Annotated in this window: 52 protein-coding genes and 1 pseudogene (1 of these 53 only partly in view); 17 read left to right on the top strand and 36 right to left on the bottom strand. The window is 60.4% G+C overall.

The window, feature by feature from the left end:
- From OKC40_RS10600 to OKC40_RS10560, 9 genes are all read right to left on the bottom strand, one after another.
- Positions 1-775 carry the 5' portion of a type II secretion system F family protein gene (locus tag OKC40_RS10600; protein ID WP_182933356.1) on the bottom strand. The gene continues 446 nt to the left of window position 1, outside the view, so only the first 775 of its 1,221 coding nucleotides appear in the window; its start codon is at positions 773-775; the stop codon falls past the left edge of the window.
- A 3-nt stretch (positions 776-778) separates the two neighbouring features.
- Positions 779-2,488 carry an MSHA fimbrial ATPase MshE gene (gene mshE, locus OKC40_RS10595; RefSeq protein ID WP_270795139.1) on the bottom strand — a complete coding sequence of 570 codons (1,710 nt, stop codon included), beginning with the start codon at positions 2,486-2,488 and terminating at the stop codon, positions 779-781.
- Positions 2,489-2,562: 74 nt separating this feature from the next.
- Positions 2,563-3,657 (bottom strand): tetratricopeptide repeat protein, encoded by a 1,095-nt coding sequence (locus OKC40_RS10590; RefSeq protein WP_270795137.1) that lies wholly within the window; start codon positions 3,655-3,657, stop codon positions 2,563-2,565.
- A complete protein-coding gene (mshM, locus tag OKC40_RS10585; protein WP_193860616.1) occupies positions 3,654-4,544 on the bottom strand; it encodes an MSHA fimbrial biogenesis protein MshM in 891 nt (296 codons plus the stop codon). The genes OKC40_RS10590 and mshM overlap by 4 nt, the downstream gene beginning before the upstream one ends.
- A gap of 92 nt (positions 4,545-4,636) precedes the next feature.
- Complete coding sequence (gene mshL, locus OKC40_RS10580; RefSeq protein ID WP_270795132.1) at positions 4,637-6,310, bottom strand: pilus (MSHA type) biogenesis protein MshL; 1,674 nt, start codon at positions 6,308-6,310, stop codon at positions 4,637-4,639.
- Positions 6,311-6,380: 70 nt separating this feature from the next.
- Positions 6,381-6,710 carry a SctD/MshK family protein gene (locus OKC40_RS10575; protein WP_058054210.1) on the bottom strand — a complete coding sequence of 110 codons (330 nt, stop codon included), beginning with the start codon at positions 6,708-6,710 and terminating at the stop codon, positions 6,381-6,383.
- Entirely contained in the window at positions 6,703-7,350 is a 648-nt protein-coding gene (locus tag OKC40_RS10570) for an MSHA biogenesis protein MshJ (protein WP_182933345.1), read from the bottom strand. The genes OKC40_RS10575 and OKC40_RS10570 overlap by 8 nt, the downstream gene beginning before the upstream one ends.
- A complete protein-coding gene (locus tag OKC40_RS10565) occupies positions 7,350-7,943 on the bottom strand; it encodes a PilN domain-containing protein (RefSeq protein ID WP_270795129.1) in 594 nt (197 codons plus the stop codon). Before OKC40_RS10565 ends, OKC40_RS10570 begins: the two co-directional genes overlap by 1 nt.
- Complete coding sequence (locus OKC40_RS10560; protein ID WP_031227904.1) at positions 7,943-8,806, bottom strand: hypothetical protein; 864 nt, start codon at positions 8,804-8,806, stop codon at positions 7,943-7,945. The genes OKC40_RS10565 and OKC40_RS10560 overlap by 1 nt, the downstream gene beginning before the upstream one ends.
- 86 nt (positions 8,807-8,892) lie before the next feature.
- On the opposite strand from OKC40_RS10560, the gene OKC40_RS10555 reads away from it, so the two are divergent.
- Positions 8,893-9,816, top strand: a complete 924-nt coding sequence (locus OKC40_RS10555; RefSeq protein WP_270795127.1) for a 1-aminocyclopropane-1-carboxylate deaminase/D-cysteine desulfhydrase — start codon at positions 8,893-8,895, stop codon at positions 9,814-9,816.
- A 64-nt stretch (positions 9,817-9,880) separates the two neighbouring features.
- Here OKC40_RS10555 and OKC40_RS10550 read toward each other — a convergent pair whose 3' ends face one another.
- A complete protein-coding gene (locus OKC40_RS10550; protein WP_042057110.1) occupies positions 9,881-11,809 on the bottom strand; it encodes an EAL domain-containing protein in 1,929 nt (642 codons plus the stop codon).
- A 514-nt stretch (positions 11,810-12,323) separates the two neighbouring features.
- Between OKC40_RS10550 and OKC40_RS10545 the strand changes: the two genes are divergently transcribed.
- Positions 12,324-13,850: an EAL domain-containing protein gene (locus OKC40_RS10545; protein WP_410487621.1), complete on the top strand. Its 1,527-nt coding sequence runs from the start codon at positions 12,324-12,326 to the stop codon at positions 13,848-13,850.
- Between the two features lie 201 nt (positions 13,851-14,051).
- Positions 14,052-15,149 (top strand): calcium:proton antiporter, encoded by a 1,098-nt coding sequence (locus tag OKC40_RS10540; protein WP_270795123.1) that lies wholly within the window; start codon positions 14,052-14,054, stop codon positions 15,147-15,149.
- Positions 15,150-15,294: 145 nt separating this feature from the next.
- Here OKC40_RS10540 and hutH read toward each other — a convergent pair whose 3' ends face one another.
- The 10 genes from hutH to ftsY form a co-directional block, all read right to left on the bottom strand.
- Positions 15,295-16,827 (bottom strand): histidine ammonia-lyase, encoded by a 1,533-nt coding sequence (gene hutH, locus OKC40_RS10535; protein WP_270795122.1) that lies wholly within the window; start codon positions 16,825-16,827, stop codon positions 15,295-15,297.
- Between the two features lies 1 nt (position 16,828).
- The gene (gene hutU / locus OKC40_RS10530) at positions 16,829-18,532 is read right to left on the bottom strand and encodes a urocanate hydratase (protein WP_270795117.1); all 1,704 of its coding nucleotides are present in this window, start codon (positions 18,530-18,532) and stop codon (positions 16,829-16,831) included.
- Between the two features lie 54 nt (positions 18,533-18,586).
- Positions 18,587-19,525: a formimidoylglutamase gene (gene hutG / locus OKC40_RS10525; RefSeq protein WP_270795114.1), complete on the bottom strand. Its 939-nt coding sequence runs from the start codon at positions 19,523-19,525 to the stop codon at positions 18,587-18,589.
- On the bottom strand, positions 19,518-20,753 hold the full coding sequence (gene hutI, locus OKC40_RS10520) for an imidazolonepropionase (RefSeq protein ID WP_270795112.1): 1,236 nt from the start codon (positions 20,751-20,753) through the stop codon (positions 19,518-19,520). Before hutI ends, hutG begins: the two co-directional genes overlap by 8 nt.
- A gap of 154 nt (positions 20,754-20,907) precedes the next feature.
- Positions 20,908-21,612, bottom strand: a complete 705-nt coding sequence (gene hutC / locus OKC40_RS10515) for a histidine utilization repressor (protein ID WP_026035093.1) — start codon at positions 21,610-21,612, stop codon at positions 20,908-20,910.
- An 11-nt stretch (positions 21,613-21,623) separates the two neighbouring features.
- Positions 21,624-22,283 carry a carbonate dehydratase gene (gene can / locus OKC40_RS10510; protein ID WP_041206790.1) on the bottom strand — a complete coding sequence of 220 codons (660 nt, stop codon included), beginning with the start codon at positions 22,281-22,283 and terminating at the stop codon, positions 21,624-21,626.
- A gap of 125 nt (positions 22,284-22,408) precedes the next feature.
- On the bottom strand, positions 22,409-23,263 hold the full coding sequence (rpoH, locus tag OKC40_RS10505) for an RNA polymerase sigma factor RpoH (protein ID WP_033137699.1): 855 nt from the start codon (positions 23,261-23,263) through the stop codon (positions 22,409-22,411).
- Positions 23,264-23,713: 450 nt separating this feature from the next.
- The gene (ftsX, locus tag OKC40_RS10500) at positions 23,714-24,667 is read right to left on the bottom strand and encodes a permease-like cell division protein FtsX (protein WP_005339996.1); all 954 of its coding nucleotides are present in this window, start codon (positions 24,665-24,667) and stop codon (positions 23,714-23,716) included.
- On the bottom strand, positions 24,667-25,335 hold the full coding sequence (gene ftsE, locus OKC40_RS10495; RefSeq protein ID WP_042057091.1) for a cell division ATP-binding protein FtsE: 669 nt from the start codon (positions 25,333-25,335) through the stop codon (positions 24,667-24,669). The genes ftsX and ftsE overlap by 1 nt, the downstream gene beginning before the upstream one ends.
- 89 nt (positions 25,336-25,424) lie before the next feature.
- Positions 25,425-27,377 (bottom strand): signal recognition particle-docking protein FtsY, encoded by a 1,953-nt coding sequence (gene ftsY / locus OKC40_RS10490; protein ID WP_270795109.1) that lies wholly within the window; start codon positions 27,375-27,377, stop codon positions 25,425-25,427.
- Positions 27,378-27,487: 110 nt separating this feature from the next.
- Here ftsY and rsmD point away from each other — a divergent pair, with 110 nt between their 5' ends.
- The gene (rsmD, locus tag OKC40_RS10485) at positions 27,488-28,117 is read left to right on the top strand and encodes a 16S rRNA (guanine(966)-N(2))-methyltransferase RsmD (RefSeq protein WP_270795108.1); all 630 of its coding nucleotides are present in this window, start codon (positions 27,488-27,490) and stop codon (positions 28,115-28,117) included.
- A gap of 109 nt (positions 28,118-28,226) precedes the next feature.
- Positions 28,227-28,538: a DUF1145 domain-containing protein gene (locus OKC40_RS10480; protein WP_259584340.1), complete on the top strand. Its 312-nt coding sequence runs from the start codon at positions 28,227-28,229 to the stop codon at positions 28,536-28,538.
- A gap of 854 nt (positions 28,539-29,392) precedes the next feature.
- On the opposite strand, the gene OKC40_RS10475 is transcribed toward OKC40_RS10480, so the two are convergent.
- The 5 genes from OKC40_RS10475 to OKC40_RS10455 form a co-directional block, all read right to left on the bottom strand.
- Entirely contained in the window at positions 29,393-30,379 is a 987-nt protein-coding gene (locus OKC40_RS10475) for a helix-turn-helix transcriptional regulator (RefSeq protein ID WP_270795105.1), read from the bottom strand.
- Between the two features lie 290 nt (positions 30,380-30,669).
- Positions 30,670-31,056: a SirB2 family protein gene (locus OKC40_RS10470; RefSeq protein WP_270795104.1), complete on the bottom strand. Its 387-nt coding sequence runs from the start codon at positions 31,054-31,056 to the stop codon at positions 30,670-30,672.
- Positions 31,053-32,909, bottom strand: a complete 1,857-nt coding sequence (locus tag OKC40_RS10465; RefSeq protein WP_033137693.1) for a monovalent cation:proton antiporter-2 (CPA2) family protein — start codon at positions 32,907-32,909, stop codon at positions 31,053-31,055. Before OKC40_RS10465 ends, OKC40_RS10470 begins: the two co-directional genes overlap by 4 nt.
- Positions 32,910-32,976: 67 nt before the next feature.
- Positions 32,977-33,573 (bottom strand): glutathione-regulated potassium-efflux system oxidoreductase KefF, encoded by a 597-nt coding sequence (gene kefF / locus OKC40_RS10460; protein WP_270795100.1) that lies wholly within the window; start codon positions 33,571-33,573, stop codon positions 32,977-32,979.
- Between the two features lie 101 nt (positions 33,574-33,674).
- Positions 33,675-34,517: a LysR family transcriptional regulator gene (locus OKC40_RS10455; RefSeq protein ID WP_270795099.1), complete on the bottom strand. Its 843-nt coding sequence runs from the start codon at positions 34,515-34,517 to the stop codon at positions 33,675-33,677.
- A 142-nt stretch (positions 34,518-34,659) separates the two neighbouring features.
- On the opposite strand from OKC40_RS10455, the gene OKC40_RS10450 reads away from it, so the two are divergent.
- The 6 genes from OKC40_RS10450 (at position 34,660) to OKC40_RS10425 (ending at position 42,704) form a co-directional block, all read left to right on the top strand.
- Entirely contained in the window at positions 34,660-35,382 is a 723-nt protein-coding gene (locus tag OKC40_RS10450) for an SDR family oxidoreductase (protein WP_005348556.1), read from the top strand.
- 88 nt (positions 35,383-35,470) lie between these two features.
- On the top strand, positions 35,471-35,794 hold the full coding sequence (locus tag OKC40_RS10445) for a hypothetical protein (protein ID WP_270795098.1): 324 nt from the start codon (positions 35,471-35,473) through the stop codon (positions 35,792-35,794).
- 46 nt (positions 35,795-35,840) lie between these two features.
- Positions 35,841-36,272 (top strand): DUF411 domain-containing protein, encoded by a 432-nt coding sequence (locus tag OKC40_RS10440; RefSeq protein WP_270795097.1) that lies wholly within the window; start codon positions 35,841-35,843, stop codon positions 36,270-36,272.
- A 234-nt stretch (positions 36,273-36,506) separates the two neighbouring features.
- Positions 36,507-38,660, top strand: coding sequence for a S9 family peptidase (locus tag OKC40_RS10435; protein ID WP_270795095.1), 2,154 nt, complete (start codon positions 36,507-36,509; stop codon positions 38,658-38,660).
- Positions 38,661-39,073: 413 nt separating this feature from the next.
- Complete coding sequence (locus OKC40_RS10430; RefSeq protein ID WP_042057072.1) at positions 39,074-40,045, top strand: TAXI family TRAP transporter solute-binding subunit; 972 nt, start codon at positions 39,074-39,076, stop codon at positions 40,043-40,045.
- A gap of 103 nt (positions 40,046-40,148) precedes the next feature.
- Positions 40,149-42,704, top strand: coding sequence for a TRAP transporter permease (locus OKC40_RS10425; RefSeq protein WP_270795093.1), 2,556 nt, complete (start codon positions 40,149-40,151; stop codon positions 42,702-42,704).
- A gap of 522 nt (positions 42,705-43,226) precedes the next feature.
- Here the strand turns inward: OKC40_RS10425 and OKC40_RS10420 are convergent.
- Positions 43,227-44,480, bottom strand: coding sequence for a phospholipase D-like domain-containing protein (locus tag OKC40_RS10420; RefSeq protein WP_270795091.1), 1,254 nt, complete (start codon positions 44,478-44,480; stop codon positions 43,227-43,229).
- 73 nt (positions 44,481-44,553) lie between these two features.
- On the opposite strand from OKC40_RS10420, the gene OKC40_RS10415 reads away from it, so the two are divergent.
- Positions 44,554-44,730 (top strand): hypothetical protein, encoded by a 177-nt coding sequence (locus OKC40_RS10415; RefSeq protein WP_005339947.1) that lies wholly within the window; start codon positions 44,554-44,556, stop codon positions 44,728-44,730.
- On the opposite strand, the gene OKC40_RS10410 is transcribed toward OKC40_RS10415, so the two are convergent.
- The 3 genes from OKC40_RS10410 to tatA form a co-directional block, all read right to left on the bottom strand.
- Positions 44,708-46,129 carry a lytic transglycosylase F gene (locus OKC40_RS10410; RefSeq protein WP_197928498.1) on the bottom strand — a complete coding sequence of 474 codons (1,422 nt, stop codon included), beginning with the start codon at positions 46,127-46,129 and terminating at the stop codon, positions 44,708-44,710. The two genes, OKC40_RS10415 and OKC40_RS10410, sit on opposite strands and share 23 nt — an antisense overlap.
- A 229-nt stretch (positions 46,130-46,358) precedes the next feature.
- A complete protein-coding gene (locus tag OKC40_RS10405; protein WP_005339945.1) occupies positions 46,359-46,661 on the bottom strand; it encodes a YfcZ/YiiS family protein in 303 nt (100 codons plus the stop codon).
- A 16-nt stretch (positions 46,662-46,677) separates the two neighbouring features.
- On the bottom strand, positions 46,678-46,839 hold the full coding sequence (gene tatA / locus OKC40_RS10400) for a twin-arginine translocase TatA/TatE family subunit (RefSeq protein ID WP_042057064.1): 162 nt from the start codon (positions 46,837-46,839) through the stop codon (positions 46,678-46,680).
- Positions 46,840-47,115: 276 nt separating this feature from the next.
- On the opposite strand from tatA, the gene OKC40_RS10395 reads away from it, so the two are divergent.
- The gene (locus OKC40_RS10395; protein ID WP_042658151.1) at positions 47,116-48,084 is read left to right on the top strand and encodes a LysR family transcriptional regulator; all 969 of its coding nucleotides are present in this window, start codon (positions 47,116-47,118) and stop codon (positions 48,082-48,084) included.
- Positions 48,085-48,159: 75 nt separating this feature from the next.
- On the opposite strand, the gene OKC40_RS10390 is transcribed toward OKC40_RS10395, so the two are convergent.
- Together OKC40_RS10390 and OKC40_RS10385 are read right to left on the bottom strand one after the other, a co-directional pair.
- A complete protein-coding gene (locus tag OKC40_RS10390) occupies positions 48,160-48,759 on the bottom strand; it encodes a YhgN family NAAT transporter (protein WP_042057060.1) in 600 nt (199 codons plus the stop codon).
- 98 nt (positions 48,760-48,857) lie between these two features.
- Complete coding sequence (locus tag OKC40_RS10385) at positions 48,858-49,103, bottom strand: YecH family metal-binding protein (protein ID WP_042057059.1); 246 nt, start codon at positions 49,101-49,103, stop codon at positions 48,858-48,860.
- Between the two features lie 209 nt (positions 49,104-49,312).
- Here OKC40_RS10385 and OKC40_RS10380 point away from each other — a divergent pair, with 209 nt between their 5' ends.
- Positions 49,313-50,596, top strand: coding sequence for a dicarboxylate/amino acid:cation symporter (locus OKC40_RS10380; protein WP_042057056.1), 1,284 nt, complete (start codon positions 49,313-49,315; stop codon positions 50,594-50,596).
- Positions 50,597-50,606: 10 nt separating this feature from the next.
- On the opposite strand, the gene OKC40_RS10375 is transcribed toward OKC40_RS10380, so the two are convergent.
- Complete coding sequence (locus OKC40_RS10375) at positions 50,607-50,921, bottom strand: putative signal transducing protein (protein WP_042658153.1); 315 nt, start codon at positions 50,919-50,921, stop codon at positions 50,607-50,609.
- A 9-nt stretch (positions 50,922-50,930) separates the two neighbouring features.
- Positions 50,931-51,833 carry a LysR family transcriptional regulator gene (locus OKC40_RS10370; protein WP_197928496.1) on the bottom strand — a complete coding sequence of 301 codons (903 nt, stop codon included), beginning with the start codon at positions 51,831-51,833 and terminating at the stop codon, positions 50,931-50,933.
- Between the two features lie 96 nt (positions 51,834-51,929).
- Between OKC40_RS10370 and OKC40_RS10365 the strand changes: the two genes are divergently transcribed.
- A complete protein-coding gene (locus OKC40_RS10365) occupies positions 51,930-52,982 on the top strand; it encodes an HlyD family secretion protein (RefSeq protein ID WP_270795084.1) in 1,053 nt (350 codons plus the stop codon).
- The gene (locus OKC40_RS10360) at positions 52,982-54,535 is read left to right on the top strand and encodes a DHA2 family efflux MFS transporter permease subunit (protein WP_270795083.1); all 1,554 of its coding nucleotides are present in this window, start codon (positions 52,982-52,984) and stop codon (positions 54,533-54,535) included. The genes OKC40_RS10365 and OKC40_RS10360 overlap by 1 nt, the downstream gene beginning before the upstream one ends.
- A 192-nt stretch (positions 54,536-54,727) precedes the next feature.
- Here OKC40_RS10360 and OKC40_RS10355 read toward each other — a convergent pair whose 3' ends face one another.
- Positions 54,728-55,342, bottom strand: a complete 615-nt coding sequence (locus OKC40_RS10355; protein ID WP_270795081.1) for a hypothetical protein — start codon at positions 55,340-55,342, stop codon at positions 54,728-54,730.
- A 157-nt stretch (positions 55,343-55,499) separates the two neighbouring features.
- Positions 55,500-56,126, bottom strand: a complete 627-nt coding sequence (locus OKC40_RS10350; RefSeq protein ID WP_270795079.1) for a lysoplasmalogenase — start codon at positions 56,124-56,126, stop codon at positions 55,500-55,502.
- Positions 56,127-56,301: 175 nt separating this feature from the next.
- On the opposite strand from OKC40_RS10350, the gene OKC40_RS10345 reads away from it, so the two are divergent.
- Complete coding sequence (locus OKC40_RS10345) at positions 56,302-56,457, top strand: hypothetical protein (RefSeq protein WP_005348505.1); 156 nt, start codon at positions 56,302-56,304, stop codon at positions 56,455-56,457.
- 209 nt (positions 56,458-56,666) lie between these two features.
- On the opposite strand, the pseudogene OKC40_RS10340 reads toward OKC40_RS10345, so the two are convergent.
- A pseudogene (locus tag OKC40_RS10340) lies at positions 56,667-56,873 on the bottom strand (acyl-CoA desaturase); the annotation flags it as partial.
- Between the last annotated feature and the right edge of the window lie 76 nt (positions 56,874-56,949).

The raw sequence follows: 56,949 nt of genomic DNA, 5'->3' as shown, positions 1-56,949 counted from the left end.
GCAATTTGAGTTGCCAGCGATGCCAGGTCAGCTTGCCCTTGGGTGTAGCGACCCAGCGACGCCAGCCAAACACCATCCCCGCCAGAATGGCGAGCAGCAGCCACCAGTAGTGGACGAAAAAGTGCGAGGTGGCGAGCAGAATGCGGGTCGCTAGCGGCAACTCCACCCCGAATTTGGCGAACATGCCAGCAAACACCGGGATCACCATGATATTGAGGATCACCATGGCGATACCGATGGCGATCATCACGAAGCTGGGGTAGCGCATCGCGGTCTTGATCCGCTTGCGGGTCTCCAGCTCCAGCTCGAAATAGGTGGCGAGCTGCAAAAAGGCCTCTTCCAGCTGACCGGTGTTCTCACCCACATGGATGATGGCGACGAACAGGCTGCTGAATACCTTGGGGTGCGCCTGCATCGAGCTGGAGAGCGGCCGACCGTTGCCGAGATCTTCCCCCAGCGAATGAAGCGCCCGCTTGAGCGGCTTGCTATGGGTGCTCTCCTCCAGCCCGGAGATGGCGCGCAGGATCGGGATCCCGGCCCGGGTCAGGGCATACATCTGGCGGCTGAAGATCACCAGCTCGTCCAGCTTGACGCCCCCTTCCAGCAACAGCGACCAGTCGATGGCGGCGGATTTGGCCTTGCCCGGTTTGAGCTCGGTCGGCATCACCCCGCGGCGCATCAGCTGCTCGGCGGCAGCCATCTCGTTGGCCGCCTCGACCACGCCACTGATGGCATTGCCCTGGCTGTCACGCCCCTTGTAGGCAAAGTTAGCCATCGCTTACCCCAAATCCTCGGCCAGTCGCAGCACCTCGTCCACCGAGGTAATCCCCTGGCGGGCATAATCGAGGGCGGTGAGGGCCAGCGGCCGGTAGTGTTCGTGTTGACGGGCCGCCTTGGCGAACCCTTCCGCATCGTTGCGGCGCAGGGCATCCATCATCGGCTGATCCAGCTCCAGCAGTTCGTAAACCCCGATCCGGCCGGAATAACCGGTAAAGTTGCAGCTCTGGCAACCCCGTCCCTTGTGATAGGTGTGCTGGCCGGGCGCCTCGCCGGAGAGCACGGTGAGCCAGGTGGCCTGCCCTTCGTCCGGCGCCTTCTCCTCGACGCAGTGCTCGCATACCCGCCGCACCAGCCGCTGGGCGACCACCGCCCGCAGGGCGCTCGCCACCAGATAGCCGGGTGCCCCCATGTCGATCAGACGCAGGGCACTGGTTACCGCATCGTTGGTGTGCAGGGTGGTCAGCACCAGGTGACCGGTGATGGCGCCACGCAGGCCGATCTCTACCGTCTCGTTGTCCCGCATCTCACCCACCAGCAGGATGTCCGGATCCTGACGCAGAGTGGAGCGCAACACGTGAGAAAACGTGAGGCCAATCTTGGGGTTGACCTGTACCTGATTGACGCGGGGCAAGCGATACTCCACCGGGTCTTCTACCGTGATGATCTTGTGGCTGGACTGGTTGAGCTCGGAGAGCGCGCCATAGAGGGTGGTGGTCTTGCCGCTACCGGTCGGGCCGGTCACCAGGATCATCCCGTGCGGGCGTTTGAGCTGGCGGCGGAAACGGGTCAGAATCTCCGGCGGCATGCCGGTCTCGGTCAGCGACAGGATGCCGGAGGATTGATCCAGCAGACGCATCACCACCGACTCGCCATATTGCACCGGCATGGTGGACATCCGCACATCCACATCGCGGCCGCGCACCTTCATGTTGAAGCGGCCATCCTGCGGCAAGCGCTTCTCGGAGATATCGAGCCCCGCCACCAGCTTGAGACGCAGTACCAGCGCCTGGGCGATGCGCACCTCGTTGAGAATGTTCTCGTGGAGGATGCCGTCGATCCGCTGGCGAATGCGCAGCACCTTTTCGTCCGGCTCGATGTGGATATCCGATGCCCCCACCTGCACCGCATCTTCGAACAGGGAGCGCAGCAGCTTGGCTACCGTCGCCTCCCCCTCGTCATTGGCCCCCAGATTGCTGGAGCCCAACTCAAAACCGGAGTCCTGATACTCCTCCTGCAGCTGTTCGGCGAAGCTTTCGATCTCGCGAGTGCGGCGATAGAGGCGGTCGAAATACTCCAGCAGCTGCCCTTCCCGCGCCACCGCCAGCACCATGATGCGCGGGCTGAGCAGGGCGGCGATGGCATCCAGTGCGCTCAGATCCGCAGGATCCGACATCGCCACCGTCACCTTGTTGTCGGTGAGATGGACCGCCAGCGCCCGATAGCGGCGCGCCTGCACTTCGGGCAGCAGCGGCACCGCGGCGGCGTCGATGGTGAGGTTGTTGAGATCGAAGAAGGGCACATCCAGCTGGCGGGCGAGGAACTGCAACAGCTGCACCTCGCTGATAAAGCCGAGGTCGATCAGGGTGGTGCCCAGCTTGCGGCCAGTCTGACGCTGCTGTTGCAAGGCAAGCTGCAACTGATCATCAGAGATGATCTGCTCTTGTACCAGCAGGTCGCCGAGGCGCATTTTCAGTCTGGGTTGTGCCATGTTTGCTCCGATATCTGTTACTTCACACCCGTTGCCGCATCCGATCAGGCTTCGCTAATCGAACCTGCAGTTTATCAAGGGGTTAGTTGGCCAATTCGTTGTTCCAACCAGTTGGTCGATGCCTCGCCGAGGTTGCCGTGCAGCAGGGCGTTGCGATAGGCATCGAGCGCTCGCTGGCTGTGCCCCTGACCATCCTCGGCCACGCCGAGGCCAAGCCACCAGCGCCCCTGATCCGGCTGCTGGCGCAGCAGCTTCACATAGAGCGCCGCCGCATCGGCATTCTGACCCAGCTCCTGGGTCAGCCCGGCCCAGGTCGCGTAGTAGTCCATGTTGCTGGCGAGATCCGGCTGATAACCGGACAACCAGCCAAGCGCCTGCTGCTGCTGCCCCTCGCTGATGGCAAGACGGGCCAGCAGCAGACGAAAATCGGCCTGCTGGGGATCGAGCCGGATCCCCTCCTCCATCAGCTGACGCGCCTCGGTCAGGCGGCCCTCACCGTAGAGCAAACCAGCCAGCTGCTCCCGCGCACCCTGGTTGTAGGGATCGTGGGCCAGCACGTCGTAATAGTTGTCCTGCGCATCCCGCAGGCTTCCCTTGGCCATGGCGGTGGTCGCCTTGCGCTCCGCCAGCGCCGCCAGCTCCTTGGCCGACAGCTCCACCGTCTCGATCTTCAATACGCCCGGTTTGCGCGGCGCGCTGGCGACCGCCTGCTGCTCTGCCGCCAGTTCGGCGTAGAGCTCGGGCTGCAGCTCTTCATCGGTCGGCTCCGACTCGTCAACATCGCTGGAGGCATCAAAGGGCGCACCGTCGGCCGTGTCGCCCGAGTCACCTTCTCCGGCCTCGTCGTTAACTTCATCCTGACTTGGCAGCGGCAGCGCAGCCGCCACCTCGACCGGCTCGGACTGACTGACAGGCGCGGCGGCCCTTGTCACCACATCGGGAGTCACCGTATCAGGAGTGACCACTTCACTGGCGGCAACTACAGGGTGAGTCTGCTGCCAGTAGATCCAGGTTCGCCAACCGAGGATCCCCAGTGCCAGACCGCAGATCAGGGTCAGCAGCAACATCCACCATCCCTGCTGACGCGCAGGGGCAATATAGACGGCAGCGCCATCGGATCCTTGCTGACGCTGATCCAGATCTTTCAGCATCTGGTTGATGACGCTCATGGCCAGACTCCATAAGCCAGGGCGCACCCCAGCAACAGTAACAGGGGCCACCAGCGCCGTGGCGCAAAGCGGCTGGCATCGTCGGTATCGCGAATGGCGAGCCGTACCAGATGGCTATCGATCTGGCGCACACCCTGACCATAGGCCAGCATCAAGCACTTCTGCGCCAGGATATTGATAAGTCTCGGGATCCCTCGCGATGCGCGCCACAACAGACGCATGGCTCGACCTGCAAACAGCGGTGCCCCGCGGTAACCGGAGACCTGCAATCTGTGCTCCAGATAGGCGCGGGTCTCGTCAAAACGCAGCGGACGCAGGCAGTAGGAGAAGCCAATCCGCTGGCGCAGTTGGCGCAGATGCGGCTTGGCCAGTCTGGCATCCAGCTCGGGCTGGCCAAACAGCACGATCTGCAGCAGCTTGCTCGATTCGGTCTCGAGATTGCCGAACAGGCGGATCGCCTCCAGCGTCTCGTCCGGCAGCGCTTGCGCCTCGTCGATCAGCACCACCACCCGGCTCCCCTGCTGGTGCAGGCTGATCAGGTGACGGTGGATACGATCGGTCAGATCCAGCTCGCTCTGATCCCGCACCGCCAACCCCAGCTCCAGCGCCAGCGCGATGCGCAGCTCGGCCGGGGTGAGATGAGGATTGGGCAACCAGGCGAGCCGCACCGGGCGCGCTTCCGAGCCCAGCTCGCTTAGCAACTTGCGGCAGAGCAGGGTCTTGCCGGTGCCCACCTCGCCGGTCACCTTGATAAAACCCTCCCCCTGCGCCAGCGCCCAGTTGAGCACCTGCAGCGCCTCTTCATGAGGCGGCAGGCCGTAGTAGAAGCCGGTATTGGGAGTGAGGCTGAACGGCGCCTCCTGCAGGCCGAAGTGGGTCAGGTACATAAGACCTCACCTGCCACGGCGAGCACGCGGCCTGTGCTGGCAAAGCAGCACAGGCCGTTCGGGATAAGGGTGACCGCATCTGGTGTCATGGGTCAGCCCTTGGCCGGATACCACTTGTCGAGCAGCTCGGAGGAGCGTTGCAGCTCGTTTTGCCAGGTGTCTTTCTCCACCACGGTCGGTTTGAGCATGATCACCAGCTCCACCTTCTTGGTGCTCTCGCGGCGGTTGGTAAAGGCCTCGCCCACCCAGGGAATGTCACCCAGCAGCGGCACCTTGCTGACAATCTCCTGCTTGTCGGTCTTCATCAGACCGCCGATAACGATGATGTCGCCATTATTGGCCTGCACCACGGTATCGGACTCGCGGATCGAGCTCTTGGCGAGCGGCAGCTCCAGCGGTTTGGCGGTGCCGACGTTGATGATCTTCTTCTGCTCTTCGGTATCGATAACAGAGGGATGGATGTGCAGCAGCACCTTGCCCTCTTCATCGATCTGCGGCGTTACGTCCAGCGCAATACCTGAGAAGAAGGGGGTCAGCTCCACATTAGGGGTCACGATAGGTTCGGCCGTGCCGGTCGAAGTCACTGTAGTGGTCGAGGCGTTGGTGACGAAGTACTCGTCCGTCCCCACCTTGATCACCGCTTTCTGGTTGTTGGTCGCGGTGACACGGGGGCTGGAGAGGGTATTCACATCGCCCTGGGTCTTGAGCAGGTTGACTGCCACGTTGAAGTTGCCGTCAGAGATCTTGAAACCGGCGCCGCCACCCAGCGCACTGAAGATCTGGTTGGGGGTGGTTGGCAACTGAGTGCCGGCCAGTGAACCGCCACCGGTGATCCCCTTGCCGCCATCCCAGCTGGCGGAGAGGCCGCTCCAGTCAACACCCTGCTCATACCCTTCGTTGAGGGCGACTTCGATGATCCGCGCCTCCAGCACCACCTGACGTTTGAGGTGACTCTCGGATTGATTGAGGAATTCACGCACCGCCTTGAGCTCTTTCGGATAGGCTCGGATGGTGACCAGACCCGCCTGCGGGCTGGTGATCACGGCGCGCCCATCGCCACTGCCGATCAGGGTCTGCAGAGAGTCGCGCAGATCGGTCCAGTAGTCGCTGTTGGTATCGGTCTCGATACGGGTGCCATTGCTGCTGTCACCGTTCGAGTTGTTGCCGGAGGAGTTATTGGTGCTGTTGTTGTTGGACGAGTTGTCGAAGCTGCCGTTGCTGTCGTTGTTGCTGTCATTGGCCGTCACCCCGCCGGTACTGACCGAGGTGCGGGAGAGGCCGCGACGGGACATCATCAGATAGTTGACCGGGATGGTCTCGGTGCGCAGACCCGCCGGATAGATATGGAAGACATTGCCCTTGCGCTGCACGTCGAAGCCGTACATGTCGCCCACCACCGCCAGCACCTCTGGCAGAGTCACATCCTTGAGCTCGACGGAGACCAGCCCGGCCACCCCGGGGTGCACCGCCACGCTGTAGCGGGAGCCCTTGAACAGGGAACCGAAGAACTCCACCGCCTCCACGTCGTGAGCCGCGATACGCAGCCGCTTCTCCGGCATGCCGACCGGCATCTGCGGCCGGTTCAACTGCAGCAATTCACTTTGCACCGATTTGGGCAACGCGGTCAGAGGGGCAGCCTGTTTCTGCTGTTCGTTCATGGCCTGTTTGAGGGCATCCTTCGCCTGGGTCGGCTCGGGGTGCTGATACGTGGTACAGCCTGCAGCCATCATGGCCACGGTGATCAGACAGAGACGGTGTTTTTTCATGTAATTAGGGCACCCTGACTTGCAATTAAACTCGATAAAGCCGATTCACCTCTCGAGAGGCAAGCACGACTCAAACCCGGATCTTGCTGGCAAACAGTGTTACTGCATGGCGTTTTCCCGCCTTTTCCAGCACCACGGCATCGGCATTGATGGCCACCAGCGTATAGCCGTCCACCTGTTGTCCGACCCGATAACTCTTGCCATTGAGCACCGCCAGTGCCGGGCCATTGCCCAGCACCACGCTCTGCAGCTTCGGCAAACCGGCGCTGCTCTCGCCGGTCGCACGGGCGCCAACCGCCACATCCGCCAGCGGCGCGGTGGGATCCTGCAATACTTCGACCTGCTCCGCCTGTACCAGCACGCTGAACAGGCAACAGCACAACGCAAACACTCTAGCCACGGATAAACTCCTTGCTGGTACTCAGGGTGTAGATTTCCATCTCCACCACCGCGCCGGGATAGGCTTTGACCTGATAATCGAACTGCTTCCAGTAGAAGTGGCGCGGCAAGGCTTCCAGCGCTTTAAGATATTGATACACATCGAAATAGCCGCCTTCGAGCTGAAGCCGGATACCATGCTTGTAGAGATTGACCTTCTGCTCCCCCGCCATCAGCGGGGTCGGCTCCAGCGAACTGAGCGCCAGCATATGGAGATTGGCGGAGCGGGAGAGCAACGCCTCCAGCACCAGCGGCATCTCGTGCGCCGGGATCAGATCCACGGTCTGGGCCTTCAACTCACCGTCGATCCGGGCCAGATCCGCTTCCACTTGCGCCAACTGGTCACGCACTCCCTGATTGGGATCCCGCTTGAGCCGGGCCTGTTTGCCGAGGTTCTCCAGCTCCATGATTTCGAGATCACGCTCGGCGGCGCTCAGGGCCATGCGATCCTGCTGCAGGCGGGCATCGGCGCCCTCGAGCCAGCCGTAAATGCCGGCCGCGCCCAGCAGTACCAGACCGGTCAGCAGGATCAACACCCGCTCCCGCTGGCTCAACACGGCGATACGCTGGCCCCATGCCTGCCATTGTGCTTTCAGGTTCATCAGGGTTTCTCCCGCGCGATGCCGCTCAACTGGAAGGTCAGGCGACCCTCCTTGTCACGGCTCAGGGTCAGTTCACCAAACTCCTTGCCCACCAGACTCGGGGTCTGCTTGAAGCGGTTGACCCAGGCCGGCACATCCTGACTGCGGCCAGCAAAGCCGGAGAGGTTGATCCGCCCTTCGTTGATCTCGATACGCTGCAACGAGAGGTTGCTGTTGCGAATGCGGGAGAGATCCGCCATCACGCTGGCGTAGCCCTGGGATTTTTGCAGGGTCAGGCTGCCGAGCTGGCGCATCAGCCCCTGCTTGGCCGTCAGTTCATCCTGCTTGTTGACCAGTTGCTGTTGCAATCGGGGATCTGCCTGATGGCGCGCCAACTCGGCATCGAGCCGTTGCGCCTCGCTGCGCTTGAGCTCCAGCTCGGCATGCCGCTGTACCAGTGCCCGGCTGACCTGTTGCTGTTGCCAGCCGTAACCGACGCCCACCAACAGCATCAGCAGCAGCGCAAAGCCCCACACCAGCGCCATCTGGTTAAGGCTGGCCCACTGCCGTTTGGGGCGAAACTCGGCGCCATAGAGGTTTATTTGACGTTTCATCACGCATCCTCCCCGATGGCGGCAGCATAGGCCGAAAGGTATTCGACGCCGGCCAGCACCGCTTTGTTGGCCATGGCGGAGACGGCAAAGCCGAAAGTCTGCTCCATATGGCGCACCAAAGTACCGATAAAGGGCGAGGCGACGGCAAACTGCATCTGCCCCAGCTCGGGCAATTTCAGCTGGCCCGCCAGATAGTCGAGGGAGCGCTGGATCTCCAGCGCCAGTGAATCGAGCTGCATGCTGTCCGGTTCATGCTCACCGGTCAGGCTGGAAAAACCGCGCAGCTGGCGAGAAAAACAGAGCCCCCCCTGATGGAAGACCAGCAACTGCAGATCCAGCCCCTTGGGCTGCCACAACAGCATGCGCACCACATCATCGGCCTCATAGAGAGAGGTGAGCGCCAGCTCGTCACTGATGATGGATTGCAGGGTGGCGATGCCGTTGATAGCATCGGCCAGCTGTTGCACCCGGCTCTTGGGCAGGCAGATCACATTGATGCGCGGGCGACCGGCTGGCGGGGTGGGCAAATCCACATAGTCCATCGCCAGTTGTAGCACCGGTTCGCTGACATAATCCTTGACCGCCCAGGGGAGCGCCCCCGCCATCTCGGCGTCAGGCACGGCAGGCTTGTCGATCTGGATCTGCTGATAAAGGCTGGCGGCGAGGGCCACCCGCACTCTGGACTTGGCCAGACCATGACGGCTGAACAGCTCGTTGATGGCCACCGCCCACTCCTGCGGGCCGTTGATGGTGCGCGTTGCGAAGACGGGGGGATTGCCCACCGCGGCCAGCATGATCCTGTCATTGGCCAGCAACAGCCCGACCTGGCGGCTTGGCATCGACCGTCTGAACAGTTGTTTCATGTAAGCCCGCCCATCATAATTGGTTAAATGATTGAAATATTAACATAAACAGCAGATTAGCCTCCAGATAAAAGACGGACTCACCATTGCAAGCCAGCCTTTCAAGCGCGCCGGATGGCCATGCCACCCTGCCCTCCCCCCTGCAACGCCTCCACCACCCGTTGCTGACCCGCTATGACGTCGAACTCTGGTGCAAGCGGGATGACCTGATCCATCCTGCCATCTCCGGCAACAAGTGGCGTAAGCTCAAGTACCACCTGCTGCATGCCAGAGAGCACGGCAAACAGCACCTGCTCTCGTTCGGCGGTGCCTACTCCAACCATATCCACGCCCTGGCTGCCGCCGGATATCAGACAGGTCTCCGCACTACCGGTATCATACGGGGCGAAGCCGATGCCGTCAGCAATACCACCCTGAGGGATGCCAGACGCTGGGGCATGGATCTCGTTTTCGTCGATCGCCAGAGTTACCGGCGACGGCAGGATCCCGACTGGCTGGCCCAATTCGATGCACCCGATACCCTGATCGTGCCGGAAGGAGGCAGCAGCCCGCTGGCCATCCCCGGGGTGGCCGAGCTGGTCGGCGAAGTGCCCTTCTCGCCGGATCTCTGGGTACTGCCCTGTGCCAGCGGCGGCACCCTGGCAGGACTCATCGCAGGCAAACGGGATCGGGAGCAGATCCTCGCCATTGCGGTGCTGAAGGGGGGCGACTTTATCACCGACGAGGTGTGCCGCCTCCATCCCGCGGCCGCCAGCATCCCCGGTTGGCGCATCGCGCTCGATCATCACGACGGTGGCTACGCCAAATTCAGCCCGGCGCTCTGGCAGTGGGTACAGGATTTCAGCGCCGATACCGGCCTGCCGCTGGAGCCCATCTACAGCGGCAAGGCGATGTGGGGGCTGTTTCGCGAGCTGGCGGCGGGCCACATCGCCCCCGGCAGCAAGATCGTCTTTATCCACACTGGTGGCATGCAGGGGCTGGCCGGGCTGCGGGAGCAGGGGCGGCTGTGAGCCCCACCTGACGGCAACCGCAAACGAGAGAGGGTCGCCCCAAGGCGACCCTCTGTTGTTTATCTCACGCGCCAGCCGGTTCCGGCACCAGCCGCTGGGGTTCGGCAAACCAGGGCCCCTGCCCGGCATGCACCCCGAGGTGGCGCAGCATCTTCCACTCGTCGCCACTCTCCACCCCCACCGCCAGCACCCGGGTGCGGGTATTGGCGCAGCCCCCCACCAGACTGCGCACCGCCATCTGGTTGACCTGACGGGCGTGGATCTCTCGCACCAGACTGGGGTGCAGCTTGAGGAAGTTGATCTCGAACTCCTTGATGTACTGGGTGCTCACCACATCCTGACCGGCATGATCGATGGCCAGCTGGCAGCCGAGCATCCGCAGGGAGCGCAACGGTCGCTTGAGCGCCTCGAAGTGGCGGGTCACCTGGGATTCGGAGAGTTGCAGGATCAGCCGCTCGTTGGTGCTGCGCGGCAGCTGGAACAGGGCGAAGAAGAGCCAGCGCTGGAACTCGCGGTTGAGCAAGCTCTGGGCACTGAGGGTCAGGCTGATAGGGCAGCTCTGCTCGGAGCGCTGGCGCAGCAGGGCGAGGGTCTGTTCCGCCACCAACCGATCCAGTTGCAACAACAGCCCGACTTTCTCCGCCATCGGCATGAAGATCCCCGCCTGCAGGGCCCGCCCCTGTTCGTCGTGCAAGTAGGTGAGCAGCTCCAGCTGCAACACCACCTGCCCCCGATCCTGCTGGACAGGCTGGGTGTAGAATTCGATGCCGTGCTCTTCGAGGCGGCGGCTGATCAGGGTACGCCAGCGCACCGTGCCCTTGCTGCTCTGCTCCTCATCCAGCTGCTTCTCGTAGAGGAACCAGCCGTTGTGCCCCTGCAGACGGGCACTCTTGAGGGCCAGCTCCGCCTCCTCCTGCACCTTGAGCAGGCTGTCTTCGGCCTGATAGCAGACGGCGCCGAGATAGACCGCCGTGTCGGGATTGATCTCCTGCGGCCAGTGCAGTCGTTGCAGGCTCTTGAGCAGCTGGCTGGCACTATCCACCATCTCGCTCTCGGACATATTGGGCAGCAGCACTGCAAAGACCTGACCGGCGTAGCGGGCCTGCAGGGCGCCGTTATGCTTGCGCACGAAGGCGCCGATGGTGGCGCTCGCCTCCAGCAGCAGGTCGTGCCCCAGCAGCTCGAACTGTTCGGCCTCCAGATCCTCCAGACAGGCGAGATCGATCAGCAGCACACCGCCGCTCATCACGCTCGCCTCCATGATGGCGCTCTCCAGCCGGTTGTCGAAAAACAGCCGGTTGCCGATGCCGGTCATCTTGTCGACGAAGGCGTTGCTGCGAATGAAGTTGTCGAAGCGGCTGCGCTCCTTGCGGGCATCTGCCAGCTCGGCCAGCAGATGGTCGAGGGCTTGACTGGCGGCCACCGGCCACTCTTCGGCGGGGTCGTGGCTCAGCTTGGAGAGTTTGTCATCGAGGATCAGCTGGGCGCGAATGCCCAGCAGTTCGGCACCGCGCAACTGCTGGCGCAGCCAGCGAATGGAGTACCAGAGGCCGAACACCACGATAAAGACGCCGAACGAGATGCCGGACATCGCCCTGATGGAGTATTCCGCCTCCTTGAAGGGACGCTCCAGCTTGAAGTTGGCCTGCATGCCGGTCTGATGGGGCAGCGGGTGGCTGTATGGTTGCAGCAACTGTTCGTCGACCGGATTGCGCACATCGCGGAACCAGTAGACCCGCTGGTCGTTCTGGCGCACCTCCAGCTCCACCACATGAGCCGCCCGCAACAGGGTGGGCAGCCAGCGACTCATATCCTCCATGTCGTGAGCGACATCGAGCTGCTTGTCGATCACTTCAACCAGCGCATCGACCTTCTTTTGCTGCAACTCCATGCCCAGCTCGCGAAAGCTGAACACCCCGCCAATCAGCACGGTCGCCATGGCCGCGATCACGCACAGGGTGATAAATGAGACAAGCTGTGTTGTGAGTTTCATGCGCCTTTCCGTATGCCCGGCATCATCCATTGGAGCTCATGGTAGCAGCGGCAGAGTCACCATCACTATGGACGGGGATCCCGCTTCTGCAATTTAAGCGGGCAAGCATAACTCAAAGCAGAGGGAGAATACCAAGGATGACGGGCTGCGAAAGCGGGAGAGGACAAAGTGACGGGCAGAAAAATGGTCCCTCAAAGGGGACCAAAAGGAACACTCATATCAAAACTAACACTCTGTGCTACTGACAAAAAACAGATACAGGAGATACAGGAGTATTGAACACACGGTGAGTCAAACCGCAGGGCTACTCTAATGCAGTTCGGATAAGCTGGGCAATTGTCATTTATGACAGGTCAGCGATTGAATCTTGCCAGAGTTAATAATAAAAACATTTAAAATCATGTAGTTAAAAAATCAATCAACAAGTGAGACACGTCTGACTCAAATTGATTGCACTAATGCACTATGATGACCCATCCCATTTGTGTCTCATGAAACAGGCAGGTACCCCTTGTTGCGCATCTCATCGGTCTGGATCTCTCTGCTGCTGTTTACCCTGCCCATCGTGGCCAGCCAGTCCCTGGGGTTATGGCTTGCCAAACCGTTGGCCGACTACCTGCTGGAACAGAAAGTGGCCGAGATAAAGCAGGCGCTGGAAGAGCGTCACAAGGAGCTCGATACTGCGCTGACGGAGCAGTTGGCGCAATTTGACTTTGACTGTGGCCCAACGGATATGGCACTGCTGCGCGACCCTCGCTACTACAGCGCCCACATCCGCCTGCAGGGGCTCACTCTGGCATCCGGTGCCAGCTGCTCGAGCCTGGGGCCGGGGCTTCCCATTGTCATCACGAATTATCAAGATGATATCCGGCTCGGCAACTTCGGCTTAACCGCGACACCGGCCAAATTCAATACCGAGCAGGAGCTGGTGGCCTACTACCAATCTGGCGAAAATATCGCCTACTGGGTGCTGGATAACAGCTGGAGCCACCAACTGCTGCAGCACCCCTGTGCCAACTGCTTCTATCTGGAATTCAGTGAGCAGGATCCCGAGGTGACCACCACCTACTTCCCCCGCGGCGACAAGACTATCAAGAGCGAAGAGGGACGCCGCAGCCTGAGCTTCACCGATCCGGCCGTGCTGACCAGACAGACGGTCTGGGCAGGCAAGGCGCTCAATCAATATGCTCTGCAGCAAGTCAGACTTTACGGTCTCTGGGCTGGCACCCTTCTGGGCGTGGTGCTGACAACAGGTTATTGGTTATTGCGCAACTACCGACGCTCTCTCAAGGGGCTACTGCAGGCGGGACTGGCACGACAACAGTTCATCCCCTTCTACCAGCCCGTGGTGGACAGCCAAAGCGGCCAGGTTGTTGGATTCGAGGCGCTGCTGCGCTGGCAACGGGGCAACGAACTGATCCCGCCCGGCGCCTTTATCGACTATGCGGAAGAGCAGGATCTGATCCTGCCGATGACCAGCCAACTGCTGGAAAAAGTGATCGCGGATCTGCCCCGACTCGCACCCAGTCAGTGGGTCAGCGTCAACATAGTGGCCGCCCATCTCGAACAATCACACCTGCACGACTTGCTGCAGCGCCATCAATGGCCCTCTCCTGCCCGGCTCACCTTCGAACTGACCGAGCGCAAGCCCATTATCGACATCGGGGCAGCGTGCAACCAGATCTCCGCCCTGCAGGCGAAGGGCTATCACTTCAAGCTGGATGACTTCGGGACCGGCTACGGCGGCTTTGCCTACTTGCAGAGCCTGGGGATCCGCCAGATCAAGATCGACAAGATGTTTGTCGATACCATAGGCACCGACGACCTCAAGCGCAGCGTACTGGATGCCACCATCGCCTTTGGCCGGGAATCCGGCATGGAGATGATCGCTGAGGGAGCAGAACGTCAGGAGCAGGTGGACTATCTGCAGCGACACGGCGTTCATCTGATCCAGGGTTATGTCTATGCAGCGCCCATGCCGCTGAACAAGTTGACGCTCTGGTTGCTGGCCTGGCAGCAGCATCACTCGAAGGCGGCATAAGTACTCCCCGGCGAACAGGCAAACCTTGACCGATAGAAAGTCGGGTGGCAAAACCCGGCCTCCTCATCTCTTGTAACAAAATGATTTTTCCTTGAGCAGGCAATCGCCTTTATCATTGGCGGGGCCGTCACCCCGGTGACTCGGCCCCACTTTCTCCATACCCCGTCGGTTTAGACCGCCCAGAGATGAGAACCATTGCCTATGAAGACAGTTATCCGGCAAGAGATTGCCCTGCCCGTCGGCCTGCTGACCCTGCTCTTTTTCAAGACCCTGGGCAGCGACCTGCTGACAGAGACAACTCCGCTCGGGATCTATCTTCCGGTATCGGCGGGGCTGCTGGCCATCGTCACCTGGGCCATCTTCTCGGTAGTGCGCCACTCCGACGCCCTCGCCATCAAGCTGGGCGAGCCCTTCGGCACCCTGATCCTCACCCTGTCGGTCATCTCACTGGAAGTGGTGATGATCTCCTCGGTGATGCTGACCGGCGAGCCCAACCCCACCATGGCGCGCGATACCATGTTTGCGGTGGTGATGCTGGTGAGTACCGGTCTGGTGGGTTTCACCCTGCTGTTTGGCGGCTGGCGTTACCACACCCAGAGCTTCAATCTGGACGGGGTCAAATCCTATCTGGTGGCCATCATCCCGCTGGCGCTGCTCTGTCTGGTGCTGCCCAACTTCACCCGGGGCGGCACGGTCGGCAGCATGTCGAGCGCCATGTCCTGGATGCTGATCATCATCTCGATCCTGCTCTACGGCGTCTTTCTGCTGATCCAGACCCGCAGCCACAGCCACTTCTTCGTCGACAGCGATCACGAGGATTACGAGGAGCACCACGGCCCGCTGCAGAGCAACGTCTACCACACCATCCTGCTGCTCGCCTACCTGATGGTGGTGATCCTGCTGGCCAAGACCCTCGCCGTGCCTATCAACTTCGGCGTGAAGATCATGGCGGCACCTCCTGCGCTGGGGGGCTTTATCGTGGCCTGTATCGTACTGGCGCCCGAAGCGGTCGGGGCCATCAAGGCCGCCTTCAACAACCAGCTGCAGCGGGCGATGAACCTCTACTTCGGCTCGGTGCTGGCCACCATCGCCCTCACCGTGCCTGCCGTGCTCTTTATCGGCGCCATGCTGGGTCAGGAGGTGCGCCTGGGCCTCTCCGCCGCCGACATGGTGCTGCTGGTCACGACCTTGATGGTGTGCAAAGTGACCTTCAGCAGCGGCCGCACCAATGTGCTGCACGGCGCCACCCATCTGGTGTTGTTCGTCGTCTATCTGTTCCTGATGTTCGAGCACGAATAACCGCCTTCAACCAACGTCAGAAACGCAAAGACCGCCCGATTGGGCGGTCTTGTATCATCTACTTCCGGATCTTGCGGGCGCCAATGAAGCGGCTTCCCCCTCATCCCCAACCCTTCTCCCGCCAGGGGAGAAGGGGGACCAAGGCTTACAGGCTGGGCAGCACCCCGGCCGGGATCAGATCGTTGTAACTGGCGCGGCCCAGCAGCGCGGCGGCCGCCTCGATATCCGGCGCGAAGTACCTGTCCTTGTCGTAGAAGCTCACCTCTGCCCGCAGTCGTCCCTTGGCCAGCTCGATCAGCTCGGTACTGCGCAGCGGCGCGCGGAAATCCAGCCCCTGTGCCGCCGCCAGCAGCTCCACCGCCAGAATGCCGCGGGTGTTCTCCGCCATGTCCGCCAGACGGCGACCGGCGAAGGTCGCCATGGATACGTGATCCTCCTGGTTGGCGGAGGTGGGCAGGCTGTCCACCGAGGCCGGGTGGGCCAGCGTCTTGTTCTCGGAGGCGAGCGCCGCCGAGGTGACCTGAGCGATCATGAAGCCCGAATTCACCCCGCCGTTGTTGACCAGAAACGCCGGCAGACCGGACATGCGCGAGTCGATCAGCAGCGCCATCCGCCGCTCTGACAGCGAGCCGATTTCGGCGATGGCCAGCGCCAGATTATCAGCCGCAAAGGCCACCGGCTCGGCGTGGAAGTTGCCACCGGAGAGGATCTCCTCGTCATCGGCAAACACCAGCGGGTTGTCGGAGACCGCGTTGGCCTCGCACACCAGCACCTCGGCGGCGTGGCGGATCTGGGCCAGACAAGCCCCCATCACCTGCGGCTGGCAACGCAAGGAGTAGGGATCCTGCACCTTCTCGCAGTTGTGATGGGACATGCCGATCTCGCTGCCATCCACCAGCAGGTGACGATAGCAGGCGGCCGCGTCGATCTGGCCACGCTGACCGCGCACCGCGTGGATACGGGCATCGAACGGACGGCGGCTGCCGAGGGCGGCTTCCACACTCATGGCACCAATGGTGATAGCACCGGCGAACAGATCCTCGGCGTGGAACAGCCCCTCCAGCGCAAAGGCGGTGCTCGCCTGGGTGCCGTTGAGCAGCGCCAGCCCCTCTTTTGGCGCCAGCGCGATGGGCTCGAGCCCGGCAATTTTCAGCGCCGTGGCGGCATCGATCAGCTCACCCTGGTGACGGGCCTTACCTTCACCGATCAGCAGGCAGCTCATATGGGCCAGCGGTGCCAGATCGCCAGAGGCGCCGACGGAGCCCTTCTTCGGCACCACCGGATAGACTTCGGCGTTAATGAGGCGCATCAGCGCCTCCAGCACAGTCAAGCGGATGCCGGAGAAGCCCCGCGCCAGCGAGTTGAGCTTGAGCACCATCATCAGCCGCACGGTGGCGTCATCCATATAGGTGCCAATCCCTGCCGCGTGGGAGAGCACGATGGAGCGCTGCAATTCATCGAGCTGCTCCACCGGAATACGGGTGTTGGCCAACAGGCCAAAGCCGGTGTTGATGCCATACACCACGCGATTCTGCTCGATCACCTTGGTAACCACCGCAGCGGAGGCGTGGATCCCCGGCAGGGCGGCCGGATCCAGTGAAATATGTACCGGCTCGCGGCTGACGCGGCGCAGGGTGTTGAGGCAGAGCTTGCCCGGTAACAGATTGAGTTCAAACATCTTATTTAACCCCTTTGCCCGTTGCGGTCAGCATCGGCAGATCCAGTTTCGCCTCATGGGCACAGTTGATGGCAATCTCGTAGCCGGCATCGGCGTGACGCATCACCCCGGTAGCCGGATCGTTGCGAAGCACCCGACCGACGCGGCGAGCCGCGTCATCGGAGCCATCACAGACGATCACCACGCCGGAGTGCTGGGAGAAGCCCATGCCGACCCCGCCGCCGTGGTGTAGCGACACCCAGGTCGCGCCGCCAGCGGTGTTGAGCAGGGCGTTGAGCAGCGGCCAGTCGGAGACGGCATCGGAGCCATCCATCATCGACTCGGTCTCGCGGTTCGGGCTCGCCACCGAGCCGGAATCCAGATGGTCGCGGCCAATCACGATAGGCGCCTTCAGCTCGCCATTTTTCACCATCTCGTTGAAGGCCAGACCGAGGCGCACCCGATCCTTGACCCCGACCCAGCAGATCCGCGCCGGCAGCCCCTGAAACGCGATGCGCTCGCGGGCCATGTCGAGCCAGTTGTGCAGGTGAGGATCATCGGGGATCAGCTCTTTCACCTTCTGATCGGTCTTGTAGATATCTTCCGGATCGCCTGAGAGCGCCACCCAGCGGAACGGGCCGATCCCCTCGCAGAACAGCGGGCGAATATAGGCCGGGACGAAGCCGGGGAAGTCGAAAGCGTTCGCAACCCCCTCCTCCAGCGCCATCTGGCGGATGTTGTTGCCGTAATCCAGAGTCGCCGCACCACGGGCTTGCAGGGTCAGCATCGCCTCCACCTGACGGGCCATGGAGCGGCGAGCGGCCAGATTCACCTCCTGCGGGGCGCTCTGTTGCAGCTCGCGCCACTTGGCAACGCTCCAACCCTGCGGCAGGTAGCCGTGCACCGGGTCGTGGGCGGAGGTCTGGTCGGTCACCACATCCGGGGTGATGCCACGGGCCACCAGCTCGGCGAACACATCGGCGGCGTTGCCGAGCAGACCGACCGAGACAGCGGTACCGCTCTGTTTGGCCTCTTCGACCATGGCCAGCGCCTCATCCAGGCTGTGCGCCTTCTTGTCCACATAACGGGTACGCAGACGAAAATCGATGCGGGTCTCGTCGCACTCCACGGCGATCATCGAGAAACCGGCCATGGTGGCGGCCAGCGGCTGGGCGCCGCCCATGCCGCCGAGACCACCGGTCAGGATCCAGCGCCCTTTGGGTTCACCGTTGAAGTGCTGATTGGCCACCGCGAAGAAGGTCTCGTAGGTGCCCTGCACGATCCCCTGGGTGCCGATATAGATCCACGAACCCGCAGTCATCTGGCCGTACATCATCAAGCCCTTCTTATCGAGCTCGTTGAAGTGCTCCCAGTTGGCCCAATGCGGCACCAGATTGGAGTTGGCGATCAGCACCCGCGGCGCATCCTTGTGGGTCTGGAACACCCCGACCGGCTTGCCGGATTGCACCAGCAGGGTCTGATCCTCCTCCAGCCGGGTCAGCACCTCGACGATCTTGTCAAAGCAGGCCCAGTTGCGGGCGGCACGACCGATGCCGCCATAGACCACCAGCGACTGGGGATGCTCGGCCACCTCGGGATCCAGGTTGTTCATCAGCATCCGCAGCGGCGCTTCGGTGAGCCAGCTCTTGGCGGTCAGTTCGGTGCCGCGCGGGGCACGGATCACGCGGTTCGGATCATGACGGGGATCCTGCTGTTGCACAGACATACACACTCCTTGTTGTATCAATAGGGTGCCTTCGGCGACGGGCGGCCAAAGGGGTTAACGGGTCAACAGATGAACCAGTCGCGCGGCCACGCGGGCACTGCGGTTGTCCTGATCCAGCGTCGGGTTGTACTCGGCCAGATCGGCAAGCCTTAGCTTGCCGCTGGCCCGGATATGGGCGATCAGCGGTTCGATCACCGCCAGCTCCACGCCACGGGCGGCGGGGGCACTCACTCCCGGCATCACGGCTCCGGGCAGCACGTCGAGATCGATGGTCAGATAGAGGTGATCACAATCGGCAATAAAGGTGTCGAGCCCAGCCAGCAAGGCTGGCAACCCGGTCTGGGTCATCGCCTCGTCCAGCACATGCCACACACCCAGCGCCTCGGCGCGGGCAAACAGGGCTTGGGTATTGGCAGTCTCGGCCACCCCGAGGCAGGCGTAGTGAAACGGCGTGCCCTGAGCGGCACACTGCTCGGCAATCTGGAAGAAGGGGGTGCCGGAGCTTGCCAATTCCTGCTTCATGCGCAGGTCGAAGTGAGCGTCGAAATTGATAATGCCGACTCGCCCCTGACCCGCCAGATGCAGGTTGAGGCCACTCCAGCTGCCGAAAGCCACCTCGTGGCCGCCCCCCAGCACCAGCGGGAAGTGGCCCAGATCGAGTGCAGCGGAGACCCGCTCGGCCAGACGGCCGTGGACGGCATCGAGATCCCCATCGGTACAGCTCACATCCCCACCATCGTAGACGGGCCGATTCAAGTGCCAGGCGGTATTGGCCAGCAGCTTGCGCACCGCTTGCGGCGCACCAGCGGCGCCGACACGCCCCTTGTTGCGGCGTACCCCTTCATCGCAGGCAAAACCAAGCAGCACCACGCCGGGCTCGCTGTCAGCTTGCCAGGGTTGCACCTTGTTGTGCCAGCGCAGGGCCAGTTCACCATCTTCCGGATCCTGTCGTCCCTGCCAGAGCGACATGTCGACCGGGTTGAACTTATCCATGGAGGGTCTCCTCGCCGTTGAAGATGCGGCCTGCCAGCTGATCGACGCCGACCATGTAGCTCAACTCGGCCGGATGGGCGCAGTGCCAGATCAGGAAATCGGCCACCATCCCCACCCTGAGCTGGCCAAGGCGTTCCTGCTCGCCAAGCGCTTTGGCGGCGTGGCGGGTCACCCCGACCATCGCCTCCACCGGAGTCAGACCAAACAGGGTACAGGCCATGTTCATCGCCATCCGCAGCGAGACGATGGGGGCCGTGCCCGGGTTGATGTCTGAGGAGACCGCCATCGCCACCCCCGCCTTGCGCAGGGCGGCGACCGGCGGGAGTTTGGTCTCTTTGAGAAAATAGAAGGCGGTGGGCAACAGGGTAGCGACTACGCCACGGTGGGCCAGCGCCAGGATCCCCTCCGGATCCAGGTACTCCAGATGATCCACCGAGAGGGCGCCAAAGTTGGCAGCCAGGGTGCTGCCCCCCAGATTGGAGAGCTGATCCATATGCCCCTTCACCGGCAGGCCGTATTGATCCGCAGCCAGATAGACCTGCTCGGTCTGGGCGAGCGAAAAACCGATATGCTCGCAGAAGATGTCCACCGCATCGGCCAGGCCCGCCTCGGCGGCGGCCGGAATGATCTCCTGACAGATGGTCTCGACCCAGCTGTCGGGATCGTCACGATACTCCGGCGGCACCGCATGGGCCGCCAGCAAAGTGGTCTTGACCCGGATCGGCAACGCATCTCCCAACCGACGGGCGACCCGCAGCATCTTGAGTTCATCATCCAGAGTGAGGCCATAGCCGGACTTGATCTCTACCGTAGTGACCCCTTCGCGGCTCAGGGATGTCACCCTCGGCAGCGCCAGCTCAAAGAGCTGATCTTCGCTGGCGGCACGGGTGGCGCGCACCGTGCTGATGATGCCGCCGCCCCGACGGGCGATCTCGGCATAGGGGATGCCCTGCTGGCGCAGCTCGAACTCCTCGGCGCGGCTGCCGGCAAAGACCAGATGGGTGTGGCAATCGATAAGACCGGGAGTGACCAGCTTGCCCTGCATATCCAGCCAGTGGGTGGGATGGGGGCCCTTCAGCTCGGCCATCGGCACCAGCGCGTGGATCTTGCCATCCTTCACGCCGATGGCGTGGAGCGGCAACAGGCCGTAGTCGGCCAGCTCATCATTCAGGGTGGCGGGCGTCACGTTGAGCCAGACCCGCTCGCAGTTCAACAGTTCCTTGTTCATAGCGACCTCAAATGTATATACATATCCTTATAGTCGATCTCTATGACGAAAGAAAGAGCGGAGTTCACATCCTGATAACAGCATCAAACTTAGAGTTTAAGCACAAAAAAGCCCACCAGGAGGTGGGCTTTGCAAAATCGAGTTGTATAGACATTTACTCTAACTGAGTCTTGGAGCTGAGCTTGTAGCGGGAACCGGGGGAGAGTAAACGGGCATAGGAGACCAGATGCCCCTCCGACCAGGTACGCCGGTGCAACAACAGGCAGGGGGAATCTACGCGGATCTGCAACAATCCCGCCTCACCGGCACTCGGCAACACGGCTTCCACCACATGCTCCATCTCGGAGAGGGGGCAGACATCCATCAGATAGCGGTTGGGAGTTTGCTGGGTGAAATCCTGCTCGCCATAGCCCGGCAAGCGTCCGGCATCGACGAAGCGCTCTTCCAGTTGCAACGGCTCCCCATCGGCCTGATGGACGATCAGGCTGTGGAAGATGGGGGCGCCAACCCGCAGGCCCAGCTGCACCGCCACCTTCTCGTCGGCGGCCAGCCGCTGCAACCGGATCACCCGGGCGCTGTATTCGCTGCCCCGCTCGGCGATCTCATCGGCGATGTTGCGAATGGCCAGCAGCGGTGACTCGGTACGCCGGTCCGCCACGAAGCTGCCGGAACCGGCGGTACGCACCAGCCACCCCTCGGCCACCAGCTCCCGCAGCGCCCGATTGACCGTCATCCGGCTCACGGTGAACTGCTCGCACAGGGCCGCTTCGGTCGGGATCCTGTCCCCCGCCTGATAGTGGCGTTCGCGGATCCCGTCCAGAATGTGCTGCTTGATCTGCAGATAGAGGGCTGGCGCCACCATGAAGCTCCCTAGCGCCGACGGTGGGGCGGACGCATGTCCGGCCAGGCGCGATAGACGTCGGGGATCTGATCCGGCCCGCTGATGCAGAGATCGAGATCGTGCAGCAAGCCATCCTTGATGCCGTATATCCAGCCATGCACCGCCAGCTCCTGCCCCTTGCGCCAGGCGTTCTGGATAATGGTGGTGTGGCAGACGTTGGCGACCTGCTCGGCCACGTTCAGCTCGCACAGGTAGTCGAAGCGCTCGTGCTCATCCTCGATGGCCTCGAGCTCTTCACCGTATTTGAAGTAGACATCCTTGATGTTGCGCAGCCAGTTGTCGATGAGACCCAACTCCTGATTCTGCATCGCGGCCTTGACGCCGCCGCAACCGTAGTGACCGCAGACGATGATGTGCTTCACCTTGAGCACTTCCACCGCGTATTGCAGCACGGAGAGGCAGTTGAAATCGGTATGCACCACCAGATTGGCGACGTTGCGGTGGACGAATACATCCCCCGGCAACAAGCCCATCAGCTGGTTGGCGGGGACCCGGCTGTCGGAACAACCGATCCAGAGGTATTCGGGGGCCTGCTGGGCAGAAAGGGTGGCAAAGAACTCGGGATCTTCGGCCTTGATCCGTTCGGCCCACTCACGGTTGTTGGTAAACAGGTCGTTCAACAGTTTCACTTCTGCTCTCCCTAATGTGGCAGTGGCGGCAACATAACACACTCAAGGGTAACCAAAGCAAGGCCGACCAGATCCTTGCGAAACAAAAACAGGGCCATCAGGCCCTGTTTTTATGAGAGAAAGCATCAGGCTTCCATGGCATCTTTCAGCTTCTTGAGTGCGTTCTTCTCAAGCTGACGCACACGCTCGGCAGAGACGCCGTAGGTATCGGCCAGCTCCTGCAGCGTGGTCTTGCTGTCATCATCAAGCCAGCGGGCGCGGATGATGTGCTGGCTGCGCTCATCCAGCGTAGCGAGGGCCGAGCTCAGGCGACGGGTCGCGTGATCGTCCCAGTTATCATTCTCGATGGTCGCGGCCAGATCGGAGGATTTGTCCTCCAGATAATGAACAGGAGCGAAACCGCCCTCTTCTTCATCGTCACCCACCAGATCGAACGCCTGATCGTAGTTGGCCATCCGCGCTTCCATCTCGGTCACATCGCTTGCGGAGACGCCGAGATCGGCCGCCACGGCCTGAACCTCTTCGTGGTTCAGCCAGCCCAGACGCTTTTTGGATTTACGCAGATTGAAGAAGAGCTTGCGCTGGGCCTTGGTAGTGGCCACCTTGACCATGCGCCAGTTGCGCAACACATATTCGTGGATTTCGGCCTTGATCCAGTGCACGGCAAAGGAGACCAGACGCACGCCGACCGTCGGGTCGAAGCGCTTGACCGCCTTCATCAGGCCGATATTGCCTTCCTGTACCAGATCGGCCTGAGGCAGGCCGTAACCGGCATAACTCTTGGCGACATGAACGACAAAGCGCAGGTGCGACATAACCAGCTGACGGGCAGCCTCGAGATCGCCATCCTGCTGCAAACGCTCAGCCAGTTCACGCTCTTCCTCTGCGCTCAGCACCGGAATAGAGTTTACTGCCTGGATATAGCCTTCCAGACTACCTTGCGGAATCAGAGCCATAGTGCGCTGCAATGAAGTTCCCATCTGTTACCTCTTACTTTTCAATCGAATCAGTCTAACACCCTGAGAGGGTCTGTCTACTGACCGGATGCCATTCTGCGGCGTGTATCAAAGAACATGCCCAGTTTTAGACTGGCTTATCTTAAGCCTGCAGGATGAATCATGAATGAACAGTCAAAAAAAGGGGGTCACAATGAAGGACCCCCGAAAAGTAGCATGCTAAGTCCATTGTTGCGGAGCTCGCAACCTTCACATGCTTGCCAAGTCTGACGAGCAAGGCAGAGGGGCCACACTCGTATAAATGCTTCAGCTTAATAGACTGCTTATAAATCAGAAGGTTCCACGGATCCAGCAAAGATCCGGAAGATCATTGTTATTCAGAATACTCTGACTATGGGGGCCAAGCCAGAAACGGCCCCTCTTTTACTTGATCCGCCTCTCAAAATCCAGCGATTTACTTTGATGACAAAGTAATCAGGATGGTTCGATGTCGCGAATGTGGCGATGGACCGAGAACCAGGAGGCAATCAGCCCCAGCAGGGCGCCCAGCAAGATCAGATTGATCCCGTCTACCGCCCCCATGCCAACCAGCCGGAAGTTACTGTTATACAAGCCCGCCAGCTCCTTCACCACCCCTTCGCTCCAGATCACCATCACTTCGGTCAGCCACCAGGCCAGCATGCCGCCGATCACTCCGAACCAGATACCTGTATAGAGGAAGGGGCGATGAATGAAGGAGTCGGTCGCTCCCACCAGCTTGAGCACTTCAATCTCGGAACGCTGGTTGAGGATGTTGAGACGCAGGGTATTGCCGACGATCAGCAACACGGCGGAGAGCAGCAGCACCGCGATACCGGTAATGGTGTGGCGCAGCAGGTTCATGATCCCCTGCAACCGGGTCAGCCACTGCAGATCCAGCTTGCCCTGCTCGACCCCCACTTCGTTGTTAAGCTTGCTGAGCAGCTCGGCGGCCCCTTCCGGGTTCTGCCAGCGCGGATCCGGAATGACACTCAGCACCGGCGGTAGCGGGTTGCTGTCCAGATAATCGAGGGCATCACCGAAGCCGGAGATCTCGCGAAACTCCCGCAACGCATCGTCACGGCTCAGGTAGGTGACCGAATCCACCTCGGGATAGAGCAGGATCCTGTGCTGCAGATCGAGAATGCTCTGCTCCGGCAGATCCTTGCGCAGGTAAAGGGAGATCTGGGAACTGCTCTGCCAGCTCCCCTCCACTACCTCGGCGTTTTTCAGCAGCACGTGGAAGCAGGAGGGCAGCGCCAGACTGACGCCGAGCACCGCCAGCGTCATCAGGGAGGCGAGCGGATTGCGCCACAACTCCCCGAGACTGGCAAACGCCTGCCGCACATGGTCAACCCCGTACATCATCAGACGACGCAGCGGCGGCTGTTTGTGACGAACGATAGCCATCAGAGCTCCTCCCCGGCCGAATACATGCGGCCCGCCTTGAGGGTCAGGGTGCGATAGCGCATGCGGGCGATCAGCCCCAGATCGTGAGTGGCAATCAACACCGAGACCCCAAAATTGTTGAACTCCTGAAATAGCCGCATGATGTCCATGGAGAGCTGGGGATCCAGGTTACCGGTCGGTTCATCCGCCAGCAGCAGCGGCGGCTTGTTGACGATGGCACGGGCGATGCCGACCCGCTGCTGCTCACCACCGGAGAGCTGGCGCGGCTGGTAACGCTCCTTGCCGAGCAACCCCACCTTGTCCAGCGCCGCCGCCACCCGTTTGTTGATATCGGCATGGCTGTAGCCATCGATCACCAGCGGCAGTGCCACGTTGTCGAACACGGTGCGATCCATCAACAGCCGGTGATCCTGAAAGATCATCCCGATCTGGCGGCGAACATAGGGGATCTGGCTGCGCTGGATATGGCTGACGTCGTCGCCATGAAAGAAGACGCGACCATCGGTCGGGCGCTCCATCACGCTGATCAGTTTGAGGAGGGTACTCTTGCCCGCCCCCGAGTGCCCGGTCAGAAAGGCCATCTCCCCCTTGCGCAGGTGAAAGCTGACCTTTTGCAGCGCCTGATGGCCGCCGCTGTATACCTTGCTGACCTTGTCAAAACGAATCATAACGGTTCCCTGAAATTGACAAACCCCGACCGGAGTCGGGGTATGGAACACTTACTCATCACGGCTGAGCTGACTCATCGCGGCCGGACTTATTCATCGCGGCTAAAGAGCGCCTCGATGAAGTCATTGGCAACGAAGGGACGCAGATCGTCGATCCCCTCGCCCACCCCGATGTAGCGGATCGGGATCTGGAACTTGTCGGCCACCGCGAAGATGACGCCGCCCTTGGCCGTCCCATCCAGCTTGGTCAGGGTGATACCGGTCAGGCCCACCGCCTCGCTGAACAGCTTGGCCTGGCTCAACGCATTTTGCCCGGTGCCAGCATCCAGGGTCAGCATGACCTCGTGAGGGGCCTCTTCGTCCAGCTTCTTCATCACCCGCACCACTTTCTTGAGCTCTTCCATCAGGTTGCTCTTGTTCTGCAGGCGACCGGCGGTATCGGCGATCAACACATCAGCGCCACGGGAGCGGGCAGCCTCGATGGCGTCATAAATCACGGAAGCGGAGTCGGCACCGGTATGCTGGGCGATCACCGGAATATTGTTGCGCTGACCCCAAACCTGCAACTGCTCGACCGCAGCGGCACGGAAGGTATCACCCGCCGCCAGCATCACACTCTTGCCTTCGGCCTGGAACTGCTTGGCCATCTTGCCGATGGTGGTGGTCTTGCCGACCCCGTTCACGCCGACCATCAGGATCACGTAAGGCTTCTTGTTAGTGTCGATCACCAGCGGCTGTTCGACCTTGGCTAGCATCTCGCCCATGTCCTGTTTGAGCAGGCCGTAGAGCGCTTCGGCATCCTTGAGTTGCTTGCGATCCGCATGCTGCACCAGGCCTTCGATGATGCGAGTGGTGGTATCCACGCCCAGATCGGCGGTCAGCAGCTGGGTCTCCAGCTCTTCGAACAGCTCATCGTCAATCTTCTTGCCACGGAACAGACCGAAGAAGCCGGAGCCGATATTCTCCCTGGTGCGCACCAGACTGCGCTTGAGGCGAGCAAAGAAGCCCTCCCGCTGCGGTTTGTCCTGGGTGTCGTCATCCACCTTGGCAGCTAATGGCAGGGCGGCCAGCGCGGCGGCCTCAGCCTCCATCGCGGCGACCAGACGCAGATCTTCCGCTCGCTGGGCCTCTTTGGCGATACGCGCCTCTTCCGCAGCTTGGGCTTCAGCGGCAATGCGAGCGGCTTCTGCAGCCTGAGCTTCAGCGGCAATACGCACTTCTTCTGCAGCGCGGGCTTCGGCAGCAATACGAGCCTCTTCTGCAGCGCGGGCTTCGGCAGCAATACGCGCTTCTTCCGCAGCGCGAGCTTCGGCAGCAATACGGGCCTCTTCTGCTGCGAGGGCTTCGGCAGCAATACGGGCCTCTTCCGCTGCGCGGGCTTCGGCAGCAATACGGGCCTCTTCCGCAACGCGGGCTTCAGCAGCAATGCGAGCCTCTTCCGCAGCGCGAGCTTCGGCAGCAATGCGAGCCTCTTCCGCGGCGCGGGCTTCGGCAGCGATACGCGCCTCTTCTGCGGCGCGGGCTTCGGCAGCAATGCGAGCCTCTTGCGCAGCGCGAGCTTCGGCGGCGATACGAGCCTCTTCCGCTGCGCGGGCTTCGGCAGCAATACGAACCTCTTCCACAGCCTGAGCTTCTGCGGCAATACGAGCAGTTTCGGCAGCTTGCGCTTCTGCCGCGATACGAGCGGCTTCGGCAGCGTGCGCCTCTGCGGCTACACGCTCCTCTTCGGCGAGCAGAGCTTCGTTGACGATCACCGGCTCCAGATCGGAGGCGCACTCCTCCACCACCAGCGGGCCGCGGTCGTCCAGCTCGGTCGGCAGGCAGCAATCATCTTGCAAAACGGGATTCTGTGCGCTGGCAGGCACTTCGGGGGCAATAGCCGGCGTACTATCGGAAACAGTTATATCGGAAACGGGAGCGGGGGTAGCAGTGACCTCGGGCTCAACGGTAACGGGGGTGGCTTGGGGTGTCTGTGGTTGGACAGCCTCAGCCTCTTCTTTCTTGCGGCCGAAACCCAGCCAGGAAAACAAACCTTTTGCCATCTAAAAATACTCACATCAAAGGCTGACTGCTAAGATAGCCGTCCCTTGGCGGGTCGGCATAAAAATGAACCGCCTTATACTACCACTTTATTTTCTGACGATGAAACGCGATGCCCAGAGTGAAATCCAGCCGTAGCAACCCGAGCAAGAGTCCCGCCCCGCAAGGAAAATCGGGCTTTGTAAGAATCATCAGCGGCCAGTGGCGAGGCCGCAAATTGCCGGTCAAGGATGTGGAAGGGCTCAGACCCACCACGGATCGCGTCAAGGAGACCATCTTCAACTGGCTGGCCCCCCACATCCGCGGCACCCGCTGCCTCGACCTGTTTGCCGGCAGCGGTGGACTCGGCCTGGAGGCGCTGTCGCGCTATGCCGAGCAGGTGACCCTGATCGAAATGGACAAGGGGGCCGCCGACCAGATCAAGAAGAATCTGGCCGCCCTCGGCAGCAGTCAGGGTCAGGTGATCCAGTCTGATGCGGTGAGCTGGCTGCAAGGCACTGCCACCCCGTTCGATCTGGTGTTCCTCGATCCACCGTTTCGCCGCGAGCTGCTGCCGCAAGTTTGCGAGCTGCTGGAGCAGCGCGGCTGGCTGGCGCCGGATGCCCTGATCTATCTGGAGCGGGAAAAAGAGATGGCCGATCTGGCGCTGCCTGCCAGCTGGCAGTTGCTCAAGGACAAACAGGCAGGTCAGGTCTGCTACCAGCTCTATCTGCGGGACACCAAGAATGACGCTGCAGTTTAAAGGGGGGGATGGGCGCAGTGGCCCTCCCCGTCAATTTGGACAATGGCTCAAGGACAAGCAGGTCGATCAAATCAGGTCTGCTACCAACTCTATCTAAGGGAGGTAAACAATGAAGCGGGTCTTTAATCTGTTGGCGATGGGGCTGATATTGTTCTTCTGGTTTGGCGTACTGGTGAGCCTGATTGCCCCGCTGCCCGGCAAACTCAACGGCTTTCTGCCGGTCTGCGGCGTGATCGTCGCCCTGCTGCACTGGCTGCAGGCCAGCATGATCAAGGCGGCTTGCAAACGCTACTTCGAGGTCACCAAGACCGAGTTTGTCACTGTGCTGATATTTGGCGTGTTTGGCATGGTCGACATTCGTCAGCGCCTGCAAGAGATCGTCAACGCCGCCCAGCGCGGCAATCTCTCGGACAAACCATAAAAGAAAAGGGGACGGCGGTAGCCGTCCCCTAGAGTCGTGTCGTCCTGTCCGTAGAACTGCAATGCTCCCTGCAATCCCTGACGTTATCCTAATCCTTTGGAATATCCCCTTTCCAATCCGTTGGCGTGTCCTGCGGCGTTCCTGGCCTGGCAATTCATCCTGAACTGCTTCACTGTCTCCATCCTGGAGGTGTCCATTACCACGTCCTGTGGGGGTCCTTGCGTCTTCCTGACCGATAACCATCCGGGTTATCTCACTTCATCCTGAAGTATTCCTCTCGCATCCGGCGAGGTCCTGTTCATCCTGAAGAACGAGCTTCCGTTCGTTCTGCTCTCATCCCGAGAGTGTCCTGCCGCGTCCTGCGGTGTTCCTTTATTCATCCGTGACGATAATCATCCTGATTATCGAGCTCATCCTGAGGTGTCCTTGTCCACATCCTGCGGACTATTCCATCTTTATGCGCTGCCCTGCATCCTGCCGGACCAGCTCCGTCCTTGTGAGACCCATAGTAAGGAAATGCGCACCCCGAACAAGGGCCATCCGATGATAAAGATCTGATGCCGCTCCCATTTCAAAAAACAAACTTAAAAACTAACCCTTTAATATCAGTAATTTAATTAGTTTCATAGGAAAGCTCGATCATTCTGGCATGGCTTCGCGTACGGTTCAAAGCGCCAGCCTCTTACAGTGGCTATGGCAGATCTCTTACACGGGTTTCGCCCCCAAAAACGGGGCAGGAAAACGGTTCAATCCTGTCGTTAAGACTTAAAAATTAGTTGAATAAATATGCTTAAAAAAACAGCAAAAAAAAAGAGCCGAGACCAGGCTCGACTCTTCAACATGCAATTTTTTAATCAGCTCAAGCGGTTGGCCGGATTGAGATAGGCCTTGCGCAGCGATTCCGGTGCCAGCACCTCCAGTTCACCGCTGATGTTGTTCAACCAGCTGCGAAACTCCGGGGTGTCCTGCACTTCGGTCTCCACCACCACGCTGCACTTGTCATAGCGGGTCATGCGCGGATTGTTGCCGGGGATCTGGTTATCCACCAGCGACTGGCTGTTGGCATCGATCCGGCCGACGAAGCGGATCGGGCCGCTCACATCCTGATAGCCCTGATCGCGGATCAGCTTCTGGATATTGAAATCCTTCGGCTGGGTGGCGCTGAAGTTGGTCAACTCCACGTTCTTGATATGGTCAAACGGGATGCCGTAGACCTTGGGATCCAGCTCGGACAGGGTGCAGAGCAGGATCGGACCGTCCGGCTGATTGAGAATGCCGAGCGGGTTGATACGGTCATAGCAGAGCCACACGGTGCGCTCTTTGATCACGCGCTGGATCTCGGCACTGAACTTGCGACCACGCCAGAGCGCATCGCGGATCAGGGTGCTGCGGCGGATCTCCGGGTTGCCGGCAAACGGACGCGGTGACTGGTGGACACTCTCCAGCCAGCGCTCGGCCAGTTCACTCTGGCTGTCGCGGATCACCTGGCTCGCCTTGTCGACCAGCGGGTTCAATTCGGTCAGTACACTCGCCGGCAACAGTTGGCTCGCCTGATCACTCCAGGTTTTCAGGGCCACCGCCAGCGAGAGCGGCATGATATTGGCAAAGTCATTGAGGCCGTGGCGCTCGAAGCACCAGCCATGGGGTTTGCTGCGCTCGTCCGAGGTGAGGTCGAACAGTCCCATGCCGGACATCTCCTCCAGGTCCCGTTGCACGGTACGCAGACTGACGTGGATACCTTCCTCTTCCAGTTTTACCTGGAGTTGGCTGGCGGTCAGCTTGTAAGGGCGGTGCGGGATGCAACGCGCCAAGGTCAGTTGTCGTAACAGCTTCTTGCTCATGGTGCTTGCCTTCACTGGTTTAGCGTTGACTGTATGCTAGTCGTGACTTGCGACAGTCTATGTCGCAAGTTTTGCTGCGACAACTGTCGCCATTTTCATACAAACACAACCATGATATTGATATATAAGAAAAAAGATGAAAAAAGCAGGGGCAGCGAGGGATAAAATCAGCAACAAAACCATCAAATTAAAGTTCTAGGGGATGAACTTGCGACAGGTAAACAATCCAAAATAAAATAATTAAACAGAATAATATCTCGATAGGGGGAGGCGTACCTCCCCCGACTCATTTACAGCAGCCACGACCAGGCTGACTTGGTGATGGCCGCACCGACCATGTAGCCAAACACCGCCAGCGCCGCCACACCGGCCACCAGCTTCTGACCGCGGGCCGGGCGCTTGAGCGCCATCACACCCAGACCGATATAGAGCACCAGTGCCATCAGCTTGGCCATCAGCCAGGGTTGCTGGCCGGGGCTCAGCTGCAAGGTCACCGCCAGCAGCACGCCAAACAGCAGCAGGAAGGTGTCGTTGATATGGGGCAGGATCTTCAGCCACTTCTGCTGCAACCGATCGCTGCCGACCAGCGCCAGACTCCAGCGATAGATAAAGAGCAGCAGACTGACCAGCGCCAGCGTCATATGCAGGTGTTTGAACATGGGGTAATAGGCAATCATTTTGCTTCCTTGTCGTCGTCGGGTAGCCCGCTGTTCCAGTTGTGGGCATGGATACGCTCCTGCCCCTCCTCGTCGTCTTGCAACAGATCGGAGAGGATCTCCCGGTATTGCAGGCTCTTGTTGATATAAGTGTGTTCGTCGTCCAGATAGTTGACCTGCTCGCGCAACAGCCAGTTATCGTGCTGCTTGAAGGTCTGGCCCGCCCGCCAGGCCTGGTTGGCGCGAAAGCCGAGCTGGGTCAGGGCTTCCACCCCCAGATCGACCGCCGAACCCAGGGTTTCCCGGTGTACGCTCTCGACCCCGTGGCGCAGGATCTCGTGGGCATGGGGTCGATCCAGCGCTCGCGCCAGGATCTTCAGGTGCGGGAAGTGCTTCTGCACCATCTCGATCACCGCCAGCGAGGTGGCGGGATCGTTGATGGAGAGCACCAGCAGCTTGGCCTTGTGCGCCCCTGCGGCATGGAGCAGGTCGATCCGGCTGGCATCGCCATAGAAGACCTGATAGCCATACTTGCGCAGGGTCTCTATCTGGCTGGCATCCTGCTCGAGGATGGTGGTGCCGATGCCGTGACCGTGCAGCAGACGCCCCACGATCTGACCAAAACGGCCGAAGCCCGCGATGATCACCGGATGCTCCACCAGCTCAGGTTGCTCATGCTGCGGCGCGTCGCTCTGGTTACGGTAATCGAACCAGGGCTGGATCACCCGATCGTTGAGGATCAGCAGCAGCGGGGTCAGCGCCATGGAGAGCGCCACCACCAGCGTCAGCAGCGAGATGGTCTCACCGGGCAGCACCCGGTTCTGGGCGGCAAACGAGAAGAGCACGAAGGCAAACTCACCCCCTTGCGCCAACGCCAGTGCGAAGGTCCAGCGTTGGCTCGGCGAGATGCGGATGGCAAAGCCGAGCGCCATCAGCACCAGCCATTTGAGCGCCATCAAACCAACCACCAGCGTCGGGATAAGGAAGGGGTGCTCGGCAAACAGCCCGAAGTCGATCCCCGCCCCCACCGACATAAAGAACAAACCGAGCAGCAAGCCCTTGAACGGCTCAATGTCCGCCTCCAGCTCGTGGCGATATTCGCTGTCGGCCAGCACCACCCCGGCGAGGAAGGAGCCAAGAGCGGGCGAGAGCCCCACCGACTCCATCAGCACCGCGATGGCGATCACCAGCAGCAGGGCGGCGGCAACGAAGATCTCCCGCATGTGGGACTGGGCGATGGCACGAAACACTGGCCGCATCAGGTAGTGGCCGCCCAGCACGATGCCGGAGATCGCCGCGACCACCAGCAAACCATGCTGCCAACCCGCCAGCTCGGAGCCGCCATTGCTGGCGACCGGCGCGATGGCCAGCAGCGGCAGCAACGCCAGGATCGGAATGACCGCAATATCCTGAAACAGCAACACGGCAAAAGCGGAGCGACCGCTCTCGCTCTGCATCAATTTACGCTCCTGCAGGCTCTGCAGAACGATGGCGGTGGAGGAGAGCGCCAGAATGAGGCCGATGGCCAGCCCCTGTTGCAACGGCAGACCGATCAGGTGCGCCACGCCGGTCAGCGCGGCGGTAGTGAGCAGCACCTGCAGGCCGCCGGTGCCGAGGATCGGCCCCTTCAGCTGCCACAAGAGGGCCGGACGCAATTCAAGACCGACCAGAAACAACATCAGCACCACGCCAAACTCGGCGAAGTGCATCACATCCTTCTGCTCACCCACCAGCCCCAGCAGGAAGGGGCCTATGATGATCCCCGCCAGCAGGTAGCCGAGCACCGAGCCCAGCCCCCAGCGTTTGGCCAGCGGCACCGCAATGACGGCGGCGGAGAGATAGATAAAGGCATCAAACAGGATCCCGTGGCCCATCAGTCAGCCCTCCGCGTGAACATCTGGTCCGGCTCATGAGCTCGGCCCAAAAGCTGCCCGTGTTTCATCAGAGCACCTCCAGCAAGTCGCGTAGATAGGGGCGCCCGGCCAACTGCTCCGGGGTCAGCTGATCGTCACGCAGGGCGCAGAGCAGCTGGCGGTAATCCTGACCGCAACGGCGCAGGGCGGTGGGATCCTTGATCTTGTGAAAGGAGTGCAGCACGAAGGGGGGCAGCCAGTTCATGCCGCACAAGGTGGCAGCCTGCTGAAATGGCAGCAAAAAATCGAGCAGCGGTCGGCTGTTGTACCCCTCGCTGCAGTAGGACTCCGGCGCCCCGCCGGTGGTGATGGCGCTCAGCCACTGCTTGCCCTTGAGAGCGTGGGCTTCGGGGCCGTAGGCGTAGCCATACTCCAGCACCAGATCCATCCACTCTTTCATGATGGCCGGGCAGGAGTACCAGTAAAACGGGTGCTGAAAGACGATGATGTCGTGCTCGGAAAGCAGCGCCTGCTCCCGCTTCACATCGATGAACATGTCGGGATAGTGCTGGTAGAGGTCGTGAACCGTGACCCCTTCCAGCCCCTCAATCGCCTGCAACAGCTGCTTGTTGGCCCGCGAGCTCTGCAGAGCGGGATGGGAAAAAATTACCAGAATGCGTTTCATGACCACATCACCCGAACAAAGCCTTGCGGTGCAAGGCGAGGTAAACAGAAAAGGGGAGTCTGGGAAGCTGCATCGTAAAGGTGCACAGGAAAGCGACCTTATCAGGAAGCGCCATAGCCTGCCAACTCGGGGATCAGCTCCCGCAGCGCCGGATTGAGGGTCTGGTGGGCGGGATAGCAGAGCCCGATCCGGCGAAACATCCGCGGCCCGCTCACCGGCAGGGTACAGAGCCCCGCCTCATCCTCCACCAGCCCGTCCGGCAGAAAACTGATACCAACCCCCGCCAGCACCAGCGCCATCACCAACCCCTTGCTTTCGGCCTTGGCCACCAGATTGAGGGTAAGCCGGTCACAGGCCAGCAGGCCTATGGTCTGCTGATGCGCCTCGCAGGGCGGGCACTCAATAAAATCATAATGTTGCAGCTCGGCCAACTCGATCCTCTCGCGACTGGCCAGGGGATGGTTGACCGGCACGCAAAGCACGTAATCCTCCTCCCACAGCGGCAGGAAGATCTCGTCCTCCCGGCGCAGGGCATCCAGCGTCAAGCGGCAGTCGGCGGGCGTGGTGTAGTCAGAGAGGGTGAGATCCAGCTGCGGCAACACGCGCTGTACTTGCTGCAGCAGCCCGGCCACCCGACGGCGACTCAAGTCCGGCATGATGGCGATATTGAGCCTCGCACGCGTCGCTTTCTGGCGAAACAGCTCCGGCAGACGACGCGCCTCCTCCACCAGCTTGACCGCGTGAGGATAGAGATAGTGGGCCGGATCTTTCGCCACCACCCCTTTCTTGCCCCTGACAAACAGGCTGTCACCGAGCGCCTCTTCCAGCTGGCGCAGTCCCGCCGAGAGGGAGGGCTGGCTGACGTGGCAGCGCTCGGCCGCCGCCGTGATGTTCTTCTCTTCATAGATGGCGATGAAGAAACGCAGCAATCTCAAGTCCAGCATAAACCAACCATAGTTTTTTCAGATGATAACCAGCGGAAAACAATATTTATCACTTATAGATGCAGTGACTATAGTGATTGAGTTCCGTGCTGGCCAGCCACCCGTTTGCTCAAACCGACTCTTGAATCAGAAGGAAAGACCCATGTCCAAATCTCTCGTCGTGATCACCGGCGCCTCCGCCGGGATCGGTGCCGCCATCGCCCGTGCCTTCTCTGCCGCAGGTCATCCGCTGTTGCTGCTGGCCCGCCGGGTCGAGCCGATGCAGGCACTGAACCTGCCCGATACCCTCTGCATCGGGGTCGATGTAACCGACACCGCTGCCATGAAGGCCGCCGTCCAGCAGGCAGAAGCCAAATTTGGCCCGGTCGGCTGCATGGTCAACAACGCCGGTGTCATGCTGCTGGGTCAGGCCGATGTGCAGGATCCCGCCGAATGGCAGCAGATGCTCAACATCAACGTGATGGGGGTACTGAACGGCGTCCACGCAGTGCTGGCAGGCATGAAGGAGCGCCGCAGCGGCACCATCATCAACATCAGCTCCATCGCCGGTCGCAAGACCTTCCCGAACCATGCTGCCTACTGCGCCACCAAGTTCGCCGTGCACGCCCTGACCGAGAACATCCGGGAAGAGGTGGCCGATGTCGGCGTGCGGATGGTGACCATTGCCCCGGGTGCGGTCGAGACCGAGCTGCTCAGCCACACCACTGACGAGAGCATCAAGGCCGGTTACCACGACTGGAAAGATCAGATGGGTGGCGTCATTGCGCCGGAAGTGATCGCCGATGCTGTGCTCTACGCCTGGAACCAGCCTGCCAACGTCTGCGTGCGCGAGATCGTGCTGGCGGCGACCCGCCAGCAACCTTGAATCCAGCTGACTGACACCATGTGGAGGGCTTGACCCTCCCCCGGGGCACAGGGTTACCATGTGCCCCTTGTTTTTTCCGAGTCATTCCATGGTTCTCACCCGTCGCCAACTCGCTCACGCCCGTCGCTGGCTCCCCTTGTGGAGTCTGGTGCTGGTGTTGATGTCGTTTGGCAGCCGGGCCGCAACCGATCTCTGTACCCTGACCACCCACTGCAGCCAGAGCGAGCGTACCCTGGAAAAAGCGATGCCCTGCGGCAGCTTTACCACCGCACTCTCGATGACGCTGGTAGGCAGCGACAGCCTGACGGTCGCCGTGCTGGAACCGGATACCCCCGAATTCGCCTCCCCCTCTCTCTATATGCCGGACGCCCCGTGCGAGCGGCTCGAACGTCCCCCTCGTACCCAGATCTGAAACTCATCCCGTATCGGGCATCTTTTCTTTCAATCTGAGGTGAGTAATGTACAAACCCCTGTTACTGGCCATGCTGGCCGGTACCGTCAGCTTTTCGGCCCTCGCAGCCGAGAAGATGACCGTCTACAAATCCAGATATTGTGGCTGCTGCCAAAGCTGGAACGAGCACATGGAGCAGAATGGCTTCGAACTGGAGGTCATCGAGACCGAGCAGCTCGGCGCCGTGAAACAGCAATACGGTATCGCGCCGGAACTGGCCTCTTGCCATACCGGTATCGTAAATGGCTATGTGATCGAGGGGCATGTACCGGCCGCCGATGTGCAGAAGCTGCTCAGGGAAAAACCGGCAATTCGTGGCCTGACCATTCCGGGCATGCCCCAGAGTGCGCCGGGCATGGATATTCCGGGCCATCCCTATGAGGTACTGAGTATCAGCAACGAGGGCGCGACCAACCGCTGGTCGAGCTACCCCGGCTGACGAAAACTGGTCATGAGAGGGCACTCCCATATCATGTGAGGCACACCTGAGCGGACTCTTGCCGCTCATGGCCAGAAAGAGGGCCGCTATCGCGAGATAGCGGCTTTTTTTGATTACATTTCCTGCAATAACAAGGGATTGCTTGCAACCACAGGCAACAAGGGGCAGATTTAATGCCAATTCATGGAGCCGATGCTCAGGTCTACCAACCCTTTCCAGCGCCAAGGATGCGACATGTTTACCTTTTCCCGAGGAGTTCTGCTGCTAGCCTTTCTGACAGTTCTCCCCCCCACTTATGCCAATGAAGAGCCCGCCATGCTGACAAGCGAACATCCAATCCAGCCGCCCGTGGCCGCCAAACATCCCCGCACTCTGAAAAAACACGGGGATACCCGCATCGACAACTACTACTGGCTGCGCGACGACCAGCGTCAGGCGCCGGAAGTATTGCAGTACCTCGAGGCCGAGAACGCCTATACCGAGGCCATGCTCAAGCCGACCCAGCCCCTGCGCGAACAGCTCTACAAGGAGATGGTGGCCCGCATCCCCCAGCAGGATGAATCGGTGCCCTATGTGAAAAATGGCTACCGCTACCAGACCCGCTATGAGCCGGGCAAGGAGTACGGGATCTATTCGCGCACCAAGCTCGGTGAAGAGCAGGCGAGCCTGCTGCTCGACAGCAACCTGCGGGCTGAAGGGCACGAGTTCTATGCCCTCGGCGCCCTTGAGGTGAGCCGCAACAACCGCTGGCTGGCGGTGGCAGAAGATTTCCTCTCCCGCCGTCAGTACCAGATCCAGTTCCTCGATCTGGAGAGCGGCCAGTGGGCCACCGACAAACTGGAAAATACCTCCGGCAATCTGGTGTGGGCCAACGACAACAAGACCGTCTTCTATGTGCGCAAGCACCCGCAGACCCTGCTGCCCTATCAGGTCTATCGCCACACGCTCGGGACGGATCCGGCCACGGACAAGCTGGTCTACGAGGAGAAGGATGACTCTTTCTACGTCAGCCTCTACGCCACCACTTCGGAAGATTTCATCGTCATCGCTCTCTCCAGCACCACCACCGGCGAAGCGCGGCTAATCGATGCCAACCAGCCGGAGCACGCCCCCCGCCTGTTCCTGCCCCGTCAGGTGGATCACGAATACAGCCTGGATCACTACCGCGGTCGCTTCTATGTGCGCTCCAACAAGGACGGCAAGAACTTCGGCCTCTACGAGACCAAGGAGAGCCCGGTCGATCGCTGGAAGGCAGTGATCGCCCCCAATCCGGACGTGCTGCTGGAGAGCTACGCCCTGTTCAAGGATTGGCTGGTACTGGAGGAGCGCAACAAGGGGCTGACCCGACTGCGCCAGATCAACTGGCAGAGCGGTGACGAGAAGGAGATCGCCTTCGACGATCCCGCCTATGTCACCTGGCTCGCCTACAACCCGGAGCCGGATACCAGCGCCCTGCGCTATGGCTACTCCTCCATGACCACCCCCGCCTCCACCTATGAACTGGACATGGCGAGCGGCAAGCGCACCCTGCTCAAGCAGCAGCCGGTGGCAGGCTTCAAGGCCGACCAGTACGCCAGCGAGCGACTCTGGGTGACCGCCCGCGACGGCGTATCGGTGCCGGTGTCGCTGGTCTATCGCAAAGACAAGTTCAAGAAAGAGCAGGCCGATGCGCCCAAGAATCCGCTGCTGGTCTATGGCTATGGCTCCTACGGCGCCAGCATGGATCCCGACTTCAGCAGCTCGCGCCTGAGCCTGCTGGATCGCGGCTTCGTCTACGCCATCGCTCATATCCGGGGGGGCGAAGAGCTGGGCCGCCACTGGTACGAAGATGGCAAACTGCTGAAAAAGCAAAACACCTTCAATGACTTTATCGATGTCACCAAGGCGCTGGTGGAGCAAGGCTACGGTGCCAAAGATCAGGTCTACGCCATGGGTGGCAGCGCCGGTGGTCTGCTGATGGGAGCGGTCATCAATCAGGCGCCTGAACTCTATCGCGGCGTGGTAGCGCAGGTGCCGTTCGTCGATGTGGTCACCACCATGCTGGACGAGTCGATTCCCCTCACCACCGGGGAGTATGACGAGTGGGGCAACCCGAACCAGAAGCGCTACTACGACTACATGAAGAGCTACAGCCCCTACGATCAGGTCAAGGCACAAGCCTACCCCAACCTGCTGGTCACCACCGGGCTGCACGACTCGCAAGTGCAGTATTGGGAGCCAGCCAAGTGGGTCGCCAAGCTGCGCGATCTGAAAACGGATGATAACAAGTTGTTACTGAACACCGACATGGACGCCGGCCACGGTGGCAAGTCGGGCCGCTTCAAAGCCTACGAGGATATCGCGCTGGAGTACGCCTTTATCCTGGATCTGGCCACCTCGGCCAACTGATCTCTCATGACTCCGGCCCTTGTCATTCAAGGGCCGCATAAGAATCCTCTCGTAGTTTTTCCCTCTTCCATTTCCCTCCATGTCAAATTAATCTTCGGCAAGAAAATCAATGATCGAGGTCATGTTTCTCAAGATTTAACTCCGCTATTTTGCCATTTCGTTTGATTTATGTTGGGTGAATGTGCTTAATCGGAGTGCTTGCAACTTTTTATTTGGCCCCTCAGGGGCCAATTTATCTTCGACCGATAGGAGGTCGGTAGCCTCACCACAGGATGAGGGTGACTGCCGGAAAGGGGGTGATCAACTCCCCCGCTTTCGCGCAACGAGAAGAGCGGGCAAGCCCGGCGCAGAACGGGATTGCCATCAATTTATCCGGGGATCGGATAAACAAAATCAAAGAAAAGGGAGAAAAAATGAAAGGATTAACTTTGGCGTGCGCCCTGTCGGCGGCTCTGGTCGGTGTCTCATTCGGTGGTCCGGTACAAGCGCAGGAGCGCTTCGTGACCATAGGCACCGGCGGTCAGACCGGCGTCTACTATGTCGCTGGCCAGTCGATCTGCCGCTTCCTCAATCGCGGCGCTGCCGATCACCAAATCAAGTGCAATGCCCCGGCCAGTGGCGGCGGTGTTGCTAACGTCAACGGCATCCGCAGCGGCGAATTCAACTTCGGCATCATGCAATCCGACCACCAGTTCAAGGCGATGAAAGGGCTGCCGCCGTTCCAGGCCGAAGGGGCCATGGATGACATTCGCGCCGTCTTCTCCCTGCAGAGCGAGGTGTTCACCATCCTGGCTCGCCGCGATGCCAAGATCGCCAGCTTCGACGATCTGAAAGGCAAGCGCGTCAACATCGGCAACCCGGGCTCCGGCCAGCGTGACACCATGGAAGAGATCATGGCGGTCAAAGGCTGGAAGAAGGGCGACTTCGGTCTGGTCTCCGAGCTGAAACCGGCCGAACAGGCCTCTGCCCTCGGTGACAACAACATCGACGCCATGAGCTACTTTGTGGGTCACCCGAACGGCGCCATTCAGGAAGCCTCCACCACCACTGATGCGGTACTGGTACCTGTGACCGGCGCCGACATCGACAAGCTGCTGGCCGAGAAGAGCTACTACAGCAAGGCCGAAATCCCGGGCGGCATCTACAAGGGCAGCGACAAGCCGACTCCCTCCATCGGTGGCAAAGCGGTGCTCTCCACCAGCGCCAAAACCGATCCGGAAGTGGTCTATCAGCTGGTCAAGTCGGTGTTCGACAACCTGGATCGCTTCAAGCGCCTGCACCCTGCCTTTGCCGACCTGAAAGAGGCCGACATGATCAAGGTGGGTCTCTCTGCACCGCTGCATGAAGGGGCTGCCCGCTACTACAAAGAGCGCGGCTGGCTCTGATTGAAGGCCCCGGGGCCTTTGTCACTCTCTTCGACACCCGTCTGCCGCCTGATTGCGGGGGCGGGTGTCGCTCTTGTTGTACTCGTTGGCACAAGTTAACCCTATGCAAGATAAACAACTCTCTACCGAGGAACTGATCGCCCAGGACGTGGGCGCTCGCCTGCCGCTGGGCCCGCTGGGCTGGATCATCACCGCCCTGGCGCTGGCCTGGTCGCTGTTCCAGCTCTGGATCGCCTCGCCACTCCCCTTCATGGTGGGGTTTGGCGTACTCAATGACACCGAAACCCGCTCAATTCACCTCACCTTTGCCCTATTGCTGGCGTTTCTGGTGTTCCCGGCATTTCGCTCCTCGCCGCGAGATCGGGTCCCCCTCGGCGATATCGCTCTCGGTCTGATTGCTGCTGGCGCCGCGTCTTACCTGTTCGTGATGTATGAAGCACTGGCGCTGCGTCCCGGCACCCTCACCACCGCCGATCTGGTGACCGCCTGCATCGGCATTCCGCTGCTGCTGGAAGCGGCGCGCCGCGCGCTGGGGCCGGCACTGGCGGTCATCGCCATCGTCTTTCTGGTCTACAGTCTGGCGGGCCCCTGGATGCCGGGACTGCTGGCACACCGCGGAGTAAGCTATACCGCGCTGGCCAACCACCAGTGGATCACCACCGAAGGGGTATTCGGCATCGCCCTTGGCGTCTCTACCAGCTTCGTGTTCCTGTTCGTGCTGTTTGGCGCCCTGCTGGAGCGGGCCGGTGCCGGTCACTACTTTATCCAGCTCGCCTTCAGCCTGCTCGGTCACCTGCGCGGCGGCCCGGCCAAGGCGGCAGTGGTCGCCTCCGGCCTCACCGGTCTGATTTCCGGCTCGTCGATTGCCAACGTGGTGACCACCGGCACCTTCACCATCCCGATGATGAAGAAGGTGGGCTTCAGTTCAGAGAAGGCGGGGGCGGTGGAAGTGGCCTCCTCGGTCAACGGCCAGATCATGCCACCTGTGATGGGGGCCGCCGCCTTCCTGATGGTAGAGTATGTGGGCATCCCCTATGTGGAGATCATCAAGCACGCCTTCCTGCCTGCCGCCATCTCCTACATAGCGCTGCTCTACATCGTCCATCTGGAGGCGCTGAAACTGGGCATGCAGCCCATCGGCAACCATCAGCCCAAACCCTGGCTGCGCCGCCTGACCGGCTTCGCCTTTGGCGCGGCCCTCATCAGCGGCCTGTCGCTGGCGGTCTACTATGGTCTCGGCTGGCTCAAACCTGCGCTGGGTGACTACGCCCTGCCGGGGATCTCGGTACTGCTGGCTGCCACCTATGTGGCCCTGTTGAAGATCGCCGCCAGCAATGAACCGCTGCCTGCCGAAGATCCCGACAAGCCGCTCACCGAGCTGCCCAACACCCGCGCCGTGCTGCTCTCCGGCCTGCACTTCCTGCTGCCGGTGGTGGTACTGGTGTGGTGCCTGATGGTGGAACGCCTCTCGCCGGGGCTGTCGGCCTTCTGGGGTACCGTGATGCTGGTGATCATCCTGCTGACCCAGCGCCCGCTGCTCAACTGGCTACGAAAGGACGGTAAGCACGACTACGGCACCGTCGTGGACGGCGTGGTGGATCTGCGGGAAGGGCTGGTCGCCGGTGCCCGCAACATGATCGGTATCGGCATTGCCACCGCCACCGCGGGGATTATCGTGGGTGCGGTCTCCCAGACCGGGGTTGGTCTGGTGCTGGCGGATCTGGTGGAGTTCCTCTCCATGGGCAACCTGCTGCTGATGCTGCTGCTCACCGCCCTGTTGAGCCTGATCCTCGGCATGGGGCTGCCGACCACTGCCAACTACATAGTGGTGTCCAGCCTGCTGGCGCCGGTGGTAGTGACGCTGGGGCAGCAGAACGGGCTGATCGTGCCGCTTATCGCGGTGCACCTGTTCGTCTTCTACTTCGGCATCATGGCGGATGTGACGCCGCCGGTAGGGCTGGCCTCCTTCGCGGCAGCCGCTGTCTCCAAGGGCGATCCCATCAAGACCGGGATCACGGCGTTTTACTACAGCCTGCGTACCGCGGCGCTGCCGTTCCTGTTTATCTTCAACACCGACCTGCTGTTGATCGACGTGGACTTCGCCCACGGGGTGCTGATTTTCATCGTGGCGACCATCGCCATGCTGATCTTCGCCGCCGCCACTCAGGGCTGGTTCCTGGTGAAGAGCCGCTGGTACGAGAGCGTGCTGCTGTTGCTGGTCGCCTTTACCCTGTTCCGCCCGGGTTTCTGGATGGACATGGTGCACGACCCCTATCGCGAGACCCCGCCTGCCCAGCTGGCCCAAACCATGGGTGAAGTGGAAGCGGAGAGCACCCTGCGGCTGCGGATCCTCGGTGAAGATGCGGTGGGCAAACCGCGCAAGTTCACCCTGCTGGTCGCCGTACCGGATGGCGCGGATGGCGAGGAGCGGCTGGCCAATCTGGGGCTGAGCCTCTATGAGCAGGATGGCAAGACGCTGATCGACAACGTCGCCTTTGGCAGCCCGGCCGCCACCATGGGACTGGAGTTCGATCAGGAGATCCTCACCGTCAAGGCGCCGACCGAACGCTGGACCAAGGAGTGGATGTGGATCCCGGGCTTCCTGCTGTTCGGGGTGATCGTCTGGCTGCAGCGTCGCCGCAGCATCAAGGCCGGTTAATCCATCGGGCAGATGAGACAGAGGGCCGCTATTGCGGCCCTCTTTTTATTGCCTTGCCCTCTGCGGCTCTTGCGATGGGCGATGGTCATGGAAAAGGGTAAACGATGGCGAGCAGCCAAAAAAAGTGGGGTGACATGTCCATGTCACCCCCTCGCAAATAGCATGTTCCATATTGGAGTCCGGCCACGCCGGGTCTCTGTTTCACTTTCCGATAGTTCGCGACCCATCTGAAGTGAGCGCCAATTGCAGCGAAGCAACTGACCAGCAACCCGTAACAACCCTCGTCCACACGGCAGACAAGCCGCCGTGTTTGTCCTTGCAACTGAAATATTACGCATAAAAACAAAATAAAAAACGTTTTTATGCCCATTCCATTCACATGCAAGTACAAAAAACAGCCTTATCATCACCACTAAATTGTTATAAAACAGCCAGATAGATCCAAGCATGGTTATTCACCCGCAAGGGTCGTCTGCAATGGCTTACAAGGCTTTGCGAGATCTCGCACAAAAAATGGCCGCCTCACAGCCAGCGGCGCAGTGGCAACCAGTCGCTCAGGCGGGATATCAGTCGCCTTGACCACCCCTCGGGTTTGCGCGGCAATCCACCGGCCTGCTCCTGCCAGCGAGCCAGCCACGTTCGCAGCGCCTCGCAGATCGGCGGGCAGTGCAGATGCAACATCAGTTCGGTATTGAGAAACAGCGAGCGGGGATCGAGGTTGAGGCTGCCAAACAGCGCCCGATCCTGCCCCAGCAGGATCAGCTTGGCGTGCAGGCTGCCGTGGCCATGATCAAACTCGGCAACCCGGATCCCGCGGCGCTGCAACCAGCCTAGATAGCGCTGATAGGCGCCATAGACCAGCGGCACATCGGTGCTGGCCAGCGAGTTGGTGAGAATGTCGATGGCAACCCCCTGCTGGCGCAGGCGCGCCAGACGGTGCCGAAACCCGCGGGTCAGGATGAGGTAAGGGGTCACCAACCCCAGCGAGCCGGGATTGTCAGCCAGCTGGCGCCACAACTGACGGGCGGTGGTGGGGCGGGAGATCAGCCCCTTGCCGGGACGGTCGAACCACACCTCGGCCCGCCCCTCGTGCCATTGCAGCAGCACATCGCTCTCGTCAAACAGCGCCGCAGGCAGATCGTAGACCGTTGCCACCGCCGGATCCGTCATGGTGAACAGGAAGTCATTGACCACCTCTATTTCGGCGGGCAGCAACTCGCGGCGTAGCAGATGGCGGATGGGGTGGCTCCAGCGGCTGTGCCAGAATTGCTCGAACCCCTGCACCATCTGCTGGCACAGCCCCCCCTGACAGGCGAGATCGAGATCCACGAAGGGGGCCTGCAGATCCATCCCGAAGTAGCGATCGCCGATGTTGCGCCCGCCGATCAGCGCCAGCTTGCCATCCACCAGCAGCAGCTTGTTGTGCATCCGGTGGTTGATGCGGCGAAAGCTGAGCAGCCCCTCCAGCAACAGTGCCAGCGGGCGCCAGCCCCGCTGCCAGAAGGGGTTGAACAACCGCACCTCGATCCCCGGATAGTGAGCCACCATCTCCAGAAAGCGGTTGTCACCGGCATAGAGATCATCCACCAGCAGCTGCACCTTGACGCCACGCCGGGCGGCGTGGAGCAGCTCGCTCAGCAGCAGCTTGCCGCAGCTGTCCTCCTCCCAGCTGTAGTACTGCGCCTGGATCCGCTCGCGGGCATGGCGGATCCAGTGGCAACGCACCTTGAGTGCCAGCCGGGGATCGTCGATCAGGGCAAAGGATCCGGGGATCATGGTGTCATCCTGCTGTCATGGCCGGGTGTCATAACGCTGGCGAGCCTCTTCACATATTCAAAAGGAGTTGCTGATGGAACTGCATGATACCCCGATGTTGCGCTATCTGGGCCAGCTCAGCCAGCCAGATCTCATCCCGGCCACCGGCCCCGCCCACTGGTTTTTGCAACACAGGGACGGTGGCTGGCAATTGCCGACCGTGCAGGCGACCCTGCCGGTCAACCGGCTCAGGGCTGAGCCGCTTCGATAGCGGCAGCCTTGCCCTCGATCTGGGGCAGGCTGAAACGATAGGCCACGTAGTACTTGTAGATGGTGCCGACATAGTTGATCGGCCCCTGCCCAACTTCGTTGGCCACCAGCTGATCCACGTTGCCGAACCAGACGTTGGGATCGAGCCCCAGCTTCTCTGCCTTGCCCCGCAGCGCCTGCACCCGGTTAGGCCCCGCGTTGTAGGCAGCGAGGGCAAACAGGTGGCGGTTGAGCCGATCCAGCTCGGGATCATTGAAGTAGGTATCGAGGATCAACCGCATGTAGCGGCAGGCCGCTTCCACATTGCCCTCAAGGGTGGTCAGTCTGGCGCCGTTGATGCCGACCTCCCGCCCCGTACTGGGCAGCAGTTGCATGATGCCCACGGCCCCCTTGTGCGAACGAACCTTGGGATTGAGGCCGGACTCCTTGTAGCCGAGCGCCGCCAGCATCAGCCAGTCGAGATCGTATTGATTGGCGTACTTCTCCAGCACCTTGCGAATGGTCGCCAGTCGCCCCATGGGGTCCGGCGCCAGGATATTGCTCATCTGATCGCTGTGAACCAGCAACCGGCGCAGGGTCATGTCGCTGTAGAGGCTGTTGCGGCTGACGCTCGCCAGATAGCCGTTGACCGCCTTGAGCAGCTCGGGGCTGTTCTTGCGTAGCGCCCAGGCGCTGGTGCCGTTGCTGCGCAGGGGGATCAGCTTGTGAGCCTTGAGGCCGGAGATCATCCCCCCCAGCCAGATCCGCCCCTTGTAGCTGTCGGTCACCGTCAGGGGAATAATGCCGGCAGCCACCATCTCCAGCAGATCGCCATCCTGCAGGTATTCGGGCACCGTTTCGATATAGACGGGGGGCAGCCCCAGCTCACGAAACAGCCAGTTGAGCTGACGCAGACTCTCGTAGTAGCTGGAGCTGGCACGCACCCAGACCCGCCTGCCTGAGAGCTGGGTAATGCGGCTGAAGGCGGGCAGGCTGTTCTGGCTTACCACCCACTCCTCGATGGAAGAGATGAGCGGCCGGGAGAAGGCCACCTGTTCACGCCGGGTCGGGGTCACCGTCATGGTCGCCGCCACCAGATCGCCGCGCCCCTCGGCCAGATAGTCCAGCAGCTTGTCCTGGCGCACCGGGATGTAGACCACCTTGAGCTTGACCTTCTCCTTGGCGAGATAGGTCTTGTTCAGCCAGCGCTCGAACCCTTGCAGCTGGTTGACCAGAATGCCGTATTGGGAGCCGCGATCGAGAAAATAGAAGCCGCGCTCATAGACCACCAGAGCCCTGAGTTCGCGTTTTTGCAGAATGCTTTCGAGGTCCCCGGGTTGGGGCAGACGCAGTGGCTTGAGTTCAGCCGCCAGCAGGGGGAAACAGCAGAGGGCCAGCAGAGCCCAGATCCAGCGTCGCATCACGATGGCTGCCCCTGCGCTGACGTCACGCCTGCTGCTTGTTGGCAGCAAGGATCACGATAGAAGGTGGGATTGGGGGCAGAGATCCATCGCTGCGTCATGATGTTTGCGCCTTCTGTTGGCCGACTCGCGCCGGGCAAAAACGTCTGTGGGGTAGAGTAACTATAGAACGCCGACCCACAGCAGAAGGGTCAACACGGCAGGCAAACCTGCCGCGTTATCAGACCACTCAGATAGAGCGGGCCCGCATTTCGAAAATCAGTTTTTCGGCGGTGCAGGTGAATTGCAGGCGGGCTTTCAGGATCACGCCGTTGGCGCCTTGGGTCAGTTCGCTGCTCACTTGAGCTTCGGCAGTGACCTGCTTGGCCAGTGCTTCATAGGCAGCCAGCTTGGCGCGGGCATCAGCCTCGGCCGCGGCTTCAATAACCAGATCCATCACATCGTCGCCTTCGCCGATGATGGTGCCGATCTCGGCAAAACAGCCGCAGCTGTCACAGGTTTCGTTCAGTTCAACTTTCTCGTCTACAGACATTTTCTACTCCTACTGCTTATTTCGGATGATTTGCGTCGTCACGCATCGCCTTGCGAAAATCTTTGATGGCGGTACCCAGATCCTCACCTGCACCGGCAAGACGCTTGCTGCCGAAGACCAGCACAACGACCAGCAAGAGGATCAGCATATGCCAGATATGAATTCCACCGAGTCCCATAGGGATACTCCCTCACAAAGAGATATCTGTTACTTGTATCAAAATAGAGCGCAGGGATTGTTGGGCAAAATCAAGGCAGGTGCAAGTGAGCAAATAAATCATAGCCAAAAAATAGGGCGACCCTGAGGTCGCCATATTGATTGTGCTACATGTCCCCTCAACCGCTACATCCTGTACCAGTGGTTCATGCGAACCTGAGACCATTCGAGGATAAGATCGCCAAGATATGAAAACAAATGGTATAAATTCATCTTAGAATTGAAGAGGATTCATATCATGCTGCTGGAACAACTGGGTCGCATCGACCTCAATCTGCTGATTATCCTGCAGGTACTGCTGGAGGAGCGCAACGGCAGCAAGGCGGCACGCCGCCTTCATCTGAGCCAGTCTGCGGTCAGCAAGGCCCTCGGCCGCCTGCGCGACACTTTCAACGATCCCCTCTTCATCCGCTCCGCCTATGGGCTGGAACCCACCGGCCGCGCCCTTGCGCTGCAACAGCAGTTGCAACCCATCCTGCTGTCGCTGGATAACCTGATCCAGCCGCCCGAGTTCGACCCCGCCAGCTCGGAGCGAGAGTTTGTCATCGCCAGCATGGACAGCGCCTTTACCCTGTTTGCCCCGCTCTACCTGAGCGAGCTGAAGCGGCAGGCACCACGGATCCGCCTGCGCTACGAGGAGTGGACCGAGAACAGTCTGACCGAGATGAGTCAGGGCCAGGTGGACATCGCCTTCGCGGTGCGGGAGAACTGCATCAGCTCCGATTACCGGCTCGACACCCTGCCCGACAGCATCTGTCAGCGAGTGCTGGCGGTCGATGATCTCACCTGTCTGGTGCAGCAGCACCACCCCGCGCTGCGGGAGCCCAACTGGAATCTGGATCACTACCTCAGCTACCCCCATGTGCAGACTTACTGCGAGGGGCGGGACCGCTGGATGCTGGATCACAAGCTGGCTGAGCAGGATCTCTATCGACGTATCGAGGCGACCGTGCCCTCCTTCGAGGCGGCGCTGCGGATGGGGATGCACTCCGACATGATAGTGACGCTCTCCAAGCTCTACGCCCGCCACGCCACCCAGGTCTATCCGCTGTTGCAGCTGCCGCTGCCCATCGGGCTGGACAGCATCTCCCACCTGCTGATCTGGCATCAGCGTCACAGCGAAGACCCGGGCCACCGCTGGCTGCGGGAGCTGCTGCTCTCCCTCATCATGAGCAAACTGGAACCCGCAGCGACCACACACGGGTGACGGCACACCTTCTTGGCGGCACAAAAAACGGGGCTCTGCATAGCCCCGTTTCATTTATTTCGGCATGTAAACCGGTCAGCCCTGACCGGTCACCGCCAGATAGTGATGTACGCCGTCCAGCAGCATCTGGACCGAGATCATCACCAGCAGCATGCCCATCAACCGCTCCACCGCAGTGAGTCCCCGCTCACCCAGCAGCTTGTTGAATACCTCGTAGAACATCAGGATCACCGCGCTGGCGGCCCAGGCCATGAAGAGCGCCAGCGACCAGTCCACCATCCGAGCGGGCTCCTGATTGGCCAGCAGCATCAAAGAGGCGAGGATCGACGGACCGGCAATCATCGGGATCGCCATCGGCACCAGGAAGGGCTCCTCGCCCGCCGCCAGTCCGGTCACCCCCCCTTCACTCGGGAAGATCATCTTGATGGCGATCAGGAACAGGATGATGCCCCCCGCAATACTGACAGCCTCCTGCCGCAGATTGAGGAAGCCGAGGATCTGCTGACCGACAAACAGGAACAGCATCATGATGGCCAGCGAGAAGAGCAGCTCGCGGATCATCACCTTGCGGCGTCGCTTGGGATCGATATGACGCAGGATAGAGAGGAAGACCGGCAGGTTGCCCAGCGGGTCCATGATCAGAAACAGCATGACTGCGGCAGAAAAAGTATCCATACAACGCCCTGGTTACGCCCTGAATAGGGAAAAGAGAGGGGGCGAAATATAGCAAAGGGCGAAGAATTGAGCGAGCGCCAGATGCGCTCGCTGCGGGGTTAACCGTGGTTGCAGATCTTGTCGGCGTGGGTCTGGAAGCCCTCTGCCGAGTCGATAAATTTGCCGCGAGCGGCCAGGAAGTCGATCAGCGCTTCTGCATCCATCTCGCTGGCGCTGCAGGTATGAAAACGGGCCTCGGCACCGAACCGCTCCGCCATCGCCTGTTTCAGGCTGGCACGGGTAAATTGTCCCCCTTGTGCCAGCATCATCTCCATCACTTCGTGACCATGAACCGATTGCGACATCTCTCACCTCAATAATGAACATATTTAATGCCAATTAAATATCGCCCCGCCCGGAGGGATCTTGATATAGGCCAATAAATTGCGCATTACCTGGCCAGGGGAGTGGTCACCGCCGCCGCTTTGTCGATAATGTGGCAACCCGCGTCAGGGATCGCTACACTGGCGCCCCTTTTTGGCCATCGCAGACAATGTATAAGGATATTGGCGTCATGCTGTTCCATGGAGAGGCTCTCAAGCCCTGGCAGATCTGGACCCGCCGCCCCCTCTGGCTCAAGACCCTGATCGGCATGCTGACAGGGATTGGTCTGGGCGTCGGTTTTGAACAGCAAGCCCTGCTGCTCAAGCCCCTTGGCGTCTTGTTCGTCAACACCATCCAGATGCTGATGGTGCCCCTCATTTTCTGCTCGGTCATCGCCGGTCTCACCTCGCTGCTCAAGGGAAAGGCCCTCGATCGCATTGGCAGCAAGGCGATCTGCCTCTACTTCTGCTCGACCGCCATCGCCATCTGCATCGGCCTGATGATGGGCTGGCTGCTGGAACCCGGCATGGGCGCCGACATGGGCCCCTATGAGCGGATCGGCATGTCGGAACCGCCCACCATGGCCAGCGTACTGAGCCATCTGGTGCCGAGCAACCCGGTGCAGGCGATGGTGGATGGCAAGATCCTGCAAGTGATCGTCTTTGCGGTCGCGCTGGCGGTGGCCCTCAACGCCAGCGGTCGCCGTGGTCGTCCCGCCATCCTCTTCTTCACCTCGCTGGCCGAGGGGATGTTCAAGCTGACCCAGATGGTGATGGCGCTCGCCCCTTACGGTGTCTGCGCCCTGATGGCCTGGATGACCGGCAAGTACGGCCTCGACCTGCTGCTGCCGCTGCTGAAGGTGATCGGCGCCGTCTACCTCGGCTGCCTGCTGCATGTACTCGGGGTCTACAGCACCCTGCTGCTCCTGCTGGCACGGCTCAATCCGTTGCACTACTTCAAAAGCATCGTCGATGCCCAAGCGGTGGCCTTCACCAGCAGCTCCAGCAGCTCTACCCTGCCCATCAGTCTGGCCTGCGCCGAGAAGCGGCTGGGAGTCTCACCCGCCATCACCGCCAAGGTGCTGCCCATCGGTGCCACCATCAACATGGATGGCACGGCTCTCTATCAGGGGGTCACCGCGCTGTTTGTGGCTCAGGCATTCGGGGTGGATCTGCACATGGTCGATTACCTGACCATCATCAGCATCGCCACCCTGGCCAGTATCGGCACCGCGGGTACCCCGGGCACCGGGCTCATGCTGCTGACCCTGACACTGACTGCGGTGGGCTTGCCGCTGGAAGGTGTGGCACTGATTGCTGGCATTGACCGGATCCTCGACATGGCGCGCACCACGGTCAATGTATCTGGGGATATTCTGGTGTCGGTGCTGATCGCCCGCAGCGAAAACGAGCTGGACCTGGCGATCTATCACGATGCCAGCGCGGGGGAAGATATCGAGTTCCCGCCGCGCTAGCGGAGAAAGATCAGCTGTCGTGGGGATCGTGATGACAGCGCCAACAGACGTCAAAGTTGGCGCCGTTCTCCTCCCCGCACTGGCCGCACAGCCAGCCGTTACCCTGACGCTGCTGGTAACGCTCGATGACCCGCCCCGCCCTGCTGCGATCCTCGGCCCGCACCATCAGGGTCACCTGCAGCATGTCGACCGGCAGTTCGCCAAGGGCGCCAGACAGCCCCTCGCCATTGAGCCGCACCAGCACCCCTTCTGCCTCAAGCGCCCCTTTCAGGGCGTGTGCCTCCAGGGTATGAGAGGCGCGATAGAGATTGATCCAGTTATCCATAGCTCCCCCTTACAACAGCTTGTCGATGCCAAACTCGGCGCCGTTCTCAATCATGAAATCGATGAATGCCCGCAACTTGCGCGGCATCAGCCGCCGCTCCGGAAACAGCAGGTAGATGGGTACCCTGGGTTGCTGCCACTCTGGCAGCAGGATCACCAGCTCGCCGCTGGCCAGCTCATCCTGACAGAGCATAGCGGGTAACGAGGCCAACCCCAGCCCCGCCTTCGCCGCCTCCCGGGCACAGGTAATATTATTGACCCGAAAACGGGATGGGGGGTCAACCAGCACCTCTCTGCCATCCAACTCGAAGCACCAATGGGAGGCGAGAAACCCGCTGCTCACCGTCACCCGCTCGTGATTGACCAGATCCTCCGGCCGCGCGATGGCCGGGCTGCGGGCCAGATAGTCCGGGCTGGCACAGAGCAGCCGCCCGGTGCTCCAGAGCCGGCGCGCCGCCAGATTGGAGTCGCTCATGTCACCAATTCGCACCACCGCATCCAGCCCTTCGCTGATGGGATCCACCACCCGATTGGTCAGCTCCAGCTCCACCTGCAGGGCAGGATAGGCCTGCAAAAACTTGGCGACCAGCCGTCCGACCACCAGTTGCCCCGTCTCGATGGGCACCGCCAGTTTGAGGATGCCGGTCACCTCCTGCTGGCTGGCGCTCAGCATCAGCTCGGCTTCGGTCAGGGCATCGACCGCCTTGCTGCAGTGCAGGTAGTACTTCTCCCCCTCCTCGGTCAAAGTGAGCTGACGGGTGGAGCGATAGAGCAGGCGCACCCCGAGCCGCTGTTCCAGCTCGGCGATACGGCGGCTGACCATCGCCTTGGTCATCCCCAGCTCGCGGGCGGCTCCCGTAAACGAGCCTTTGTCGACGATACGCACCAGAATTAACGCGGCATTGAGATCCATTGTTGCACCAGTGAAACTGTATATCTCGTGAACCAATACTAATCGAAACAGTTGACCAGTGTTAGCCTGCGCCCCTTAAGTTCAGGAATCACAAAAATGAGTCAACACAAGAAAATCCCCCTGCTGGCAGCCATGATATTGGCGCTGCTCGGTCTGCTGTTCGCCGGTTACTGGTATCTTCACGGCCGCTATTTTGAAAGCACCGACAACGCCTACCTGCAGAGTGAAGTGACCGGGATCAGCTCCAAGCTGCCCGGCTATATCAGCGAAGTGCTGGTCACCGACAACCAGCCGGTCAAAGCGGGCCAGCTGATCGCCCGGCTCGATGACCGTGAATACAAGACCAAAGTGGCCGAGGCTGAGGCCGACCTGCATCTCAATCAGGCGACGGCCGAAAATCTCGCTGCCACCCGCACCCAACAACTGAGCCTGATCCAGCAGGCCGAGGCCAAGGTCGCCTCCGCCAATGCCGAGCAGCTGCGCGCCAGCCAGCAGGTCAACCGCATCAGTCAGCTCAACCAGCGCAACTACAGCTCGCAAGACAGTCTGGACGAGGTGCGTGCCGGTCTGCAGGTCAATCAGGCGCAAGCCCAAGAGGCCAAAGCCGCGCTGCAGGCAGCCCGTGAGCGACTGCTGGTGCTGGATGCCGAGCGCAAACAAAACCTGGCCAAGCTGGCATTGAGCGAAGCACAACTGGAGCAGGCCAAGCTGGAGCTCGGCTACACCGAGCTGCGGGCACCAGCCGATGGCATCATCGGCAAGCGCAGCCTGCGGGAGGGGCTCTACGTCCAGTCCGGCATGCAGGTCGCCAGTCTGGTGCCGCTGCAACAGGTGTGGGTCGAGGCCAACTTCAAGGAGACCCAGCTCGCCCATATGCAGCCCGGCCAGAAGGTCGAAGTGGTGCTTGATGCCTATCCGGATCAGCCAGTCGAGGGGGTCATCGATAGTCTGGCGCCAGCCACCGGTGCCAAGTTCGCCCTGCTGCCACCGGAGAACGCCACCGGCAACTTCACCAAGATTGTGCAGCGGGTACCGGTCAAAATCCGTATCCCCGAGCCGGGTCAGCTCGCCGGCAAGCTGCTGCCGGGCCTATCCAGCGAAGTGACGGTAGATACCCGTACTCCTGATGCCATGACGGCCGCCAACTGATGGAACCCATTCCACGTCGCCACTGGATCGCGGTCATCGGCGGCCTTATCGGCGCCTTCATGGCCATCCTCGATATCCAGATCACCAACGCCTCCCTGAAGGACATTCAGGGGGCGCTCTCTGCCACCCTGAGCGAAAGCTCCTGGATCTCCACCTCCTATCTGGTGGCGGAGATGATCGCCATCCCTCTTAGTGGCTGGCTGAGCCGGGGGCTGAGCGTGCGCCGTTACCTGCTGTGGACCACGGGCGCCTTTATCGTCTCCTCCGTGCTCTGCTCCTTCAGCTGGAACCTCACCAGCATGATCGTCTTCCGGGCGATGCAGGGCTTCACCGGCGGGGCACTTATCCCGATGGCCTTCTCCCTCATCGTTACCCTGCTGCCGCTGCAGAAGCGGGCTACCGGCATGGCGCTGTTCGGTCTCTGTGCCACCTTCGCCCCGGCCATCGGCCCAACCCTCGGCGGCTGGCTCACCGAGCAGATGTCGTGGCACTACATCTTCTATCTCAACGTCCCGCCGGGAATGCTGGTGATGGCCATGCTGGCGCATGGGCTGGACAAGAAGGCGGTGGACTGGGAGGTGATCAAGCGGGTCGACCTTATCGGCATCGTCACCATGGCGCTCGGTCTGGGCGTGCTGGAGGTGGTACTGGAGGAGGGTAACCGGGAGGACTGGTTCGGCTCAACCTTCATCGTGCGCCTGACCATCATCTCGGTCGTCTCGCTGGTCTTCTTCGTCATCAGCCAGCTGCTGCGCCGCCACCCGCTGGTCAACCTGCGGCTGCTGCACAACCCGCGGTTTGCCCTCGCCTGTTTTGCCTACCTGATCCTCGGGATGGCCTTGATGGGCTCTATCTATGTGCTGCCGCTCTACATGACCCAGATCCACAACTACAACGCGCTGGAGATTGGCGAAGTGCTGATGTGGATGGGGCTGCCCCAGCTGCTGGTGCTGCCGCTGGTGCCCAAACTGACCCACAAGGTCGATCCGCGCTATCTGGTGAGCTTCGGCTTTCTCATCTTCGCCGTCAGCTGCTTTATGAACGTCAACATGAGTGCCGACTATGCCGGGCCGCAGCTCATTCAGTCGCTCATCGTGCGGGCGCTGGGGCAGCCCTTCATCATGGTGCCTCTCTCCCTGGTCGCCACCGCCAGTCTGAGTCATGATGAGGTGCCATCCTCCTCCACCCTGCTCAACGTGCTGCGCAACTTGGGTGGTGCCTTTGGTATCGCCATCATCGCGACCATGCTCGACAACGACACCCGCACCCATATGCTCCAGATCGGCAGTACCCTGCCCGCCAGCAGTATCGAGGGACAAACCTATCTGCTGCAGCTGGCCCATAGCATGATGGCGCAGGGTTCTGGCCCCGAGTTGGCCGAGCAGCAGGCCCGCGCCATGCTCTCCAATACAATCAACCGGGAAGCTGCCATCATGGCCTACAACCAGGTCTTCTACATCATGGGGATCTTCCTGCTGGTCGCCAGCGGTCTGATGCTGCTGCTCAAATCCCCCGCTCCGCGGGCAGCGGATGCCGAGCCGCTAGAGGCGTGAAAAACCGCAGGGCATAAAACGAAAAACGGGCAAGCGCCCGTTTTTCGTTATCTGTTACCTGTTACCTGTACTCGACTACGCCCTGTTAAGGTGTGAGCAATGCAATACCTAAGTCGCCACATACCACCTTAATCACTTAAACCCACGCATAGTAAAAGTGCCACACGCAGCGCACCACTCTTAAACAGTTTGTTAGGCATTTTCTTCTAACTTTTTAATCTCATCGTTTAGTTGAGATAAAAGAGCATCAACATCATCGCGGGTTAGATTATCTTCTATGTGTTTAGATAGCCATGGATCTGTGTTTATATTGATTGCAATTTCTATTGAACCGTCAGGCATTTGCTCTTTTTCAACACTTTCGAGAACAAAACCATCGAAGTTCCAAGCATCAAAAACACGATCAACATTGCGTTCAATCTGCTTTTCTCGCGTTAAGTCCATAGTTAAGTATTCGACCAGAGACTTGTGAAACTCGGACTTTTTCCATGCTTCCTTTACTGATTCGCCAACTGTGACCGCAAGTAAACCTAAGGCTGCAGTGGTTACCAAGCCAGTAATGGTGATGCTACCGCGCTCAATTTTTTCGATGTAGTAAGCATCGATGTGATTCAGCTTACCTTTGAGCTTGTCACGAATTGATTGTTTTTCAGAAGGACTTAAGTCACTTTGGTTCACCAATACCATAACTTCTTGATATTGAATTTCTCGTACAACCGACGAAAATTTTTTAAGGATTGAACGAAATGTACGGTCAGATACAATATCTAACGTAGGGTGATAAATTTTGAAATATATATCTTTCATGATATTTGGGGCTAGAGTCTAGGCTTATGCCGTTAGTAACACAATTTTAGCGAAAGTATGAATATATCAGGGACCGACGACCTAAACCGCTGAGCCACCTACATTTTTACTTATTCCCTTTCGAAAAGTCAATTTTTAGAAAATGCCTAACATGGCGTTATCCCGCCAACGATCCTGCAATCAGGAATTGTGCCGCGAAGTAGCTGCTCATGACCCAGGCCCGGGCGTGGGGAAAGGGGCGGCGGAAGCGATCGAGCGCCAGCATGCTGTCGGAGAAGAGGAACATCAGCGCCCCCACCAGAGCGGCGGCAGAACCGGCGGTGAGAGAGGCGTGCCAGGCACCGGCGGCCACCCAGGCCATGCCGATGATCACCAACATGTAGCAGAAGACCGGGATCCGCATCTCCCCCAGCTTGCCCCACAGCAGACCAAAGACCATGCCGGCGATCAGCAACAGCAGTAAACCATCCAACAGATTGAGCACCAGTGGCCCTTGGGCAAACCCGACGATGTAGCAGAGGTGCGCGACAAGAAATGCCGCCAAGCCCTGAATGAAGCGATCAGTGGGTAGCATCAGCAACACATCCCCCGCCAGCGAGAGACAGAGACCGAGCAGGATCCAGGCGTGAGAACCATCGTGGTCATAACTCTGGTAGCCGAACGCCAACGCAATGATAAGCAACATGGTCAGTGGCTTGCTGATATAGAACTGGCGGCTGTCTGAACCGTAGGCAGCACGGATGTGCCACCAACCTGAAGCGATGATCAAGAAACTCAATAACATGCCCTGCTCCTCACCTGTTGCTCGCAGTCATACGGCAACCGTTTTTATCATGGTGCAGGGTAACAAATTCCCTCCCCCAGTGGCAGGGGTGCTTATCAAATGGACAGACTAAGCCTAAAGTCTAATTGCCGCCCCGAGTGGTTCAGGGCATAAGAGACGGGTCTGGAGGATCACCATGGAAGAAGCTATGAAAAACTATCTGCCCGCCATCGACATCATGATGTGCCATCTGGGGATCAGCTTTGAGCAGGCCTGCGAACAGCTGGGTCTCAGCCAGCAGGAGCAACAGGCACTGGATCAGTTGCAGCAACAGCAGAGCCAAGCCAACTAGCCCTCCTGTTATTGGATAACATGATGCGCCATCCGGGGATCAGCTTTGAGCAGGCCTGCGAACAGCTCGGTCTCAGCCAGCAGGAGCAACAGGCACTGGATCAGTTGCAGCAACAACAGAGCCAAGCCAACTAGCTTGAGTTGAATCATAAAAGAGAAGACCGCCAGCTGGCGGTCTTCTCTTTTAGTCTGTTTGACACCGGCAAGGCATCATGCAATGCCTGCCAGCAGGCGGCTCCAGTTGCGTTTGCCTGCAATGAAGCCATCCCGCAGGGCACGGTACTCCAGTTGCAGCTTGAGGCGGTCATAGCGCGCCAGCGCCTTGCGCTTGCGCAGCTCCAGCAGCCGTTTGCGACTGGCGTAGTAGTGTTGCAGCTGCTGGCTTAGCTTGTCGTACTCCTCCTGCAGCAGCGCCTCATGTACAGGATCTTTAGCTACAACCAATTGAAATAGATAGAAAAAAGGCTTCGTTTGTGATCTGATTTAATCGCAA

The sequence above is a fragment of the Aeromonas sp. QDB11 genome (assembly GCF_027705265.1).
GTDB lineage: Bacteria > Pseudomonadota > Gammaproteobacteria > Enterobacterales > Aeromonadaceae > Aeromonas > Aeromonas allosaccharophila.
Note: the sequence above shows the minus strand (reverse complement) of the source record. Positions and strands in the feature narration are given on the sequence as shown.

Excerpts from the sequence above, each read along its gene's own strand:
- mshE (WP_270795139.1), bottom strand. The coding sequence starts at position 2,488 with ATGGCACAACCCAGACTGAAAATGCGCCTCGGCGACCTGCTGGTACAA.
- OKC40_RS10590 (WP_270795137.1), bottom strand. The coding sequence starts at position 3,657 with ATGAGCGTCATCAACCAGATGCTGAAAGATCTGGATCAGCGTCAGCAA.
- mshM (WP_193860616.1), bottom strand. The coding sequence starts at position 4,544 with ATGTACCTGACCCACTTCGGCCTGCAGGAGGCGCCGTTCAGCCTCACT.
- mshL (WP_270795132.1), bottom strand. The coding sequence starts at position 6,310 with ATGAAAAAACACCGTCTCTGTCTGATCACCGTGGCCATGATGGCTGCA.
- OKC40_RS10570 (WP_182933345.1), bottom strand. The coding sequence starts at position 7,350 with ATGAACCTGAAAGCACAATGGCAGGCATGGGGCCAGCGTATCGCCGTG.
- OKC40_RS10565 (WP_270795129.1), bottom strand. The coding sequence starts at position 7,943 with ATGAAACGTCAAATAAACCTCTATGGCGCCGAGTTTCGCCCCAAACGG.
- OKC40_RS10560 (WP_031227904.1), bottom strand. The coding sequence starts at position 8,806 with ATGAAACAACTGTTCAGACGGTCGATGCCAAGCCGCCAGGTCGGGCTG.
- OKC40_RS10550 (WP_042057110.1), bottom strand. The coding sequence starts at position 11,809 with ATGAAACTCACAACACAGCTTGTCTCATTTATCACCCTGTGCGTGATC.
- OKC40_RS10540 (WP_270795123.1), top strand. The coding sequence starts at position 14,052 with ATGAAGACAGTTATCCGGCAAGAGATTGCCCTGCCCGTCGGCCTGCTG.
- hutH (WP_270795122.1), bottom strand. The coding sequence starts at position 16,827 with ATGTTTGAACTCAATCTGTTACCGGGCAAGCTCTGCCTCAACACCCTG.
- hutU (WP_270795117.1), bottom strand. The coding sequence starts at position 18,532 with ATGTCTGTGCAACAGCAGGATCCCCGTCATGATCCGAACCGCGTGATC.
- hutG (WP_270795114.1), bottom strand. The coding sequence starts at position 19,525 with ATGGATAAGTTCAACCCGGTCGACATGTCGCTCTGGCAGGGACGACAG.
- hutI (WP_270795112.1), bottom strand. The coding sequence starts at position 20,753 with ATGAACAAGGAACTGTTGAACTGCGAGCGGGTCTGGCTCAACGTGACG.
- rpoH (WP_033137699.1), bottom strand. The coding sequence starts at position 23,263 with ATGGGAACTTCATTGCAGCGCACTATGGCTCTGATTCCGCAAGGTAGT.
- ftsX (WP_005339996.1), bottom strand. The coding sequence starts at position 24,667 with ATGGCTATCGTTCGTCACAAACAGCCGCCGCTGCGTCGTCTGATGATG.
- ftsE (WP_042057091.1), bottom strand. The coding sequence starts at position 25,335 with ATGATTCGTTTTGACAAGGTCAGCAAGGTATACAGCGGCGGCCATCAG.
- ftsY (WP_270795109.1), bottom strand. The coding sequence starts at position 27,377 with ATGGCAAAAGGTTTGTTTTCCTGGCTGGGTTTCGGCCGCAAGAAAGAA.
- rsmD (WP_270795108.1), top strand. The coding sequence starts at position 27,488 with ATGCCCAGAGTGAAATCCAGCCGTAGCAACCCGAGCAAGAGTCCCGCC.
- OKC40_RS10480 (WP_259584340.1), top strand. The coding sequence starts at position 28,227 with ATGAAGCGGGTCTTTAATCTGTTGGCGATGGGGCTGATATTGTTCTTC.
- OKC40_RS10475 (WP_270795105.1), bottom strand. The coding sequence starts at position 30,379 with ATGAGCAAGAAGCTGTTACGACAACTGACCTTGGCGCGTTGCATCCCG.
- OKC40_RS10470 (WP_270795104.1), bottom strand. The coding sequence starts at position 31,056 with ATGATTGCCTATTACCCCATGTTCAAACACCTGCATATGACGCTGGCG.
- OKC40_RS10465 (WP_033137693.1), bottom strand. The coding sequence starts at position 32,909 with ATGGGCCACGGGATCCTGTTTGATGCCTTTATCTATCTCTCCGCCGCC.
- kefF (WP_270795100.1), bottom strand. The coding sequence starts at position 33,573 with ATGAAACGCATTCTGGTAATTTTTTCCCATCCCGCTCTGCAGAGCTCG.
- OKC40_RS10455 (WP_270795099.1), bottom strand. The coding sequence starts at position 34,517 with ATGCTGGACTTGAGATTGCTGCGTTTCTTCATCGCCATCTATGAAGAG.
- OKC40_RS10450 (WP_005348556.1), top strand. The coding sequence starts at position 34,660 with ATGTCCAAATCTCTCGTCGTGATCACCGGCGCCTCCGCCGGGATCGGT.
- OKC40_RS10445 (WP_270795098.1), top strand. The coding sequence starts at position 35,471 with ATGGTTCTCACCCGTCGCCAACTCGCTCACGCCCGTCGCTGGCTCCCC.
- OKC40_RS10440 (WP_270795097.1), top strand. The coding sequence starts at position 35,841 with ATGTACAAACCCCTGTTACTGGCCATGCTGGCCGGTACCGTCAGCTTT.
- OKC40_RS10435 (WP_270795095.1), top strand. The coding sequence starts at position 36,507 with ATGTTTACCTTTTCCCGAGGAGTTCTGCTGCTAGCCTTTCTGACAGTT.
- OKC40_RS10430 (WP_042057072.1), top strand. The coding sequence starts at position 39,074 with ATGAAAGGATTAACTTTGGCGTGCGCCCTGTCGGCGGCTCTGGTCGGT.
- OKC40_RS10425 (WP_270795093.1), top strand. The coding sequence starts at position 40,149 with ATGCAAGATAAACAACTCTCTACCGAGGAACTGATCGCCCAGGACGTG.
- OKC40_RS10420 (WP_270795091.1), bottom strand. The coding sequence starts at position 44,480 with ATGATCCCCGGATCCTTTGCCCTGATCGACGATCCCCGGCTGGCACTC.
- OKC40_RS10415 (WP_005339947.1), top strand. The coding sequence starts at position 44,554 with ATGGAACTGCATGATACCCCGATGTTGCGCTATCTGGGCCAGCTCAGC.
- OKC40_RS10410 (WP_197928498.1), bottom strand. The coding sequence starts at position 46,129 with ATGCGACGCTGGATCTGGGCTCTGCTGGCCCTCTGCTGTTTCCCCCTG.
- OKC40_RS10405 (WP_005339945.1), bottom strand. The coding sequence starts at position 46,661 with ATGTCTGTAGACGAGAAAGTTGAACTGAACGAAACCTGTGACAGCTGC.
- tatA (WP_042057064.1), bottom strand. The coding sequence starts at position 46,839 with ATGGGACTCGGTGGAATTCATATCTGGCATATGCTGATCCTCTTGCTG.
- OKC40_RS10395 (WP_042658151.1), top strand. The coding sequence starts at position 47,116 with ATGCTGCTGGAACAACTGGGTCGCATCGACCTCAATCTGCTGATTATC.
- OKC40_RS10390 (WP_042057060.1), bottom strand. The coding sequence starts at position 48,759 with ATGGATACTTTTTCTGCCGCAGTCATGCTGTTTCTGATCATGGACCCG.
- OKC40_RS10385 (WP_042057059.1), bottom strand. The coding sequence starts at position 49,103 with ATGTCGCAATCGGTTCATGGTCACGAAGTGATGGAGATGATGCTGGCA.
- OKC40_RS10380 (WP_042057056.1), top strand. The coding sequence starts at position 49,313 with ATGCTGTTCCATGGAGAGGCTCTCAAGCCCTGGCAGATCTGGACCCGC.
- OKC40_RS10375 (WP_042658153.1), bottom strand. The coding sequence starts at position 50,921 with ATGGATAACTGGATCAATCTCTATCGCGCCTCTCATACCCTGGAGGCA.
- OKC40_RS10370 (WP_197928496.1), bottom strand. The coding sequence starts at position 51,833 with ATGGATCTCAATGCCGCGTTAATTCTGGTGCGTATCGTCGACAAAGGC.
- OKC40_RS10365 (WP_270795084.1), top strand. The coding sequence starts at position 51,930 with ATGAGTCAACACAAGAAAATCCCCCTGCTGGCAGCCATGATATTGGCG.
- OKC40_RS10360 (WP_270795083.1), top strand. The coding sequence starts at position 52,982 with ATGGAACCCATTCCACGTCGCCACTGGATCGCGGTCATCGGCGGCCTT.
- OKC40_RS10355 (WP_270795081.1), bottom strand. The coding sequence starts at position 55,342 with ATGAAAGATATATATTTCAAAATTTATCACCCTACGTTAGATATTGTA.
- OKC40_RS10350 (WP_270795079.1), bottom strand. The coding sequence starts at position 56,126 with ATGTTATTGAGTTTCTTGATCATCGCTTCAGGTTGGTGGCACATCCGT.
- OKC40_RS10345 (WP_005348505.1), top strand. The coding sequence starts at position 56,302 with ATGGAAGAAGCTATGAAAAACTATCTGCCCGCCATCGACATCATGATG.